Source organism: Bacteroides reticulotermitis JCM 10512 (genome assembly GCF_000517545.1).
Lineage (GTDB): Bacteria > Bacteroidota > Bacteroidia > Bacteroidales > Bacteroidaceae > Bacteroides > Bacteroides reticulotermitis.
In genome coordinates, this window is record NZ_BAIV01000008.1 from 57,672 (window position 1) to 112,166 (window position 54,495).

75 protein-coding genes and 2 pseudogenes (2 of these 77 running past the window's edge) are annotated in these 54,495 nt (G+C 40.1%); 32 read left to right on the forward strand and 45 right to left on the reverse strand.

Translation table 11 applies throughout. The features are described from left to right. The 11 genes from JCM10512_RS06325 to JCM10512_RS06375 all read left to right on the forward strand — a co-directional run. On the forward strand, positions 1–117 hold the final stretch of the coding sequence (locus JCM10512_RS06325) for a hypothetical protein (RefSeq protein WP_044161489.1). The gene continues 540 nt to the left of window position 1, outside the view; the window shows 117 of its 657 coding nt (coding positions 541–657); the start codon falls outside the window, past its left edge; its stop codon occupies positions 115–117. 20 nt (positions 118–137) lie between these two features. After that, a complete protein-coding gene (locus tag JCM10512_RS06330; protein WP_044161491.1) occupies positions 138–845 on the forward strand; it encodes a hypothetical protein in 708 nt (235 codons plus the stop codon). A gap of 44 nt (positions 846–889) precedes the next feature. Beyond that, positions 890–2,062 carry a major capsid protein gene (locus tag JCM10512_RS06335; protein WP_158332186.1) on the forward strand — a complete coding sequence of 391 codons (1,173 nt, stop codon included), beginning with the start codon at positions 890–892 and terminating at the stop codon, positions 2,060–2,062. Between the two features lie 390 nt (positions 2,063–2,452). Continuing rightward, a complete protein-coding gene (locus tag JCM10512_RS06340) occupies positions 2,453–2,776 on the forward strand; it encodes a hypothetical protein (protein ID WP_044161495.1) in 324 nt (107 codons plus the stop codon). Position 2,777: 1 nt separating this feature from the next. After that, positions 2,778–3,305 (forward strand): hypothetical protein, encoded by a 528-nt coding sequence (locus tag JCM10512_RS06345; RefSeq protein WP_044161496.1) that lies wholly within the window; start codon positions 2,778–2,780, stop codon positions 3,303–3,305. A gap of 140 nt (positions 3,306–3,445) precedes the next feature. Continuing rightward, entirely contained in the window at positions 3,446–3,688 is a 243-nt protein-coding gene (locus tag JCM10512_RS22405) for a hypothetical protein (protein WP_148298291.1), read from the forward strand. 34 nt (positions 3,689–3,722) lie between these two features. Next, complete coding sequence (locus tag JCM10512_RS06355) at positions 3,723–4,295, forward strand: hypothetical protein (protein ID WP_044161501.1); 573 nt, start codon at positions 3,723–3,725, stop codon at positions 4,293–4,295. Between the two features lie 94 nt (positions 4,296–4,389). Then, positions 4,390–4,863: a hypothetical protein gene (locus JCM10512_RS06360; protein WP_044161504.1), complete on the forward strand. Its 474-nt coding sequence runs from the start codon at positions 4,390–4,392 to the stop codon at positions 4,861–4,863. Further along, positions 4,860–5,087, forward strand: a complete 228-nt coding sequence (locus JCM10512_RS06365) for a hypothetical protein (protein WP_044161507.1) — start codon at positions 4,860–4,862, stop codon at positions 5,085–5,087. Before JCM10512_RS06360 ends, JCM10512_RS06365 begins: the two co-directional genes overlap by 4 nt. Before the next feature lie 12 nt (positions 5,088–5,099). Beyond that, positions 5,100–9,974, forward strand: a complete 4,875-nt coding sequence (locus JCM10512_RS06370) for a tape measure protein (protein ID WP_044161509.1) — start codon at positions 5,100–5,102, stop codon at positions 9,972–9,974. 1 nt (position 9,975) lies between these two features. Continuing rightward, positions 9,976–10,482, forward strand: a complete 507-nt coding sequence (locus tag JCM10512_RS06375) for a hypothetical protein (RefSeq protein ID WP_044161511.1) — start codon at positions 9,976–9,978, stop codon at positions 10,480–10,482. Positions 10,483–10,504: 22 nt separating this feature from the next. Here the strand turns inward: JCM10512_RS06375 and JCM10512_RS21260 are convergent, their stop codons facing one another. Beyond that, positions 10,505–10,954, reverse strand: coding sequence for a hypothetical protein (locus JCM10512_RS21260; protein WP_052517123.1), 450 nt, complete (start codon positions 10,952–10,954; stop codon positions 10,505–10,507). A 306-nt stretch (positions 10,955–11,260) separates the two neighbouring features. On the opposite strand from JCM10512_RS21260, the gene JCM10512_RS06385 reads away from it, so the two are divergent. The 12 genes from JCM10512_RS06385 (at position 11,261) to JCM10512_RS06435 (ending at position 22,311) form a co-directional block, all read left to right on the forward strand. Further along, positions 11,261–11,761, forward strand: coding sequence for a hypothetical protein (locus tag JCM10512_RS06385; protein ID WP_044161512.1), 501 nt, complete (start codon positions 11,261–11,263; stop codon positions 11,759–11,761). 94 nt (positions 11,762–11,855) lie between these two features. Continuing rightward, complete coding sequence (locus tag JCM10512_RS21265; protein ID WP_158332187.1) at positions 11,856–15,005, forward strand: hypothetical protein; 3,150 nt, start codon at positions 11,856–11,858, stop codon at positions 15,003–15,005. Further along, the gene (locus tag JCM10512_RS06395) at positions 15,002–15,217 is read left to right on the forward strand and encodes a hypothetical protein (protein WP_044161515.1); all 216 of its coding nucleotides are present in this window, start codon (positions 15,002–15,004) and stop codon (positions 15,215–15,217) included. The genes JCM10512_RS21265 and JCM10512_RS06395 overlap by 4 nt, the downstream gene beginning before the upstream one ends. Then, the gene (locus tag JCM10512_RS23055; RefSeq protein WP_200869092.1) at positions 15,178–17,853 is read left to right on the forward strand and encodes a hypothetical protein; all 2,676 of its coding nucleotides are present in this window, start codon (positions 15,178–15,180) and stop codon (positions 17,851–17,853) included. Before JCM10512_RS06395 ends, JCM10512_RS23055 begins: the two co-directional genes overlap by 40 nt. Before the next feature lie 14 nt (positions 17,854–17,867). Next, positions 17,868–18,251, forward strand: a complete 384-nt coding sequence (locus JCM10512_RS06405) for a hypothetical protein (protein WP_148298292.1) — start codon at positions 17,868–17,870, stop codon at positions 18,249–18,251. Positions 18,252–18,256: 5 nt separating this feature from the next. Next, positions 18,257–18,985 (forward strand): hypothetical protein, encoded by a 729-nt coding sequence (locus JCM10512_RS21270; RefSeq protein WP_052517125.1) that lies wholly within the window; start codon positions 18,257–18,259, stop codon positions 18,983–18,985. A 12-nt stretch (positions 18,986–18,997) separates the two neighbouring features. Beyond that, positions 18,998–19,666, forward strand: coding sequence for a hypothetical protein (locus JCM10512_RS23560; RefSeq protein ID WP_244436989.1), 669 nt, complete (start codon positions 18,998–19,000; stop codon positions 19,664–19,666). After that, positions 19,612–20,445: a hypothetical protein gene (locus JCM10512_RS06415; protein ID WP_244436992.1), complete on the forward strand. Its 834-nt coding sequence runs from the start codon at positions 19,612–19,614 to the stop codon at positions 20,443–20,445. Before JCM10512_RS23560 ends, JCM10512_RS06415 begins: the two co-directional genes overlap by 55 nt. 13 nt (positions 20,446–20,458) lie before the next feature. Then, positions 20,459–20,776 (forward strand): hypothetical protein, encoded by a 318-nt coding sequence (locus JCM10512_RS06420; RefSeq protein ID WP_148298293.1) that lies wholly within the window; start codon positions 20,459–20,461, stop codon positions 20,774–20,776. 12 nt (positions 20,777–20,788) lie between these two features. Beyond that, positions 20,789–21,256, forward strand: a complete 468-nt coding sequence (locus JCM10512_RS06425; protein WP_044161523.1) for a phage holin family protein — start codon at positions 20,789–20,791, stop codon at positions 21,254–21,256. Between the two features lie 3 nt (positions 21,257–21,259). Further along, positions 21,260–21,778 carry a glycoside hydrolase family 108 protein gene (locus JCM10512_RS06430; RefSeq protein ID WP_044161526.1) on the forward strand — a complete coding sequence of 173 codons (519 nt, stop codon included), beginning with the start codon at positions 21,260–21,262 and terminating at the stop codon, positions 21,776–21,778. Further along, positions 21,775–22,311 carry a hypothetical protein gene (locus JCM10512_RS06435; RefSeq protein ID WP_148298294.1) on the forward strand — a complete coding sequence of 179 codons (537 nt, stop codon included), beginning with the start codon at positions 21,775–21,777 and terminating at the stop codon, positions 22,309–22,311. The genes JCM10512_RS06430 and JCM10512_RS06435 overlap by 4 nt, the downstream gene beginning before the upstream one ends. Before the next feature lie 88 nt (positions 22,312–22,399). Here JCM10512_RS06435 and JCM10512_RS06440 read toward each other — a convergent pair whose 3' ends face one another. From JCM10512_RS06440 to JCM10512_RS06485, 10 genes are all read right to left on the reverse strand, one after another. Next, positions 22,400–22,777 (reverse strand): DUF3127 domain-containing protein, encoded by a 378-nt coding sequence (locus JCM10512_RS06440; RefSeq protein ID WP_044161529.1) that lies wholly within the window; start codon positions 22,775–22,777, stop codon positions 22,400–22,402. 89 nt (positions 22,778–22,866) lie between these two features. Continuing rightward, positions 22,867–22,998 (reverse strand): hypothetical protein, encoded by a 132-nt coding sequence (locus JCM10512_RS24555; RefSeq protein ID WP_262482589.1) that lies wholly within the window; start codon positions 22,996–22,998, stop codon positions 22,867–22,869. A gap of 24 nt (positions 22,999–23,022) precedes the next feature. Further along, the gene (locus tag JCM10512_RS06445; RefSeq protein WP_044161532.1) at positions 23,023–23,232 is read right to left on the reverse strand and encodes a hypothetical protein; all 210 of its coding nucleotides are present in this window, start codon (positions 23,230–23,232) and stop codon (positions 23,023–23,025) included. Beyond that, positions 23,222–23,479: a hypothetical protein gene (locus tag JCM10512_RS06450; RefSeq protein WP_044161534.1), complete on the reverse strand. Its 258-nt coding sequence runs from the start codon at positions 23,477–23,479 to the stop codon at positions 23,222–23,224. Before JCM10512_RS06450 ends, JCM10512_RS06445 begins: the two co-directional genes overlap by 11 nt. After that, positions 23,469–23,852: a hypothetical protein gene (locus JCM10512_RS06455; protein ID WP_044161536.1), complete on the reverse strand. Its 384-nt coding sequence runs from the start codon at positions 23,850–23,852 to the stop codon at positions 23,469–23,471. Before JCM10512_RS06455 ends, JCM10512_RS06450 begins: the two co-directional genes overlap by 11 nt. A gap of 272 nt (positions 23,853–24,124) precedes the next feature. Next, entirely contained in the window at positions 24,125–24,598 is a 474-nt protein-coding gene (locus JCM10512_RS21275; protein WP_148298295.1) for an HAD domain-containing protein, read from the reverse strand. Beyond that, positions 24,573–24,878, reverse strand: a complete 306-nt coding sequence (locus tag JCM10512_RS06470) for a DUF4406 domain-containing protein (protein WP_052517127.1) — start codon at positions 24,876–24,878, stop codon at positions 24,573–24,575. The genes JCM10512_RS21275 and JCM10512_RS06470 overlap by 26 nt, the downstream gene beginning before the upstream one ends. A gap of 187 nt (positions 24,879–25,065) precedes the next feature. Beyond that, positions 25,066–25,302, reverse strand: a complete 237-nt coding sequence (locus JCM10512_RS06475; RefSeq protein WP_044161541.1) for a hypothetical protein — start codon at positions 25,300–25,302, stop codon at positions 25,066–25,068. A 6-nt stretch (positions 25,303–25,308) separates the two neighbouring features. Then, the gene (locus tag JCM10512_RS06480) at positions 25,309–25,491 is read right to left on the reverse strand and encodes a hypothetical protein (protein WP_044161543.1); all 183 of its coding nucleotides are present in this window, start codon (positions 25,489–25,491) and stop codon (positions 25,309–25,311) included. After that, on the reverse strand, positions 25,472–25,813 hold the full coding sequence (locus tag JCM10512_RS06485) for a hypothetical protein (protein ID WP_044161544.1): 342 nt from the start codon (positions 25,811–25,813) through the stop codon (positions 25,472–25,474). Before JCM10512_RS06485 ends, JCM10512_RS06480 begins: the two co-directional genes overlap by 20 nt. Positions 25,814–26,170: 357 nt before the next feature. Between JCM10512_RS06485 and JCM10512_RS06490 the strand changes: the two genes are divergently transcribed. Further along, on the forward strand, positions 26,171–26,443 hold the full coding sequence (locus JCM10512_RS06490; RefSeq protein ID WP_044161547.1) for a hypothetical protein: 273 nt from the start codon (positions 26,171–26,173) through the stop codon (positions 26,441–26,443). A gap of 30 nt (positions 26,444–26,473) precedes the next feature. Here the strand turns inward: JCM10512_RS06490 and JCM10512_RS06495 are convergent, their stop codons facing one another. The 27 genes and pseudogenes from JCM10512_RS06495 to JCM10512_RS06620 all read right to left on the reverse strand — a co-directional run bounded on the left by JCM10512_RS06495 (position 26,474) and on the right by JCM10512_RS06620 (position 43,215). Continuing rightward, the gene (locus tag JCM10512_RS06495; RefSeq protein ID WP_044161549.1) at positions 26,474–28,675 is read right to left on the reverse strand and encodes a DNA methyltransferase; all 2,202 of its coding nucleotides are present in this window, start codon (positions 28,673–28,675) and stop codon (positions 26,474–26,476) included. Positions 28,676–28,964: 289 nt separating this feature from the next. Then, a complete protein-coding gene (locus tag JCM10512_RS06505; RefSeq protein WP_162832126.1) occupies positions 28,965–30,485 on the reverse strand; it encodes a DNA cytosine methyltransferase in 1,521 nt (506 codons plus the stop codon). Further along, positions 30,371–30,943, reverse strand: a complete 573-nt coding sequence (locus tag JCM10512_RS25030) for a DNA cytosine methyltransferase (RefSeq protein ID WP_162832127.1) — start codon at positions 30,941–30,943, stop codon at positions 30,371–30,373. Before JCM10512_RS25030 ends, JCM10512_RS06505 begins: the two co-directional genes overlap by 115 nt. A 224-nt stretch (positions 30,944–31,167) precedes the next feature. Further along, complete coding sequence (locus JCM10512_RS22725) at positions 31,168–31,332, reverse strand: hypothetical protein (RefSeq protein ID WP_158332188.1); 165 nt, start codon at positions 31,330–31,332, stop codon at positions 31,168–31,170. Between the two features lie 8 nt (positions 31,333–31,340). Further along, a complete protein-coding gene (locus JCM10512_RS06515; protein WP_044161552.1) occupies positions 31,341–31,748 on the reverse strand; it encodes a hypothetical protein in 408 nt (135 codons plus the stop codon). 7 nt (positions 31,749–31,755) lie between these two features. Continuing rightward, positions 31,756–32,178 (reverse strand): phage replication initiator YdaU family protein, encoded by a 423-nt coding sequence (locus JCM10512_RS06520; protein WP_044161553.1) that lies wholly within the window; start codon positions 32,176–32,178, stop codon positions 31,756–31,758. 3 nt (positions 32,179–32,181) lie between these two features. Beyond that, complete coding sequence (locus tag JCM10512_RS06525; protein WP_044161554.1) at positions 32,182–32,454, reverse strand: hypothetical protein; 273 nt, start codon at positions 32,452–32,454, stop codon at positions 32,182–32,184. 4 nt (positions 32,455–32,458) lie between these two features. Continuing rightward, entirely contained in the window at positions 32,459–32,647 is a 189-nt protein-coding gene (locus tag JCM10512_RS06530) for a hypothetical protein (RefSeq protein WP_148298296.1), read from the reverse strand. A 168-nt stretch (positions 32,648–32,815) separates the two neighbouring features. After that, positions 32,816–33,106 (reverse strand): hypothetical protein, encoded by a 291-nt coding sequence (locus tag JCM10512_RS06535; protein WP_044161556.1) that lies wholly within the window; start codon positions 33,104–33,106, stop codon positions 32,816–32,818. Positions 33,107–33,127: 21 nt separating this feature from the next. Beyond that, complete coding sequence (locus JCM10512_RS06540; RefSeq protein ID WP_044161557.1) at positions 33,128–33,493, reverse strand: hypothetical protein; 366 nt, start codon at positions 33,491–33,493, stop codon at positions 33,128–33,130. Between the two features lie 10 nt (positions 33,494–33,503). Further along, positions 33,504–33,674, reverse strand: a complete 171-nt coding sequence (locus tag JCM10512_RS22730) for a hypothetical protein (RefSeq protein WP_158332189.1) — start codon at positions 33,672–33,674, stop codon at positions 33,504–33,506. 114 nt (positions 33,675–33,788) lie between these two features. Then, a complete protein-coding gene (locus JCM10512_RS22735; RefSeq protein ID WP_158332190.1) occupies positions 33,789–33,956 on the reverse strand; it encodes a hypothetical protein in 168 nt (55 codons plus the stop codon). Between the two features lie 159 nt (positions 33,957–34,115). Next, complete coding sequence (locus JCM10512_RS22740) at positions 34,116–34,415, reverse strand: hypothetical protein (RefSeq protein ID WP_044161558.1); 300 nt, start codon at positions 34,413–34,415, stop codon at positions 34,116–34,118. 5 nt (positions 34,416–34,420) lie between these two features. Beyond that, positions 34,421–34,804 (reverse strand): hypothetical protein, encoded by a 384-nt coding sequence (locus JCM10512_RS06550; protein ID WP_044161559.1) that lies wholly within the window; start codon positions 34,802–34,804, stop codon positions 34,421–34,423. Next, positions 34,788–35,114 (reverse strand): RusA family crossover junction endodeoxyribonuclease, encoded by a 327-nt coding sequence (locus JCM10512_RS06555; protein ID WP_244436994.1) that lies wholly within the window; start codon positions 35,112–35,114, stop codon positions 34,788–34,790. The genes JCM10512_RS06550 and JCM10512_RS06555 overlap by 17 nt, the downstream gene beginning before the upstream one ends. A 27-nt stretch (positions 35,115–35,141) precedes the next feature. Next, positions 35,142–35,705, reverse strand: a complete 564-nt coding sequence (locus tag JCM10512_RS06560) for a hypothetical protein (RefSeq protein ID WP_044161561.1) — start codon at positions 35,703–35,705, stop codon at positions 35,142–35,144. A 206-nt stretch (positions 35,706–35,911) separates the two neighbouring features. Then, a complete protein-coding gene (locus JCM10512_RS06565) occupies positions 35,912–36,370 on the reverse strand; it encodes a DUF4494 domain-containing protein (protein WP_044161562.1) in 459 nt (152 codons plus the stop codon). 433 nt (positions 36,371–36,803) lie between these two features. Continuing rightward, a pseudogene (locus JCM10512_RS24800) lies at positions 36,804–36,935 on the reverse strand (NUMOD4 domain-containing protein); the annotation flags it as partial. A 414-nt stretch (positions 36,936–37,349) separates the two neighbouring features. Then, positions 37,350–38,249 (reverse strand): reverse transcriptase family protein, encoded by a 900-nt coding sequence (locus JCM10512_RS21290; protein ID WP_052517131.1) that lies wholly within the window; start codon positions 38,247–38,249, stop codon positions 37,350–37,352. Positions 38,250–38,348: 99 nt separating this feature from the next. Then, the gene (locus JCM10512_RS06580) at positions 38,349–38,693 is read right to left on the reverse strand and encodes a four helix bundle protein (RefSeq protein WP_044161563.1); all 345 of its coding nucleotides are present in this window, start codon (positions 38,691–38,693) and stop codon (positions 38,349–38,351) included. Positions 38,694–38,722: 29 nt separating this feature from the next. Next, positions 38,723–39,319 carry an Lcl C-terminal domain-containing protein gene (locus JCM10512_RS06585; protein WP_044161564.1) on the reverse strand — a complete coding sequence of 199 codons (597 nt, stop codon included), beginning with the start codon at positions 39,317–39,319 and terminating at the stop codon, positions 38,723–38,725. Between the two features lie 36 nt (positions 39,320–39,355). Beyond that, positions 39,356–40,033 (reverse strand): hypothetical protein, encoded by a 678-nt coding sequence (locus JCM10512_RS06590; RefSeq protein ID WP_044161565.1) that lies wholly within the window; start codon positions 40,031–40,033, stop codon positions 39,356–39,358. Between the two features lie 138 nt (positions 40,034–40,171). Beyond that, positions 40,172–40,837, reverse strand: coding sequence for a lambda exonuclease family protein (locus JCM10512_RS06595; protein WP_044161566.1), 666 nt, complete (start codon positions 40,835–40,837; stop codon positions 40,172–40,174). After that, on the reverse strand, positions 40,834–41,664 hold the full coding sequence (locus tag JCM10512_RS06600; RefSeq protein ID WP_052517132.1) for a hypothetical protein: 831 nt from the start codon (positions 41,662–41,664) through the stop codon (positions 40,834–40,836). Before JCM10512_RS06600 ends, JCM10512_RS06595 begins: the two co-directional genes overlap by 4 nt. Before the next feature lie 20 nt (positions 41,665–41,684). Next, entirely contained in the window at positions 41,685–41,921 is a 237-nt protein-coding gene (locus JCM10512_RS06605; protein ID WP_044161568.1) for a hypothetical protein, read from the reverse strand. 206 nt (positions 41,922–42,127) lie between these two features. Next, positions 42,128–42,382: a hypothetical protein gene (locus JCM10512_RS06615; RefSeq protein ID WP_044161572.1), complete on the reverse strand. Its 255-nt coding sequence runs from the start codon at positions 42,380–42,382 to the stop codon at positions 42,128–42,130. Between the two features lie 170 nt (positions 42,383–42,552). Continuing rightward, positions 42,553–43,215, reverse strand: a complete 663-nt coding sequence (locus JCM10512_RS06620; RefSeq protein WP_044161574.1) for a hypothetical protein — start codon at positions 43,213–43,215, stop codon at positions 42,553–42,555. Between the two features lie 169 nt (positions 43,216–43,384). Here JCM10512_RS06620 and JCM10512_RS23120 point away from each other — a divergent pair, with 169 nt between their 5' ends. Further along, complete coding sequence (locus JCM10512_RS23120; RefSeq protein WP_044161576.1) at positions 43,385–44,134, forward strand: hypothetical protein; 750 nt, start codon at positions 43,385–43,387, stop codon at positions 44,132–44,134. A gap of 18 nt (positions 44,135–44,152) precedes the next feature. After that, on the forward strand, positions 44,153–44,476 hold the full coding sequence (locus JCM10512_RS06630; RefSeq protein WP_044161578.1) for a hypothetical protein: 324 nt from the start codon (positions 44,153–44,155) through the stop codon (positions 44,474–44,476). Here JCM10512_RS06630 and JCM10512_RS06635 read toward each other — a convergent pair. The 4 genes from JCM10512_RS06635 to JCM10512_RS06655 all read right to left on the reverse strand — a co-directional run bounded on the left by JCM10512_RS06635 (position 44,457) and on the right by JCM10512_RS06655 (position 46,546). Beyond that, positions 44,457–44,681: a hypothetical protein gene (locus tag JCM10512_RS06635; protein ID WP_148298298.1), complete on the reverse strand. Its 225-nt coding sequence runs from the start codon at positions 44,679–44,681 to the stop codon at positions 44,457–44,459. The two genes, JCM10512_RS06630 and JCM10512_RS06635, sit on opposite strands and share 20 nt — an antisense overlap. 301 nt (positions 44,682–44,982) lie before the next feature. Beyond that, positions 44,983–45,231 carry a hypothetical protein gene (locus JCM10512_RS06640; protein WP_044161582.1) on the reverse strand — a complete coding sequence of 83 codons (249 nt, stop codon included), beginning with the start codon at positions 45,229–45,231 and terminating at the stop codon, positions 44,983–44,985. Between the two features lie 2 nt (positions 45,232–45,233). Then, positions 45,234–45,446 carry a hypothetical protein gene (locus JCM10512_RS06645; RefSeq protein WP_044161584.1) on the reverse strand — a complete coding sequence of 71 codons (213 nt, stop codon included), beginning with the start codon at positions 45,444–45,446 and terminating at the stop codon, positions 45,234–45,236. A 299-nt stretch (positions 45,447–45,745) separates the two neighbouring features. After that, positions 45,746–46,546 carry a phage antirepressor gene (locus tag JCM10512_RS06655; protein ID WP_044161588.1) on the reverse strand — a complete coding sequence of 267 codons (801 nt, stop codon included), beginning with the start codon at positions 46,544–46,546 and terminating at the stop codon, positions 45,746–45,748. A 461-nt stretch (positions 46,547–47,007) separates the two neighbouring features. On the opposite strand from JCM10512_RS06655, the gene JCM10512_RS06665 reads away from it, so the two are divergent. Then, complete coding sequence (locus JCM10512_RS06665) at positions 47,008–47,325, forward strand: hypothetical protein (protein WP_044161593.1); 318 nt, start codon at positions 47,008–47,010, stop codon at positions 47,323–47,325. Here JCM10512_RS06665 and JCM10512_RS06670 read toward each other — a convergent pair. Further along, entirely contained in the window at positions 47,312–47,530 is a 219-nt protein-coding gene (locus JCM10512_RS06670) for a hypothetical protein (protein WP_044161594.1), read from the reverse strand. The genes JCM10512_RS06665 and JCM10512_RS06670 overlap by 14 nt on opposite strands. 526 nt (positions 47,531–48,056) lie before the next feature. Between JCM10512_RS06670 and JCM10512_RS06680 the strand changes: the two genes are divergently transcribed. From JCM10512_RS06680 to JCM10512_RS06700, 5 genes are all read left to right on the forward strand, one after another. Then, positions 48,057–48,704 (forward strand): S24 family peptidase, encoded by a 648-nt coding sequence (locus tag JCM10512_RS06680; protein WP_044161598.1) that lies wholly within the window; start codon positions 48,057–48,059, stop codon positions 48,702–48,704. Continuing rightward, the gene (locus JCM10512_RS22415) at positions 48,704–49,306 is read left to right on the forward strand and encodes a zinc ribbon domain-containing protein (protein WP_044161600.1); all 603 of its coding nucleotides are present in this window, start codon (positions 48,704–48,706) and stop codon (positions 49,304–49,306) included. Before JCM10512_RS06680 ends, JCM10512_RS22415 begins: the two co-directional genes overlap by 1 nt. A gap of 10 nt (positions 49,307–49,316) precedes the next feature. Beyond that, positions 49,317–50,105 (forward strand): hypothetical protein, encoded by a 789-nt coding sequence (locus JCM10512_RS06690; protein WP_044161602.1) that lies wholly within the window; start codon positions 49,317–49,319, stop codon positions 50,103–50,105. A gap of 74 nt (positions 50,106–50,179) precedes the next feature. Then, positions 50,180–50,725: a DUF6978 family protein gene (locus JCM10512_RS06695; protein ID WP_044161604.1), complete on the forward strand. Its 546-nt coding sequence runs from the start codon at positions 50,180–50,182 to the stop codon at positions 50,723–50,725. Continuing rightward, positions 50,712–51,497 carry a DUF1828 domain-containing protein gene (locus tag JCM10512_RS06700; protein ID WP_044161605.1) on the forward strand — a complete coding sequence of 262 codons (786 nt, stop codon included), beginning with the start codon at positions 50,712–50,714 and terminating at the stop codon, positions 51,495–51,497. The genes JCM10512_RS06695 and JCM10512_RS06700 overlap by 14 nt, the downstream gene beginning before the upstream one ends. A gap of 306 nt (positions 51,498–51,803) precedes the next feature. Here the strand turns inward: JCM10512_RS06700 and JCM10512_RS06705 are convergent. Together JCM10512_RS06705 and hcp are read right to left on the reverse strand one after the other, a co-directional pair. After that, positions 51,804–53,271 (reverse strand): annotated as a pseudogene (locus JCM10512_RS06705) (potassium/proton antiporter). A 212-nt stretch (positions 53,272–53,483) separates the two neighbouring features. Continuing rightward, a protein-coding gene (hcp, locus tag JCM10512_RS06710) for a hydroxylamine reductase (protein WP_044161607.1) crosses the window boundary here: on the reverse strand, positions 53,484–54,495 show its 3' portion. The gene runs 620 nt beyond the window's last position; 1,012 of the gene's 1,632 nt are visible here — the last part of the coding sequence; the start codon falls outside the window, past its right edge — the gene reads right to left on this strand; its stop codon occupies positions 53,484–53,486.

A 54,495-nucleotide genomic window follows, 5' to 3' on the forward strand; every position in this document is an offset into this window, starting at 1 on the left:
GGAGGCGGACAAAACCAGCGCCAGATACAAGTAAGTTCAGAAGAGGCAAATGCCAGGCGTGAAGCTTTCAGAAAGAAGATGCAGGCGCAGGGGAGATTGCCGCAAGACAAAGATTAACACATTAACACAAGTAAAAAATGGCTTTTCAAAGAGGAACATTTAACACAATTGCTCAAACCGCTGCCCAATTTGGGGGTAGTTATGTGATTTGGGCGCGTGTCAGAGAGCTGTATCAGGGTGGAGGTCTTATTGATCACACTAAATATGCTCCGGGCACAGTGATTCCTGCCGGAACGATGGTAAAGTTCAACGGAGCCGGCAAGGAAGTTACGATCATTACAGCCGACAGCAATGTAGGAGTTGCAGAGGTTGACACTCTTACGGTGCTAAGCGGAGTAACTGCCGCAGGAAATATCTCTATCAAACTTAATGGAGGTACTGCAAAAACAGTTGCAGTTGCAGAAGGAGACACGCCTGAACAAGTAGCTACAAAAATTGCGGCAGAAACTTACACAGGCTGGGCTGCTGTTGCGAACGGTGCTGTGGTGACATTCACTAAGAACGCATCCGGTGCGGTTGCGGCTCCCGTATTTACCGATACTGGAACAACCGGAGTAACTGCCGATTTTGAAGTAACGGTTGCCGGCCAAGCGGCAGATGGGTCAAACTTGACCGATGTTAACGGATTGATTTTCGAGGATGTTTGCATCCCCGACGGTTGTATTCATGCTACTTGCGCAGTTGTGCGCGGTGGTAGAATCTATGCTGATCGAGTAGCAGGTGGAGGTTTACCGAAATCCATTGAAGCTCAATTACCAATGATTGAATTTGTACGTGAAGATTAAGGAAGGAGGATTTTATGTATCAAAGAGATAAACAGTTTTACGATTTGGTAGCAAAAGGACTCGCTTCTTTAGGCTACACTGGTAATGGCGCATTACAAGCATACATCCAAGATATGTTTGCCATCAAGTATAATGCGGAGGCCATATATTCTCAAATGGGATTTCCTATTAATCCTAACGTTCCCATCAATCCTACTTATGAGCAGATAGAGGGTGCATTGAGGGTTTACACTATGGCAACTTATGTGGATATTGATTCTGACGGGCCTACTAAGTCCACTGACGGGGTCACCTTAAAACAAGGAGGTTTACCTATATTCAAACATGAAGTTGTGCTTTCTCGTAAAACAATAAAGGAGAAGATGATGCTTGCCGATGCTATTGGAGGATCTACCTCTGACATTGAAAGCGTGATTATGGAGCTATTGTTCAGTGGACTTGATGACCTTTTGGGTGGTAACTATAATACGATGCGCTATCAACGCCACCAAATTGTATCTAATTTTGGGAAGTTGGATATTAATGCCAATAATAATCCATTGGGCACCCCAATGACTATTGATTTCTCTGTTCCGGCAAAGAACAAGAAAACATCCAAATGGTTCACGATTGATGCAAACGGTAATGTAACACAGGATGCTGATGTAGGTGTATCGGTAGACCCGATTAAGATCATGAAGGACACGAAGCGGAATGCAGAGGATAACGATTTTGCACCGCAGGGACACTGGGAGGTTAATAAGGCGACATTTGACGCTTTCATAGAGCTTCCTTACATACGTACTATGTATTCCGTCGCAGTTCGTCCGGATATTACTGATGCAGGGAATCAGTTGGCTTTTGCCAATATGCAGGCTGATAGCACCATTAAGTCGTGGATAGAAGCTCGTATCGGTGCTCGCATTGATGTTATAGACGCTATTTCCTCTATCGAGAAGTTCGATAAAGCGAACAAGATAAGCTATACTAACGTGCGTAGCTTCAATAACGGAGTATTCGTGTATGTACCTGATGGTGCCATTGGCGATGTTCAGTTTGGAAAACCTATCTATATGGAAACTCCGGGAGCGCGCGTCGCTTTATACGACGGTGGCAGAACTCTTATCCGTCAAGTCTTCAATGATGAAACCATGACACAGGTGGTTAAGTCTGAGGTTACCGGATTAGTAGTGCCTAACAAGACTCGATGGTTCTATTACTTAACGGTACAAGGATAGTAGTATGTCCGATAATGCTCAAAATACAAATACCATCACAACTCCCGTAGAAGATTTTCTGAGGGGTTGTGTTGGTTATGATGTGACTGATGAGGCCTTAAATACGATTTTAATTGGTAGGAGAATAAATGCAGGAACCCCTGTCTCAGAGCTTTCTAAGAGACAACTTGACTTATGCAGAGCTGATGCATATATGTGGTGCACTACTATTCCGAGTACTTCGGGGAGTGTGGAAGACGCAGATGCGGGATGGAAGCATAAAGAGGGAGGTTCTCAGAAATCATCTTCCGATAATAGCCGATTAATATCAATGGCTAATTCAATTTACAACATGTATGGAGAGTTAACGGTTGGGTCGTCTATCCGAATTTCATCTAGAGGAATGAGACTATGGCCAAGACGAAGGTAAATAATCCTCGATTCCCTCACACGTGTAAAATTTACCGAGAAGAGGGTGCAACAAACTGGGATGACGGACAACAAGTCGTTATTTACGAGGGAGAATGCCGGAAGTACAAAAATGCGGCATCTCGTTTTAATGAAGTTATTATTGCGGATTATGGACTGTCAATACCTGGCACTATAGAGGGGATTAAAATTGGAGATTCATTGGACGTGATAGATCCTTCGGGTTCTTTCACAAAATGCGAAATAAAGGTTTGTAATCCCGGTAATTTGGGAACAACGGTTTATTTTAATTATACACCAAACTAACATGGCAAATAATACGCAAGTACTAAATAGAGGGTTTAAGAAAGCTCAACAGATCGCAAATGATTATATAGCTAATCAGCTTATAAAAGTTTGCGAGATGCTTGTGGATGATGCTGTTAAGAGATACAAATCTCCCGTAGGACCATTCACGGGAAACACGATAACAGGCTATGCATGTGGAGTGTACCTTAATGGGACTCTATTTTATTATTACAAAAATGATGGGATAAAATCACCATTGAGGGGGAAACTGAAAAAGGGGGAATCTGTTAGTCTTGCGCCAGACTACGGCGGACGGACTAGGTCAATGACAGGTAGGATTAACACCGACGGGGAATATGGGCATGAGCACTCCTTCAAGTTCTTACGGGCGTATAACTCCAAGGTGAAGAGTGGTGTTGAAATAGTTATGTGTAGCGGAACGGAATACTCAACATACATCGAGACGGTACTTGATGGTAACGTCTTGACCGACACATTCCGAAATGCAAAACAAATATTGGCGAACAACATAAAACCAATGAACTAATGGCACAAGCGTTCCCAAGAAGTAAAGTCTTGCGATACCTAGATTCAAGATTATCTGGCATAAGTAAGGTGTACACGTCAAACAGGCCTACGGCTACTGAGCCAGCAGAAAACTTCATTGTGATTGATTTGCCTGGCACAATGCTTGATACTGGTGCCTACTTTGATTCAGCTTTGAGGATTGACCTTTTTCAGAAAGACAGACAAGGCGGGCTTGAGGCTACGGATAAACTGGAAACACTTATGCAGTCTGTCATGGGGCTATTCCCCATCGTAAATAAAGACTTGCGATTTAGGGCTATTTCCCCGAGATTGGTGGCAGGCGGAAGCGATGACAAGGGATTTCATTACCTGATGATATATGCGACGATAATTATTGATTAAACACAAAACATAAACTTTTTAAAAATAAAACATTATGGCAGCAATTAGTATTACAACACCTGTAGAAGACCTTAAAACCGTCTTCGACAACCCGAAGGAGGTTTATTTTAACCCCACAGCAACCGACGACATTGCAGCTCTATCTGCATTGGATAAAATGCTCCCTATTATTGAGAGCCAAGCGACTATTGATACCGGATCAGCTACCGTCAACCGTACGAAACTGATTGATGGGAGAACATGGGCATCTTTTGCCACATCTGGAGACCCAGATATTGCGCTTCAGGTAGCATCTATTGATGGAACTATCACGGATCTTTTTCTGAATAAAGCAGGTGCGGCAATCACAATGACCAATACGTTTAAAGGGAAAAATTTCGCTGGCCAGGGTTATAATCTCAGCGTGAAGAAAGTTACCGGGTCTTTGCTGTATGTCAGCCAGACTGGTTCGGAACTTATCTTAATGCCGAATGTGGAAATCTATGCATCTTTTAATGCTGGAGGGTCTGAGACCGCCGCTTATTTCAACCTACAGATTAACCCGATGGAAAACGAGAACGGAGTCGCTATTGCTTATCTAACGGAGACGGTCGCCCCTGGTGGATAAGATACTTTTTCGATAAATCAACAGATAAGAGGTGGTGAGCCAAAGTAGCCGCCGCCTCTTTCTTTTTAATACCTAACACAATACGCAAAATAGTATGGGAAAACAAATAACTCAGCCAGAATTGCAAGCAGAGAAAGAGCTAAGCTCTATTATAGAGAATGGTTCAGACCAAGTAAATATAGGAAAGGATTCTTATAAAGTCAAGTGGTTGCATCCGATCACAAACCGAAAGATATCCAGGCTGATGCTAAAAGAGGGAAATGACAGCACTATAAGCTATAAAGTAGCTGCGGCGATTGTAGTAAATAGCCTTTGGGGACTATGGCTTATATATCCTATCCTATGGCGGTGGTTTTTCTTTGTGAAAAGATACACGGAGGGTGACCTCTCAGATGTCATCGCAATGGGTAAAAAAAAAATTCAGCTTTCGGAGTATTATCTGAATATCATATTAATGACAGATATGAAGGATACGATAATGGGGATGACGAAGAAAGAAATGTTAGCTATCCGTCAAGAACAAATTACGGCGCAATCTGGGAATTCGCAAAAGAGTACGGATGGATGATGCAGCCTAAGACTTTCTTCTTTGGGCTAATCACTGTGCCGATGTATTATTTCAATTGCGTCATGACCAGTGCGCAGATTGATTTAATAGCATCCGATAAGCCGGTTAATTACATGAAGAAGGATAAAAAAGGCGAGAAAAAAGGTAAGACGAATCTCGGTAAACCGACTGATGAAAAAGTTCAAGCGGCTATTGAACGATACAAAGCACTACAACACAAATAATAGAATAAAGACATGGCAAAGCTCGGCGATTTGTATTTTGGCATACAGTATAAGAACGACCTCAATTCTATTGAAAGGGCTAAGAAGCAAGCACAGGAAAGGATTAAGGACCTTAATGTAAAATTTGGCATTAAGCCTACAATTACAAGAGCAGACTTGGCTCGCGAGATAAAAGACTCTCTTGCTGGCAAAAAGTTCAAGATTGATATTGTAGTAGACAAAATGAGCGCAACCAAGGCTGTTCAGGAGGCAATACGCACTGCCGGTGTGGGAAATGGAAAGTTTACAGCCGATGACGCCAGATTTGAAAGATCTAATGCCGCAAGAATTAAAGCCGAGGCCTATGCGTCCGCTCAAGCTGAATTAACACGTAAACGGGCGGCTGACGCAAGCAAGGCAGAATTGTATCTAGCATCCGCTAGAGAAAGGGCTGCCCGTGGAGCTAATTCCCATGCGGCTGCATCACTCAATCTTAATTCTGCGATGTCGGGGAATATCCGCATTGCGGGAGAGCTGAGAAATCAATTGATGGGGCTGTATTCTGTATATGCAGCAGAGAGGTTCCTAAGGAGTGTAATTGAAATTGGAGGTAAGTTCGAGCAACAGCGCATCGCTCTTGGTGCAATCATAGGGGATGGCACGAAAGCGGAGACAATTTTTCAAAGAATTAAAGATCTAGCCATTATTTCGCCTTTCAGTTTCATGGATCTGACAGGATATGCGAAGCAACTTACTGCATTTAATATCCCGTATAATGAATTATTTGATACCACAAAAAGGCTTGCTGATATTTCAGCCGGGCTTGGTGTGGATATGAATCGTATCATTCTGGCTTACGGTCAGGTTCGGAGTGCGGCATTCTTGCGTGGGCAGGAATTAAGGCAATTCACAGAAGCCGGCATTCCGATGGTTCAGGCATTGGCTGATAAGTTCGGGGCATTGGAAGGGCGAGTGATTAGCGCAGGTGAAGTCATGGACATGATTTCTAAAAAGAAAGTATCTTTCTCAGATGTTCAAGACATACTATGGGAAATGACAGATGATGGCGGACGTTTCTTTAACATGCAGGAAAAGTTGGCTGACAGCCTTTATGGGAAATGGATAAACCTCGAAGACCAATGGGATGTCATGTTATCCAGTATAGCTGAGGGGAACAACGGAGCTTTGCGAGGAATGCTTGATATAGCCGGCGAAGCGATGGAGCATTGGCAAGGGCTTATATCAGCTATAACCGGAATGGTTGCTGCTTATGGTGTTTATAAAACGGCAGTAATTGCTTCAAACAGCATTAGCAAAGCCAATATAGCCATCACTGCATTGCAATCGGCGCAACTGAAGAATTTAATAACTCTCACAAAATCACAGGCTGGAGCCCAATTACTTCTCAACAAAGCGATGTCAATCAACCCGTGGGTTTTGGCCGCTGTTGCTATAGGCGCGGTTGTGGCCGCCGTTGCATATGCTAAAAAAGGTATAGTAACGGCAGAGGAAGCCGTAAGAAGCCTCAATGTAGAGTTCGAAAAGTTCAACTCTAAGTTAGATGAATCTAAAGAAAAGAGTGAGAGGCATATTTCTGTAATGTTTGATGAGGGCAAGTCTATAATGGATAAGCGGAGGGCATATGAAAACTTGCAAAAAGTATACCCAGCTTTATTCAAGAACACGGAATACGAACAAGCGTTATTACGTGGAAAAGTCGAATTGTTAAATAGCGTGAATAGAGCTACTGCGACTTCATCTAGAGTGAATGCGCAGAGGGTTCTTGAAGAAGCCAGAGTAGATCTATTTAATGCGTATAAGGCGTATGAAGCAAATGGGGGCGATGGAAAAACAGGTGAGTCTAAAGTTTATAAAGATTTGTTGGATGCCGCAAAAGCGAGGGTTCAAGCAGCTAAAACCTTTTATGACGGTGCATTGGCTATAGACAAAGGAATCCAAGACAATATACAAGAGTCATGGTTTAAGACTGCATCTGGTATGTCCAAGGGATTCAAGGGGCTTAATCCAAAAGATGATGAGGGATTTGACGCTTACCTAGATCGACTTAAAGAGAGCATTGACGAGTTAGAGAAAAAACTTAAATTTAGGGACAAAAATAATCTTTTCACTGCAAAAGATTGGAAAGATACCAATGATGAACTTGAAAAAACACGAAAAATATACAAGGCGTTGGGAGGGGTGGAAAAAGAGAAAACCGAAAGCGCGAAAGACCCTGTGGCAGATAAATGGAAAGAGCGTATTGATCTAGTTAAACAATTTATATCGGAGTATGAGAAGTATTCTGAAACCATAGGGAAAGATGCTGCGTTGACTAAATTAAAATCCAGCCCCATATTTTCCCCATTGTTTGGCGATGGCTTTGACCCGAATAATCCGTCTGCATATCTTGATAAAATCATAGATAAACTAAATTCGGATAAGAAGAAACAGCGGTCTAGTATAAATCTTGCAGAAAATATAAAATTTGATATAAACCAAAAGAGTATACAAGATAACGCAAAAAGGGCACTTTCTGATATGCAAATGTACCTTTCTGAGACAACTCAAAAATGGGATTTGTATAAATCACTGTTTGATACAACGGGAAATAAGGCGTTTTCTGTCAAAGCCGCTTTTGGTGGAGATATCCAGTTTAGTTCCGTAATTGAACAGCTCCGTAATGATATAGAGAAAGAGATGTCAAAAAATAGTAGGGTAAATGTATCTTTCTCTACACTTATAGGGATGTCCCCTGAAAATATCAAAAAAGAATATGGAGAGATGCTTTCGGTAATGGTTAATGAATACCAAGATCAGAACCAAAAGATAAAAGCTGAAAGTCTAAAGAATGCGGCAGAACTTATCAAAACTTACAGAGATTATGAAGATAAGAGAGTCGAAATAATCAGAAAAGGTGAAAAGGCTATTTCCGATCTTATGGCTGCTCCCGGAGGTGTAAATCAGAATGTCATTAATCAAGTTAGAAAGAAAACGCAAGAAGAGATAGCGTCTTTGGAATTTGATCAGTTTAAGGATAGTGATTTGTGGGCAAAGACGTTTGAGGATTTAGATCGTCTATCGACTTCTACCATAAATTTAATACTAAAAAAGCTGGAAGAGTTTAAGAATACCGCAGGTAAGAATCTCCCAGTAGAGGATTTCAAATCTCTTATGTCTACTTTGAGAAAGATAAGAGAAGAAAATGAAAACAGGAATCCTTTTAAAGCTATAACCGATGGACTCAATCAATTAACGGAAGCTTATCGGAGTCACAAAATAGCTAAGGAAGAAGCGAATAGAGCTAAATCTCAATTAGATTTTATTCAGGCTGGTGGTAAGGTTTTGAGCGGAGCAAGCGGGCGGGAAACTCGACTAGAAACGACAGATCTCGGCAATGGTATAAGATATGAAAGTGAGGTAGTAGATAAGCTCGTACCCAAATATAAAACACTTAACGAGGCTAAGGATGAATCATCAAAAGCAGATGCAAAACTCGCATCTACTAAAGATCAAATAAAAGAGGCCTTTAAAACTACTGCTGGAGGTGCTGCATTTGTTGCTAAAGGATTTGACGCCGCTTCATCCGCTGCAGGGAGTCTATCTTCAATGTTCGATGCATTAGGGAATGAGGGGGCCGCGGATGCTCTCAACGAAATCGCGGGTATTGCTTCCGGTCTCGGTGGTGTTGCTTCAGGGTTTGCATCTTTTGCTAGTGGTGATATTTTGGGTGGAATTACATCCTCTATTTCTGGAATAACTGGTATTATAGGATCTATCGCTCAGGCTCACGATAAGAAATTGGATAGGGCTATTAAGCGGAGCCAGCAAGAAGCCCAGAAATTACAAAACATATACGAACAGATCGAAAAGTCATTAGATCGGTTCTTGGGTAGTGGAACTGACCTCAAATTGGTTGATGCGGAAAACGATGGAAAAAGGATTGAGCAATTGACCAATCAGATAAACTCCATCCGCAGTAAAGATAGGATAGGGCTCTTTGATGATATAAATTTGAGGAAATATTCTGCTGAAGTATCTAAATTAGAAAAGAGAATTAAGGCTTACCAAGAGGGTGGGGCTTATGGGTATCAGCAGCAATTACTAAAGGAGCAACTAGCGGAACTCGAGAAACAGAGGTCAGCCGAGAGTGATAAAAAGAAATCAGACCAAAGCAAGATATTAGACTATGAAAATCAAATATCTGAATTAAGGGAGCAAATTAGATATTTTTCAGAAGATCTAGCGAATACTTTATATGGTATTGATCTCAAAGATTGGGCATCTCAATTGGGAGACGCTCTATATGAAGCATGGCAAAAAGGAGAAGATGGGGCTACTGCATTTAAAAACAAAGTGGCGGATATCATGGGCAGCGTAATGAACGAGGTGCTTAAGGTTCAGATATTACAGCCGATGATGAACGACGTAAGAAAAGCATTGTTTGGAGAAGATGGAGAAAGCGGGTACTTTGGCAAAGATAAAAAGTTAGACTCAAGCGAAGTCGAAGGTATTGCAGGCATTATAATGAGTGGGATTAGTGCGGTTGATAAGTACAATGCTGCCCTTAATGACGTTGATAAGTACCTTAATAAACACGGAATCAGCTTGAAGGATTCAGGTTCTAGTTCTGGGCTATCCTCTAGTATATCATCTTCTATTACAGAGGATCAGTTTAATCTAGTATCTTCCTACGTGAATTCAATGAGGGCTGATTTAGCTAAACAACTAGAGCAAGTTCGTAAATATGTATCTGATGATTTCCCGAAGATCAGCGTTTTAGCTCAAGCCCAATTAAATGAGCTGCGTAGGATATCGACTAACACAGCAAGAAGCGCGGCATCGGCGGAAGAAATTATGGATTTACTCAATTCCGTGTCTAATGGTACCAGAACTTTTAAAATGACATAATATGGACATACTTAACAAGACGTTAAAAGAGAGGGCTATACTATTTGGGCTTTGCGAGCAATGGAAAGGCGAATGGACATCCGACATGGATAAGCAGGGGCTTATTGATATGTACAAACGTGGTATTGATTTCTGCTTTAGGAATCAATACCCCAGCAACGAATTTATCAAAGATAATTTTGATCGGCAATTATTGATTGAGAATGCGATGTTTATTGATGAGTCCATTGATGAGTTTAATTCTCCATCTCCTTGCATTTTACTAGGGAGTACTTCTGGTAAACTATCCTTTGATAAATTTTCCTCATGCGATATATATCTGCGTGACAATGTTGATATTGAAATATCAGCAAAAGACTTCTCGAGGGTTTTTATTAATGTATATGGAAGCGCAAAAGTTCGCGTGGTGCAGGATGGGGTGGCAAAGATTTATGTATATAAGCACGGAGATCATTGCAAAGTTAGCAACGAGGGTGATGTCTTAATTAGAATAGGCGAGGATTATTAACCTCGCTACTTGGAATGAGAAATCAAAACCAATATTTGCCAATGCTACATTCAAAGAACTTTTTGGCTTCTTCATAATTGGATAAAACACGTGTGTCTATAGACCTAATGGACTCATCGTAAATGTCTCCATATGTTTCCTTGTAGCATTTTAGCAAATAATTATATTTGATCTCGTAATCTTTTTCAGGGGATGTAGAGCTCATCGATTTGGCTGCTTTTTTTACATTGTTATATACATCATAAACATCTTCAATGAAATTCCTCTTTATTATGTCCATCGATGTATCTCTATTCCCTAAAATCAACTCCGCCTTTGCGCAATAATGCGGATCTGGGGCTATACGCGAAACTTTTTCCCCTATTCTCCTAATATTATTTGTCATTTCCCATAATTTAAAAAATAATATTATTTGGAGAATTCCAAACACGATAACGACGATCGCTGTAATACCAAAAAATGATGTTCCCATATTTATGTAAATTTAAAAATTATCACAAATGAATGGAATTAATTGCAAACGGTCAAACATTTTATCTATTTTATTTAATATCCACTCGAATTTTGGGCAATCTCCAATCACTTTTTAGGTGTTCAAAGGATGTCTAATATTCGCTCTATTAGCGTAAATATCAAATATGTTTCTATAAAGTTGTATATTTAGCGATTATTTTATTATATTTGCGATGAAGTATTCTTTCAATAGGTATTAGGGGTTTTAGGCTCGTTATTCGGTTATTTACCGGTAGCGAGCCTTTTTATTTAACACGACACGTACATGACAGTAAAGGCATATAGCATATTATTCCAAAAGGCAAAAGACGGATCACCCGTAAAAGACCTGCTTACTGACTTTTCGATGGGATGTGTTGCATTTCCATTTAAACTATCAGGGGATGTAAAGGAGCTGCCTATGGATGATTACCCTGACGAGGACGGAGAAGATGTGTTTATCCCTGAAATCTTGACTGTAAAAGCGTATGACTTGGATGTGGATTTCTCCTACAAAGGAGCGGATGCAGAAAATGGAGTGCGAGTTTTTATAGACTATCTCCTTGGACATGATGGTACTGGAGCTTCCTTGAAGGTTTATAATCCATATATAAAGATGGGGCGTAGTAAGATCTACATTACAGGGTTTAGCGAACCGGAATTCAATCGTGAAAATGACGAAGAAATCGCAAATTTTACTATTTCATTCAGAGTGACAGATCCCCGAACAAGAGTAGTTCCATCATATGATGGCAATAACAACATTATAGGACTCACAACGACATAACACAATGTGGATAGTTTTCGATAAATCTGGTTTAGTAGAGCGGTGTAAAATACGTAAGCTCGAATATAGTGGCAGTTGGATGGGTGAAAGATTCGTGTCTGCGACCATCAAATCACCCACCCCTGTCACTTTTGAGATAGGTGATCACTTCACTTATAGGAATGAGGTGTTTACATTAAATTACGATCCATCGGTAATAAAGAAGGCTACAGTCAACTCGGTTGGAGATTCATTTACATATGAAAGCGTGAAGTTTAATAGTTTCAGTGATGAATTAGCTAGATGCGAATTCCTTGACTATATTTTAAACGACAACGGGCTTCACTTTTCATCCCTCCCCACTTTCTCTTTTTATGCCGGTAACATACAGGATTTAGCCGACAGGATTCAAGCTAATTTGAATCGTATATACACGAGCGGCAAGGCATGGACTGTTATTGTCCATCCTGAGTATGTGAACATAAAGAACATCAATATATCTGTTAGTAAGATTACAGTGTGGGGTGCACTGGAGTTGGTAAAGTCTCAATTCAATGCAAATTTTACGATAAAAGGGAGAACTATCGTTATAGGCACCGCAGGGGCTGTTATTGATAATGTGTTTCAGTATGGGAAAGGGAATGGACTTGTTAAAATCCAACGGGTAACTCAATCTGATCAGCAGATTATCACCCGATTGAGGGTTTATGGTAGTCAAAGGAACTTGCCACCGCTTTATTACGCTACAATGGTCAATCCAATTATCAATGCGCCCGTTTTGAATGCGGAGTACGGATGGGATGGTACGGGCAATAGATATAGCGTGAACATTGCATTTGACTTTGTAATGAAGTTTAAGGGAACGACTGCTATTCCCGTTACCATCGGTGGAAAATCCTACTCAATGCTTCCTCATCCGAACTTTCAGGGCATTGGATTGATGTATTTTTCATCAAGTCAGGAAATGCGAGACGCTGTATATAACGGAGTGGTAATAGTAATCACATCAGGTATAGAGACTGATAACGTTCCCCTAAAGTATAAAACGCCATCTGGGTCTTTGGTCCCTAATAACATGGCTGTTCAGAATTTGATGCTTCCATCATTCCCTATTGACACGATAGACCCCTACTTGGATAGTGCTAATATTGGCGAGTTGGGGATAATGGAAGGAAGTATATTCTTTGATGGGAGCGATAGCGCAAAAGATGAAATATTCCCATCTATGGAGGGTATTACTGCCCAACAACTAATAGATGCGGGAATACCAGTATCAGTTGATCCTGGAGATAATGGCAATCTCGATGAAATTTCAGGAGGATCAACGAATATAGATGGCACTGCAATAACCGATAACGGTGTTTATCTCGACGGAGAAACTGTGCCTTCATTCAAGATTACGCTAAAAGATATCGGATTCAATCTATGGGATTATAGGACATCCGAAAGCCCAATGATCAGCATGAAAGATGGAATGTGTGGCGGACGAGAATTTGAAGTAAAATCTTGTGAGAAGTCTGGGAATAAGTACGTTTTGACATGCACTAGGATATATGACGATAGCACCATGCTATATTATCCATATTCGGATTTTAAAATACTGGCAGATGATAAATTCGTGCTCCTAAATATAAATATGCCCGACGTATATATAAAGGCCGCTTCTCAAAGGCTTCTTAAGGCAGGGCAGGACTATCTCAAATTAAACGACTATGTGAGATATACATATCAGATGAATATTTCTCAGGTGTATATGGCTCGCAGACCGGACTTATATGCGTCCTTGGTTGAAGGGGATTTAATGCTATTTACGGATAATGACTTGATGATTGATGGAAGTATAACCATTAATACTTTGCGAATAGTTGAAGGCGAAGACATTAAACCTTCATTCGAAGTTACCCTCACCGAAGATAAGCAGGTGGGTACTTTACAAAAAATACAAAATCAGATTGACTCAATAGCAAATGGGACACAGTCTGGTAGTGGCTATAATATGCAGCAAATATCTCAAATGATTAGGACTGTAGGATCTAGGATATTTCTTCGTAGGGATATTGAAGATTTTACTAACTACATATTAACCTTTTTCAAGGGGTTGAAAATCGGCAATTTCATGTCCGGGATGCTTGTCGGCAGAGGTGCTGCTATTACAATTGACTCCAATAATAAAACAGAGTTTGAAGTGGATCGGATAAAAGTCAGGGAAGAACTTATTGTTCCAAAGATCACATTTAACTGTATTGATACTGTCACGGGGGAATTCGCCGGAACATTTGCATTCGGTACAGTCAAAGCGGTGGACATCGTTAATAAGACCATCGAACTTGATTTATTGGACGGTCAAGCCGGAACATTAAAGGCAGGTGATATATGTCGTGGTATATTCCACTTCCTTGAAGGCGGAAACGTAGATTCAGATTCATACGATACCAACGGCTTCCTGAATTACTCAGGATTCGCTACATCATACTTTACACCGTCTGAAATACTAGTAAATCAACCCGGCGTAATGAAGTTCAGATATACACTCCAGTCCGGAACGACTGTTCACCCTACAAAGGGCATGAACTTTTACGCATATGGTAACTTTAATGATAAGAGCCGTCAATCATTGCTCTATATCAACAGAGAATATATCCGTTTTCTAAGCGGCGTTAATACGTGGGTTATCAATCCGGATAAGCATATACCAATGCAAATCGGAAACACCGAGGGTCTCAATATCGGAGGTGTTGACATGTCTGATTATAGCGGATTTATGCGGAATCTCTATATAATGGGTTCCATCATCCAATTTACCCCATCTCAAAAGGAAGAGTTGAAGGGACAGGACGCGTACAGCGTGATACTTTCCACATACGAGCAGGCCATAGTCGTTGATGATGATAACAACATCATTGGCGGCACCGTAGAAGAAGTCACCGTCATTTCAGGGGATAAAACAGTGGTAACCGGTGAGGCGACTGTTGTGACATCAATCAACAAGCTAACGAGTCGCATTCAAGCATTCAAAGGCAAGACCGAGCTGTTCTATTCCCCGACATATGAAGAGGGGGCCTACATGGTGACACTTAATCCAATCGGATGCGTTGCGGTGATCGAAAACGGTATCGTCAAGATCACTGAGATAATCGACGTAGATAACATCAGCGTAGGTATCACAGTCAACTGCGAAGGTAATGCAATCTTTGAGAAGGCCTTCAAGGTTACGGCTGTTAGAAACGGGCAATCTCCCATTGTTGTAGACTTCACCAATGGATGATAAATCTAGCCTGTGATGCTTCGGGAAACGTAGCGCATGGGCTTCCTGCGACGACCAACTTGATGATGTTCTACGGAACGGAGCAGTTGGCATTATCCGAGTTGACACTAGCACCTGTTACCGGAATAACAATGTCTGCTGATAAAACAACGGGCGTTATCACTATCAGTCTGTGGCTTCATCTGTACCTGATACAACAGAGATCAACGTAACAGCAACTGCCATACGCAAAGGCATAACGCACACCCGTACAATCGTGTTATCACTCAACAAGATAAAGCCAGGAGCAAATGGTGATAATGCAGTGATCTATGAGTTACAGCCGTCGTTGAGCGTAATCAAGAAAGATAAGGCAGGCAATCCCGCCGTAGCTACTATCTCATGTCGTTTGTTGAAATTCGATGGAACGGCATCAACGGTCACAAGCGTTCCCGAAGGATTTACATTGCAATATAGCACCGACGGGGGCACTTTCCAATACTATACGTTGGAGTCTCCGATAAATACATCCGGCATAGCTCAAAAAGTTGCTTTCAGGCTTTACGATGAGAGAGGCCAGTTCGTAGTTAAGGTTGATGAAGAAACAATATACGTCGTACAGGACGGATCCGATGGTCATGACGGGCAAGACGGGGCTGATGGTACATCCATCATTTGGAAAGGTGAATTCGCATCCCATCCTGCCAATCCGCAGAATGGTTGGGCATATAAAAATACCACCGACAAGAAGAGCTATGTGTATCAATCGGGGGCATGGTATCAAATGACAGTTGATGGGACTAACGGACAGAATGGTACTAACGGAATATCTATCGTTTGGAAAGGCGATTCTTCTACACCTCCGGCTAGCCCGCAGGTAAACTGGGTATATCGTGACACCGATAACGGAGGAGTGTATATCTATAACGGCACAGCTTGGGAATTAATGGTCGTGGATGGAAATGACGGGACTGATGGCGCAAAGGGTTCAGACGGTAATTCTGTATACATCACCTATCATGATAGCGAAACCGAACCAACTGCACCAACAGGGAATGGTACTACAGGTGGTTGGCACACGAACGCTACATCTAGTTCTAGGTGGATGTCTCAAAAGGTAGCTGCTAGTGCTTCATCTGGGGCATGGGGTAATCCGATTCAGATCGCCGGCAAGGATGGTATAAACGGGGCTGACGGCATTAACGGCAAAGATGCGAACATGCTTGTGTCATCCGTTTCTCAGATCGGGAAAAAGCTTAATGGGGTATATGAACCTGAAATATTCACTGTTTATCATAAATCGGCAAACGGTACATCCGTAAACGCGAATATCGTTTGTTGGGGTTCCGATGATGGAATTAATTATTCTGTCATAGACAACGCAGTCGATGCATCCTCAATATCAATAGACGTAGCAAGCGAGATGGCCAAGTACTACGTTATCCGCACTTATACCAAAAGAGCAGACCAAGTTTCTGACTTCTCAGAACCGTTCATACTTAGCACTTCGGTCAATGTCGTTTCTGATGGGGAAGCTGGTGTGGCAGGTAGTGCATACAGAAAATGGGATGGATTCGAAATCGGAAAGACTTACCGCAATGACGATGGGGTCGTTGACTTGTCTAAGTTAGAGCCTGAGAAAGTCAGGTACATAGATGTTATTTTGATAAAGAACTCAGCTTTGCAAGCAGGAGCAGATGTATATATTGCTAAGAAATTTGGCGGGAATAACTATTGGGTTGGTACTAACGAGAATGACCCACGCAATGAGGTGTTTGTCGGGAATGAGTCCCCCCACTGGATTAGGGCAAATAGTATGGCTCCTGTATTTACGAACTTGATTATAGCTAATGCAGCTCTTATTGACTTCGGCACAATTGGCGCATTCATATACCAAGGAGATTACATGTTCTCTCAGCACGGGGTTGATGGTGATGGAAAAGACAGTACCGATTATCAATACTTTAATAACACTACGTATCCATTCAAGTTCAACAACACGTCAGTTTGGTCTACCACACCTCCGTCATCCACAGTAATAAATGTTATGCCTATGGATTATAAGATATACATAACGGATATGCTTTCAATTGATGAAGCATGGGTGGCTTCTCCAGTTGGAACATTTACTCCATCTTTCAGAGTTAAGATATTAAATACTAACACTAATTTTACTATAGGTGATGATTATCAATTAATATATGTGTATTATGAAGAAGGGTCGGCATTGACTAAGACGATGGTGTTTACCAATACTGATGAAACTATTACACTTCCAGCTAACTATTCAAATGGTAGATCTTCTGGTTTCTTAATGCGGGCATTTAATACAGGCTCATTTGATGACATCTTAACCATTGAATTAGTCCCTAATACATTCACTCCCAACTTCTACATAAATGGAAAAACAGGCGATGTTTATGGAACTAGAGGGGTTTGGACGATGAGAACACCAGACGTTTTTAAAACGGTTGATATGACATCAACAACGGCTAGGATAGATCTGGACGTGGATATAAAAAAGAATATAAATTATAATATTCTGATTAGAAGTTCTACTACTGATCGTAGTTGTCGCCTTCCAAAGGCAACAAAAGATCTTGTAGGGATGAAGTTGATAATTAAGTTGTCTACTCCTGATGGCACAGGCGCACAGACTTTAGCTATCTACTGCAATGCGCCTCAATACATCCACTGGAGAAATCGAAAGAATGTTCTCTATGCTAGATTAACCCCAGATGCGTTCATCGAATTAGAATGCCTACCTATTCTGAGAGATACATACGCATGGTATATCAGAAATGCGGGAGAGTTTAAGACAGACTCGCCGACTAATCAAGAGGCAATCTTATACCCGGTTTGGATTTAATAAACAATAAATATATGGCAGAAACTATAGACATAAAAAACTTTCCGGCACTATCATCCGCAGATGATGGTTCATTCGTGCTGGTTGCACAAAGTGAGGGTGCACCCGGGAAAATCTCCGTAGCCTTACTAAAAGCGGTTATTGCGAGTAACATAACAACGTCCGTCACTCCCAAGATCGAGGATGGCGTTTGGTGGATTGGAGAAGTGAACACGGGTGTAGAAGCCGAAGGATTAACACCTACTTTCCGAAAAGGCGAAACTGGCATTGAGTGGAAGTACACTAATCAGCCGGATGAAGCGTATCAAACGCTCCTAACATACGCTGAGATTCAGCAATGGATTTTAGAGTATGACAAAGTGAGTGATACGGAATATAACGAAATATTCAACACTTAAAGATTATGAACGTAAATTATCAATCGGACTTCAAAATCATAGAAAGCACTACGGATGTAGACTTGACTACCCCGTTCATATTCACTTATATGACCGTGGGAAGTAATAAGTTTGTTGCAAGCTTTGACGGTGCAGTATATTCCAACTGTCGCAGGCTTGACAACGGGTATCTTATGGTAGCTTTGGATAATCCTAGATTCGCTCTTGGTCCACTAAGCGTAAAAAGAGAGTACTTTCTCACAGATTCCGATTTTAAAGATGGTATATGCAATTATGTTACGGTTCAAAAAACGGATATTAATATCGTCGTTGGTGAAACCGATGAATCAAGTCCGGATGTGAATGTCCCTCCATACTATCAGAAAGGAGACAAGGGAGATCCATTCACTTATGAAGATTTCACCTCTGAGCAAATAGATAATATTAAAAGACCGGCATTGGAAGCCGCCGAATTAGCGAACGAAGCTGTGGATAGTGCTTTAGTAGCTACAAATAACGCCATTACAGCCACTAATGAAGCAAATGAAGCTACTAACCTCGCAAATGACGCAAGAGATCAAGCATTAGAAGCTGCACAAGTAAGCCATAGCGCAGCACAGGAAGCAAATACTAATGCAGCATACGCCAAAGATCAGGGAGATTATGCTAAAGGTGAGGGTGATCGAATATCTGAGCTTATTATCATAACATCTGAAGAGGCATCTAATGTAGATTACGAAAATATAAACATTTAAAAATAAATTGTTATGGCAAAGATTCACAAAATAAAGAGCAACGGGAATACCATTTACCCAGCCACAATCCCGCAGGCTGTGGTTGACCCTGAGACGCAAGTCCCTCTAAATGTAACGCTAGATAGCGTGGATGGTAGGCTGTCGGATGCAGAAGAAACAATTTCGGCAATTGTGGGTACCGACTACCTGCACTATTCATACGGAATAGAAATAAACGATTCTATTGCTGATTCTGCAAAGACTAGGATCGGCAACCTATCGCTACATGCTCAGCTACCTATTCAATCAAGAATGCGCAAATGTCTGTTATTGGACAATGGAAAGGTAAACTATTACTTAAACGCCAACAATGGTAATTTGAAAGAGGACGGGACGGCTGCCAATTTAGACGGAACAGATGGTATGGTAATGGTAGAGGTACCAAAACATTATCGAAAGTTCGAAACAGAGGGTACACTCTTTCGAGTTTACATATCTGAAATGCCTATATCCGGATTCCATATTGTGCCTAAAATGTACATCTCAGCGTATGAAGCATCTATCGATAGAACTAACGCCTCTCTGCCTAAACTAGCATCCGTTGTTAATTCTTCGGCAGCATTTAGGGGCGGAAATAACACGGCGACATGGATGGTACATATAGGACATTACTCGGCAGACCGGGAACAAATACATCTCTGACAAACTTCCGTGCATACGCCCGTAGACGTGGTAACGCAGGCATGAATGGGGCTGGTTGGAACGCATATTTATACGAAGCCCATCAGGCATTGTATTGGCTGTATACGATTGAGTACGCTAATACCAATTGCCAATTGCCCTTTAATGCTACTCCAACCGCTAATGGATACAAGCAGGGAGGATTAGGGAATGGTGTGACTAATATGAGTGATTGGAATGGATTTAATGGTACGAATCCTTTCATCCCTTGCGGAACAACAAATTCATTGGGTAATAAAACGGGCGTGGTAAGCTATACTACTAAAAACGAAGATGGAACGACAAGGGATACTTTGTCCGTGCCGGCCTATAGAGGCATTGAAAATCCTTTTGGACATATATGGAAGTGGACAGATGGAGTTAAATGTCGCATTCAAAGTAGCGAGGCAGGCGGGTTAAGTGAAGTCTATACTTGCAATAATCCCGCAAACCTCCAAGATGTGAACTATGACAATTATGTGAAGATGGGGGATATTTCACGCACGGATGGGTATGTTAAGAAGATTATAGGTGGAGAACACGGAGTTATAATGCCTGTCGAGGTTGGCGGGTCATCAAACACATACTTCTGTGATTATTTCTATACCAATATCCCTGCCACCTCGGAAGCTCAAAGGGTTGTCCTGCTTGGCGGTTATGCGCATGCCGGTGCGCTTGCGGGTCTTTCGTGCGCGCATACGGGTTACGCGGCTTCGGCTGCGACTGCGAGTATCGGCTCCCGGCTTTGCTTTTTACCCTAAAATAAAGTTAACGATGAAAACAGAATCAAATATGAAGCCAATCCCTATATTAGATTTGGGTAACGGCAAGTATCACATTAATTACAATGTGGTAGAAGTAGAGAGAGAGGAAATCGGCGTAATTTTCGAATACAATACAGTATTAATCGAGGGTTTACCGACTTATGAAAGAGTTATCGAATCCCTAATTCGGGAGAGATATGGTATCTCTGATGAATTGGCAATACAACGTCAAAGAGATATAAAAACGGACGAATTCGCCGAGTATTGTGAGTATGCCGATAGCTGCAAGGAATTGGCGAGAGAGTGCATGGAAAGTTGGGAGAAGTAGAAAAATAACACGATGGAAGAAAAAGCAGTTCATCAGATATCGGCAGGGATATTTGCACCTATAGCAGGAAGTTTTGTGATTGACAGTTTGCAGATGATGATACCGTGGTTAATAGCCATGTTCTGTGTCATTCTATGCGATCTTATCACTGGAGTGAGAAAGAGTATACTAATGGGAGAGCACGTCAGATTCAGCCGTGCCTGGCGTGCCACTATGGGGAAGATGGTGACATACTTCTCATTTGTGGTCATGGTGGTGATGGTTCAGAAAGCATCGGGGATGTCGATACGAATTGATACCTATTCGTGCCTATTTGTATGCTTCATAGAGGGTAGTTCAATTATAAGCAATATCTTAAAGCCGAAAGGGTACAACTTTAATCTGGCTATTGCCATAGGTGTATTTGCAAAAAAGGTATTCAGCATAGACAAGGAAGATATAGACGGAGTAATAACTAAAGAAAAGAATAAAGAGGACTAAAGTATGGCAGACTACAGAAAACTAGTGCCGTTTATCCGGAAGTGGGAAGGCGGTTTTGTGAACGATCCCGATGATTTGGGAGGTGCAACTAATAAAGGTGTAACAATAGCTACCTATGAAGCCTATTGCCGAAAGAAAGGCTATCCCAAGCCGACAATTGAAAGGTTGAAGAACCTGAGCGATGCGGAATGGAACGAGATTTTCAAAACGCTGTATTGGGATCGATGGAAAGCTGATGAGATAAAGAGTCAATCAGTTGCTAACATTCTGGTCGACTGGGTATGGGCATCAGGTGTTCATGGTATCAAGATTCCGCAAGACTTAGTAGGTGTTGTTCCTGATGGTTTAGTAGGTCCTAAGACATTAGCAGCGGTCAACTCGAAGAATCCGGAGGAACTATTCAAAGCTATCAAACAGGCACGAATTGATTTCGTAGAGGAGATATGTCGTAAGCGGCCGGCAAACTTGAAATTTAGAAAAGGATGGCTTAACCGGATTAACGATATAAAGTTCGAGAGATGAAAAAGCTACTATACATCTTAATTCTTGCTTCGGCGTGCATGTCATGCCGGAGCTCTCAGCCATCCACCAAGACGAATACAGAGGTAAAAGGTATAGAGCAAAAGGATGAGTTTAAAAAATCTAATGATAGCCTGTTACTCATAATGCAGCAGGATATAAAAAGAGTCTACGAAAGGGTCAACAACTTCACCTATGGCTTTACTCAGTTTAAGACAGAATACTCAGCACCCGACTCGACGGGTAAGCAGCATCCTACATCTACGACCGAGACGAAAGGCAAAGTGAATAGTAATACCACTGAGAAGTCGGTGACAGACGAAAAGGTCTTGTTGCAATTCGAGCAGGTTAAATCCTCACTCGATTCGCTTAAATCCACCGTTGAATATTTCGTTAAGCAGAATACCCAGACAACGCCACCTCTTACTCGGTGGCAGAAGTTAAAACAAGACTTTGGCATGTTTGCGCTAGGTGTGTCAGTTGCACTGGTATTATTAATCATCGGTTGGCTTGTATACAGGATAAGGAAAAAATAGTATATTTATAGCGGAAAGTTTTACTTTTCATTTTTAATAAGATTTGGAGCCCCGAAGTTCGTGATGAATAGCGGGGCTTTTCTTATCCTCAAAATGGCAAATCATCTCTGTCATTATTCTGACTTACGGCGGGCTGTTTTGGCGGTTCTGATGCGTATTGCGGTGGTGACGTCGTAGGAGCCTGCGATACACCGGTAATTGTTGCTTTCCAGCACGTAATGGAATTAAACCATTTCCCATTCCATTCTCGTGCGTCAACATCACATTGAATCTCAACTTCTTGCCCTACGGCGAGTCCCAAAGCATCTATTTTGTCATTCATAACTTGGACGCATACCCGCTTAGAGTATTCACCATGCTCAACGACTACATACTCTTTGCTTCTCCACTCTTTCCCGTTCTTGCTGGTTCCGCCTTTTTCAGGAAGTTCAGCTATTATTTTACCTTTTATTGTTAATTGTGCCATTGTTTGTTTTCAATTTAATTGTGAACGCTTGTATCTTATTTCCTCTAGGAAGCTATCAGAAACGCCGATATCCTCAATGAGGATGCCCTCTATCGAACAAGTCGAATCATAGCGTCCTGCTGTAACGCCAATAGTGAGTTTACTTTCCGCTTCATCCAACTGCTGGCAATCATACGGTCCTCATCTCTGAGATAAGGTTTGCCGTTTATTATTCTTTTCACTGAGAATATCATATACGTTCTTATTTAAGTGACACTTAACAAGGCGGAAATCCGATCTCGTTTGATTTTCTTTGCACGCTCTCTATCTATTTTACGCCCCCACAAGGTTGCTTCGTAGAGGGCTTTTGCATACAAAAAGAGCTCCTCGCTATTTGCAAGGAACTCTACTTTTGAAGCTGCGACCATAGATTTGGATAACAGTTCATTGTCTTCGAATAATTCGCTATTTGCCATTATTAATATAGTTGTAAGTTGCACCTGTTTGACTTTCCTGCATACGATTACGGTACTCGTCTGCGTATGCTTTATTGCACTTGGACTTCGGAACGAGAATGACAGTCCTGCTGTCAATACGAAGCGAAACCCTGCTCTTTTCTTTTTTCTTCTGTGCGGAAATGGCTGCCTGAATCTTATCAGGGCTTGCGTTTATATCCGTATCAACTTTGCGCTCCTTTGCCGGAGCTTTTCTCTCATGTCTCATCGCTTTGCTCTTTTACTGATTCAAAATCTTTCTTACTAATCTCTACCACACTAAATATAGTTATGTCCATTATGCTAACTCCTAGATGGTCACAAATGAATTTGATGGGGACTATCTTGGATTTAGATCGGTATGTGCCGCTTATTAGGCGATCTTTGTATCTACACGAATAGTGATAGTATTTCCATTTCGGGGTACATTGGTACACCACAATCACAAACAATAATCCATATACGACAATATGGAAGAACCACCTAGGCGCAATTGAATACAAGACTGCCGCCAATGCAAAAGTCCCAATTATCACAAGCATGGTTATTACGAACTCAGACATAAACTGATTGAGCCCGACCGGTAATTTAATCTTCTTCATTTTCCCCATGATATATATCAGATAAGTTGTATTTATTATGAACGAGGCGCATTCTCTCTATACTATCTTTCAGCTCTACGTCACTTTTACAAATTGCGACTTTTCTATATATGAAAAGAGTCTTTCGAACGTATACGTGGTATTCCAGGTGATAGTTCCATTTCGGAGAAACCTTGATTTGAATATCTTGGCGAAACCACGGTTTTTGTATATAATAAGAGGTCGATATGATGATTATCAGACCTATAATAAATCCTATAAATAGTCCCATATTACTTTTTGTTTAATATTTCAATCGCTTTCCCTTTATCGCTCTCATTTATTCCCGCACAAGCATCCGTCTGAATGAAGTTCTCCTTCTGACAAAGAAGCATGTCGGACTTATCGTTTAGGATAACATAATGAGTCACGTCACTGTGTTCAGATAGCCACCTCTCAATTTCATTACCTCTTTGTAATCTGCAATGCTTCTCTTTTTCCCCGTGCTTAAACCCATACATCCGGCTAGTAACATCAATGACATACTCAGGTATAGGGAACGGTGGATTGGAAAATGCGCGTTCTTCATCAGTTATCGCCTTTATTGTCTGCTCCAAAGAGTATCTACGCCAAGAGGAAGATATGACTATCTTTGCCCCCGTAGCATCACATATATCTTTTACAATGGCGCATTTCTCTAAATCAATATGCCATTTGCTTTTTAGGGTAGTTATTACCCCGTCAAAATCCAAGAATATTACTTTCATTTTCAAATAGTATTTTAAGTCCGTAAATATCGGCTGCGCACTTTTCCAAACTACAGCCTTTTGATTTTTCCCATCCATCGCACATGAAAATCGTATCACAGTTATCCAATAGGTATTCTATGTCTTTCCCCATGTAGTATCCATACGACTCATCTGTACCGTCTACGATGTCAAAAGGCGAAATGGAGTTAGGTATTTGTTCCTTAATCCGTTCCGCCTTTCGCCTCTGAGTGTCTATGTTGTGACCGGTGATTGGTATACTGATATATGTCTGTTTCATGACTTATTCCTTTTTATTTAGTTATTGCCTGATGGTATCATGACCTCTTTTCTTTTTTGGTTTATTTGGTTTGGTAAAAACTACCACGTGAATCGGTATAATACCCTCACTTGCCCTTATTTTACCTTTTTTAAAACTCATAATTTACTCCTCCATTTCATTTTTTACGTCACATATTATTAGTCTTCTATATCCATTTCGATTTTAAAACACTCGATGCAATGCTTGGCATCATCGGATATAACCGTTTCGTCTGATTCATGGTCGTAGGATGATACAAATTTAGTAAATGCCTTACAGCCTCTTCTTTCACATTACGGCGTTCCATATCTATAGCTTCCCACGCTTTCTCTACCGAGATTACAGGATAATCAGGGTTGACTACGACAAAGCTTTCTTGCTCAATAAATTCTTCAACTTTCATAATCGTTTATTTTATTCCATTAATTAACTTCTGATATTCATCTTTAGAGAGTACCTGTTCCGCTTTATCCAAGCAGTGGTTCCAACCATTATTGAAAGATAGCCGAGATACTTCTTCAAGCAATTTTTCTATCTTCTCGCCACTGTTCAAGTAGTCCAATATGTATTCTTTATTTTTCTCTACGTCCATTTCTCCGTTTATTTAAATTATTTCTATATTTCCTCACCCTCTTAACAAGGATATATCTTCCAAGCCACGATAGCCTGCGCCTGCCCCTTATTCTTCGATATCCCTTGCGTGAGAACTTTTCCCACATTTCATTTAGTTCTTCGATTGGCATTTTGAACCATAAATAAGCCACAATTAAATTACGTGAGGGAATGAGTATACAAGGGAATACATATACTTTAGCGAGGCTATACATCATTAGTATGGGCCATAGCAGGATAACCAACCAAGTTATTGCCCCCGTTATAACTAGGATTGTTATTAGCGTTTTCATTATCTCCATTACTTATTTGTTTTATTGATTTTGGTATAAAATTCAGTCCGTGAGTGCTACTAGATAGATCATCTTCGCACAACTCATACCCAAGTTTTTGCATTATATTCACGGATTTTGGTTCAACCCCGATATAGGTTCTAATTGATTATGCCCACAACAACACCCAGTCGTCCGAACGCCACAAAGCCATAGATATCTAATTTCAGGGGATAGGCAACTATCAACTGATATGCGATTTTTCTGTGACCATATAGGAGCTTGCAGGGCTACCTGGTTATCATATGAACCAATCGGAATATTTTCACAATTGCATTTGTACTTTTTCATTCTGTTTATTATATTTGCTATCTAAATTTTATAATTATGAGATATCATGATGTTAACTACGATAAGTTGGAGCCATATGGAATGATTCTAGGTATGGGAGATCGCAAGGATACTGATGAAAGAAATGCCATCAAAGTAATGCATGCGCAATTTGACCTCATCCAAAAACAAAAGCAAGAAATTATCGAAGAACGCAGATACAGAGAAGAAATGAGAAAGTCAGCGGATCGATCTTTCAGATATACCATTATAGCAATCGTGATCGCTTCACTGACTCTCTTAGCGACAATTATTACGTGGTTCATCTAGGTCCTCATTAATATATTGCACTCTATCGAATTAGACGGCGAATAATGTTTTCTGTCCTTTCTCCATTTCAGCCACCTTGCAATTCTTGACAGCTTCATTGAAGTAGCTATCCTTGAGTTCAAATCCGATTCCATTTCTACCCAAAAGTATAGATTGGTAAACTTCGGAGCCAATTCCAAGAAACGGAGTTAACACGGTGTCTCCTTTGTTACTCCAAAGAGTTACAGCCCTGTTGATTGTATCAAGCTGAAGAGGACATATGTGTTTTTCATCGTTTTCTCCCCGGGCCTTGACTCCATTTAGCGTATTGGAATAGTCAATATCCATCCATACGGGACTTGCGTACTTTTGCCATGTATCAACGGATATATCGCAACGCACCGGATGATCGTGATCACCGTCTTTGCGAAACACCATTAAGTAGTCAGGTATTCCGACCCGAGACATAGCAGCGTCCTTTTTTACTTGCTTATGAAGCAACCCCAGAGCTTTCGTACGTTGCATCTCTGTTACAGGGTTTTTCCAAATTGTTACACGTGAATGGTATATAAAACCCGCTTCTGCAAAGGCCTCCAGAATCATACCTGAAAAATCTCGTAGTCCGATGAACCCCTCTTTCCCTTTTTGGATAGGCAAATCCATGCAATGGACGGCAACATTTCTGCCGCTCCACATTACTCGATACAACTCTTTCACGAGAAATTTAAAAGCAAAGAAAAACTCTTTGTAATCCTTAGAATTGCCCATGTCTTCCAGCTTATCAGAATAAGTATATAATTCCGCAAACGGTGGAGAGAATATAGAGAATCCGACGCTGTCATCCGGAACATTGGAAATTAACTGCACGCAGTCGCCTAAATAGATCTCACAATTATCTGACTTATAACTTTTCACTACATCCATCTTTTGAAGTTTTATTTGATTCTTTATATTTCGATTAGTCGCATTACTCATAGCGCGCTGCATGTCGTTGAATTGCTTTTGCTTTTCATCAATTGTCTTTTTGACGTTCTGCATTGTATCAGTGACTATTAGGTAGATATTTACATCGTGTTCCTGTCCAAAACGGTATGATCGTCTAATTCCTTGATAAGTGGATTCAAATGAAAAATCAAGTGAAGCAAATATTTGGTTATGACATTGCTGATAATTTAAACCGAACTGAGCTATTTTAAGCTTGGTAATCAACACTCGGAACTCACCCTTTCCAAACCCTAATAGCTTATCTTTCTTGTATCCCTTATTATCGCTACCTTTCACCTCGATAGCTTCTGGTATTAAGTCACGGAGCACTTTTCCCTCTTCATCATGTCCTATCCATATAATAAATGACTCATCAGACTCATTCACAATTTCAGCGACACGCAATAACCTTTCCTGTATTGTGTCTCTTAGTTCTGCATGATAGGTAGTTGCGGAAACTGCTGTATCATTGAATAACATACCGTTATCCCTCTTTTCTGTTTCTACAACTTCTTCAATGATATTTAACTCAGGAAGAATGTAGCCGGATCCATCAAATCCGATATCATCCGGTTTACATAACATCACTGCCCACGTAGATACAAAATCCCAAAACGCCTGAGTCGCATGCCCTTTTAATCGCCATGAGGATGTGCTACCGCCATCATGCACAAAATACATAGCAAGCATTTCATTGCGATTCATTACGTTTAAAAATTCGGCATGATTGCATAACTCCATTGTGTCATTGGGGCTGGGAGTAGCCGTACAAGCTAGTTTATAGGGGGTATCTTTAAATTCATCAACTAGTTTCTGCTTTGTTTTACCATCGAAGTTTTTCAATATAGAACTCTCATCCAGAACAACTCCTCCAAAAAGATAGGCATCTATATTATCCAAATTATCGTAGTTAGTTATATAGATGCCAGGATTTAGGTCTTGATCGAAAACGGTTAATCCCAACTCTTGTACTACATATCCGAACTTTGCGCCCTCTTGTATAGTTTGGGGAACTACTCCAAGTGGTGCAAGTATAATAACTGGCATATTGATGTGATTAACTACTTGGTTGGCCCATTCCAATTGCTGAATAGTTTTACCCAGTCCGCAATCTTCGAACATCGCAAACCTTCCAACTTTTAGTGCACGCTTTACACAATACTTTTGAAAATCAAAGAGTTTATTATTCATCTGGTTCTCGTTAATTTCAAATCCACTCTCTATGCGATTTTGCTTTTTAGTTTCTAAAAACTGTGTGTATTCTTTCATTTCTATTTAGTTTTGATTATACTATTCAAATAACCCATTCATACTACCTATCTTTCTAAATCTCCAAGTATGCCTACATTGAAGGCATTCACCTTCTACGTAAAGCACATTTCCGTATTCATTATTATAAGTATTTTTGGATAGAACCCCATTTATTACTTGAACCGAAGTTGTTGCGGTTATGGTCTCCATGATAAGTAAACTATTGCCTCCGCATTTAGGACATTTAGCCCGACTTTTCTGCGGGTGTTTATGAATTATGCTCATTTCTTTATTGTTTTGAATTAATCTACGCTGCAATTTTTCTTAGTAACCGTAGCTTCCTACAAAGAGCTTCCGTATTTTTTTGGGCTTGTGTAACCTCAATGGCATTGCCTATAAACTTCTTTTGTTCTGCCTGAGTGCCGATTAAAACATAGTCTTCGGGAAATCCCATGATGCGCTTTAGCTCTGGGATTTTCAGCATACGCATTTTGATATCAAGAATACCATAAAGAGCCATAAACTCCTTTATCTTCACAGTCATGGGTGAATCAGTATCATATATTTCATAGATTACTACGTTTCCATCTATGCGAATGAATGAAGGAATATCTGCTGGGTCTGTTGTACATTCTGCGAGATATGGCGGCATCTTATCCATCCGGGCTATCAGAGTAAAGCATGGTGCGTTTACATCACCTCCTGCACTACTGTATTGAGGATTCACTAAATAGTGCCACTTGCGGTTAGCTGTGATTACTTGGGATGGGTCTTCGATCGAACTTCCTATGTTCCCGAAGCTGGTGTTCATTACCCATGGCGTTACTAGCGAGTATTTAGGGTTGGCAGTTACACATCCTAATGGTTTGTTGGTAGATGCAGCCTTGCTTTGCCCGAACTGCTGGCCGATAAACGAAGGAGAAACCAGTGAAAGCCGATCCTTGGTCAAAATTGTTGGTGATGGAGCATTCACATCCTTGCCATCATCCTTGAAATTGTAAGAACATAAAAAACGAGAATCAACCAATAAGCAACAGTCTTTTGTTCTGATCGTTGGTGCGGGTTTATCAATGGAACCAGCGTGGTTATCGCCACCGTAGTACATCGAAAGGAACTTAGGCTGTACATAGTTGAACCGGTCTTTTGTTGGTACGGTAGGACATGGACTATCTACTTTGCTTACATTGTCTCCATTCCCGTAATATGCAGCAAGGAAATCGGCATTTACTATCGCATGATGATCGATGCAAGTTATTGCTCCTGAAGGATGTTCTATACTAACGTTCTTACTCGATGGGTGTCCACTGAACTGCTTTGACATAAAACTAACTTTAGCAACACCCAATCGGTTTTGGCAACTTACAGTTGGGCTTGGTGCTTCCATATCCGGAGCATGGTACTTACCAGATTGGCTCATAGAATTCCATTTAACCATGAAAGCTTCTTTTCCACCTGCTACGAACCTAACGAGTCCACTGTGTAAGCGGGCCTTCGTTGCTTCTACAAGTTCCTTTTTCCGCCCAAAGATACTAGTGCCTTCATCCTCAAAGTCCAGGACATCTTTAACCGCCTTCCACTTGGCCAGCTTAGTGAACATATCCTTTCTTCCCTCTTTGCAGTGTGTGGGTTCTGGAAATATGATAGGAAGATCTTTCTTTGCGAATATACCGAAGAACCGTTTACGGCTGGTATATGCTCCATAATCGGCAGAATTCATGATGCGGTATTCAAAGTCATAACCGTACTTCTTGACATTGTTAACCCATCTTTGATATAAGCGTCCTTTATCTCTTGATATCGGCTTGCCGTTATCATCATATCGCCCCATGACATAAACTCTTCTACATTCTCAATTTGTATGTAATCAGGATCTACCACATCTATGTAGCGGAACAAATGTTCTGCTAAAGTACGACTATCCGGATCACGAGGTAGACCGCCCTTTGCTTTTGAGAAATTAGTGCATTCTAATGATGCGTGAAGCATAATCTTTGCATTCGGGTAAAGTGTACGAATGCGATTAACGATTGAAATAACCGGTGATAATTCGATTGTTCTAATATCTTCGATGAAGTGAAGCGCATCGGGCATATTGGCGTTATGCGAAAGGATCGCATTTCTATCATGGTTTATACAAACAACTACCTTAGCGCATTTCTCCCCGTTAACGGAAGCCTGTTCTACGCCTTCCGATAGTCCGCCTGCACCACAAAATAGATCTATTACAAATAAATCAATGCCTGATAGACGCTCAAGGTCCTTAAGCACCTGTTCTAATGTTTTCATAATGATATAATTAAAAAGCCACATCAAAGATGCAGCTCACTTGTTTCTTAATTCGATAAATCCTTTCTTTTCAACCTGCCGGAGAAGTTCTAAATCTTCGTCTCTGATTTCGCAGGGTGTTTCACCGTTGATCGTTGTGTATCGAGGAATACCGAACCTATTGCATATTCTCTCTTTTATTTCGGGCGTACATGTTTTTGCCCAATGGATGGTGACGCGCTTATTCATTGGTTATAACCATACTTTCTTTTCTTGTACTTTTCGTCAAATTTATGAGCACGATTATATTTGTAATTGCCTACATCAATACGCATTCCATCAAATCGCTTTCTTGTTTCTATGATATTGGCATATGCATTAGCCCCTCTTGCATCTCCACCTGCAGCCATCGCTAAAGCTATCTCTTCGTAATCTTCCCTTGTAACTGAGTTAGTGTAATCTGTAGGTGGTGAGTCGGCTGATGCGCCGCTATGTGCTCGTCTCTCTGTTTGTCATAGGCTGCAAACCATCCCATAATAGTACCACCGTCAATGACACCGTAGAACTTCCCGTAGGTTTTAATGTTCGTACGAGCCATCTTGAAACAAAGACACACATCCTCGATTCTAAAGTAGTAGTATTTAGATATGATGTCGTCCACGATCTTTTTTACTTGGAAGGAGTTCATATCCTCCTCTTTTCTACCAAAGTACTGCAACATCGCACTGATGAATGAAACGATCATTGATTGCGTGACTTCGTTATCTATCCTCATCCATTCAGACAATTGGATAGCGGGCGCATCTATCGCTTCTTTTATTGACATGATGTTGTCACTGATTCTTTTGCAGTATTTTGTTGGCGACGTCAAAAATGTTTGGATGATTTCCTGCGTCCCTTGATTGCTTATTACTAAATCCATACCCGTTTTTTAATTCAAATAAACCCGCCCAATTGTTGGCCATTGACTGCCCGACGATTTGGGCGGCCAATTGCGGATCTCCGTTAGACATTTCATATAGTTTGTGGAAGCACACTTCTATTCCTCGTTGGGTATAGGCTTGCTTCCTCTCTTTCTTGTAGTTGATCCAAGCATCCATGACATCCATATAATCCTCTTGAACGAAAGAGAGGTCAAGCTCTTTTTTGCCCGACCTCTTCTTCATTCCTGCATTATATCCGTCTATCCATGCTTGCCTGGTGTCCGATGCATTATGCTTTGCGTAATCGTCGGCTTGGGCGATGATGGTGCTCATAATTTATTCTCCTACCAACAGTTCACCCTCATCATTATAATCGTCATTCTCAAATGTTATAGCAACCCAAGATGCAGATTCAACTCCATATACCTCTTTAATAAACTCGGAATCCTCATGATCAAGTTCTATTCTTTCTATTGATATATCTTCATATATCGCATCAGAGTGGGGCTCATCATTGCCATAGTGAGCACTCTTTCTCCAATCAAATACGCAAACATCCTCATCTTGGGGATATTTTTTCAATTCTTTAATCAAATCTTTTACTTTCATGTATCTATTTCTTTAATTTAAGTATCGAATTAGTATCAACGATCTGTCCACCGCACTCTTCACATAGGCTCATATTATGAGCATCCATTGTATCTACTTCTCTTGCCGCATCTTCAATTGCTTGACTTAAGATATCATCTAAGCATTCTACAAAAACAGATTCTTTATCTCTGAAATATAATTTTTCATTCATGATGTAAATAATATAGTTAGTAATCCCAAGAACACGCACAGCATCAGAAAGCAAAGAACAGCCTGAACGGCTTCACTCTTTACTTTCATGCCGACAAAGCATATTGCCAGACCAAATAGGAGAAGCAATATTACAGGGAGTTCGGATTTGCTCATTCCTATTTAGTTATTAGTTAATTCCTAATGCTTGTTTAATACTTTGCTGCACTGTGGTTCTACCTCTCCATTCGCCACGCTCTTCGTCTATCTGTTCCTTTAGAAAAAGGATGCCGGAAAGCGTGTTTAGTGCTTTCATTCCTATATGCTTTCTGAAATCACATAGATCACCTTCCTCATCATATACATCGAATCTTTCACTTGAATCGGCTGGAACATTACAACCGTAATTCATTAACTCACCCAATATTTCATTCATTTCTTCAAATGAGAGCTCTTTGTTTAGTAATTCTTTTATGTTCATACTTTTATTCCTTTCTTTTTGTTATTGAGTTAATCTTATCTTTGATAAATCAAACGTATATGACCATTTACAACCGTCGTGCCCTGGACGATTGGTCTCAGCAATAGGTAAATTGCTGTTTCGATGAAATCCATGTATCGTTGCATAGTCACGCTGCCATTCATTGCCTATAAGGTAGTCGATATGATCGCCTATCTTAAATTGGTGTTCAGTTAGTTTTTCGGATATATGTACAGGATACCAAACTTTCGCTTTAGTATCTGTATCAATACCATGGAACCATACTTTCCCATTGCCTACAGTTTCAAAGGAAGTGATTTCAGCCTTCTTTATGCTTCCTCTCGTATTACGATAGGAAACTATATCTCCAACCTTAAATTTGTTCATATCTACTTAGTTATGAATTATACTTTTTAACGATGGAATCTAAAGCCGATTCCATTTTCATGAAAATTTTCTCTTTTTCAGAATTTTCTTCGACTTCTGCATTAATGATTTCGTTCGATATATATATCTTCATGCTTTCTAATGCAGATATTTCATCTGATGATATCGTTATTTCTTTCATCTCTTATTCTTTAAATTAAACTGCGTAAATAGTAATCGGCTATCCAGTAGCCTGCAAAACAAAAAGCCGCCATGAGGATTATCAAGGCGGCTAGGGTTATGATCTCTTTGTATCTCACTGAAGTAAGTTGTATAAGTCTAAGGCTCGTTGGTAAGTATCGAACCCTTTTACATTAACCCATTTATCACTAAAGAAGCCATCTTTGCGAACTTGCACCCACCACACTGTTATAGGGAAACATCCGTTATATGCGCTTCCTTGGACTATTCTATATCGTTTCATTGAGTAATTCCGTTTTTTTTCTAACATACTCTCTCATTATTAAAAAAGCATGATCTTCATTGTACGAGGATCCTACAGTAGTCCAGTACCCATTTACATACGCCTGAACCAAGTATACAACATGCACTCTTCTACCTAGGCGCATTTTCACTTCTCCCTTCACTCGCTTCTTCCTAATCCTTGTTTCCATGATTCTCCTCTCATACCCTTTAGCCTCTGAATTTCTTTTTGTTGTATCCGATAGATATCAAGCATGGCTTGATGAGCTTCCTCTATGGTGTCATAATCATGATTCCTTCTTCCTGTATTCACGCGAAACATTGTTACTGGCTCCTGTTTAAAGTCAGATTCACAATTACAATCCCCGCAACATTGACAGCCTCGACGTTGGGTTAGAAACTGCACCTTGTACAGCTTGCATCGCCCAAGCTCTGCGATTAATTCTCTTCCCGTCTCCATGATTTCTATTTATTAAATAAATGCCCAAATGCGCTATCCAAATCTAACCTTAGGTTAAGCCTGGACGGAAACGCCTTGATGTAATTGTATAGCTTGAACGTGAATTCATCATCATCCCCACATCGGTCAATCATGGTAAGAAGCAGAGCATTTATCATGTCCGCATCATTACCGAAGTTCTCTTGCGTGTCGTTTGAGCAATGGTTCACGTCCTTTTTTAGTTTGTTTATTGCTGATATTGCCGTGTTGAAATTTCGTTTTGCGTCGTGACGCAGTGCGTACCCTTGCTTTTTGTATTCAGCCTCCATATCTAAGAGGTTTGTTTCTAGCATATCGACCATTATATACACGATATTGGTCATTGTGTTTAGTTTATTGGTCCCTTTCATCTTGTTTGTTTTCTAACGTTTTAAACTCGAATTCTATATACTCCTTGCCCTTTGGGACTATTTCAGTTTCAACAACCGCCCGACGAATGAGCTTATCATTAAAGCCATACTTATTGCTTAGGATATCTTGCGTTGGCTTTATTGGATTATCCCAGTCGGATAGCTTGCTACTAAAGCCGAACTTGAAATATAGTTCGTAGGGCGGGGGAGGAAGTTTTATCTTTGGAAGTAACCAAAGCAAATTGTTCTGGTACCGCTTATATTCATCCGTACGGAACCTCCGACCTTTCCATGCGTCATTTACGGACATTGGCTTTATGTTTATTCGTACCATGATTTAATCCCCCGGATCTAAAAGCGGCATCAAAAGCCCGATTGATTTCATATATCCACCTGACTCTTGGTTGACGAATCTCACAAGTACTGCCAAATAATCTTGGTCAAATTCTAGTATAACGGTACTCGAATTTACTGCCTTTTGCAACAAGTAAAGCAATAATGGATTGACGCAAATTTTATTAAGCGCATTATTCTTATGATCTGCAAATATCTTATCGGCATTCGGATACTTCTCGTGCATAACAAACTTGTAAAGGGTTTCAGAATGACTATTTGAACAGATAAATCCATCATCGGAGATTTTCGCAACATCGCATTTTACAATTTCCTTGAAAGAGTCTCCGTGCAGGAATTTTCCATCAAGATTTGATATCTCTGCATCGCTGAATGACGAAATCTCAGACATATTTGCTTTTATCAACACATGTCCGTTGCTTGCATAAGCGTATCCGTCTTTGAAGTAAATACACTGCATCACAACACGTAATTGATCCGTAGAACACACTAAGTGCAAGGCTATCCCTTTGTTAAAGTTATGCCTTTCTACTTTTTTCTTCTTCATATATTTAGTTTTTAATTAGTTACAAATAAAAAAACGTCCTATCTTCACAGACCGGACGCTTAGCGTTATATTAACATTAAAGTAGTGGGCAGTGGGTGAATCGAACACCCCTTTCCAAAGTGCTATGGCGTTCTTCCATATGAACTAACTACCCTGAATCCCTCGGTAAGTAAACTTCTACAAAAACCTTATAGGGATGCGCTATTTTACAATTTCGACTGATCTTCTGCCTTTGCTTCATACGGGAATACATCCATAATAGGCGTTTCGGCTACAGAACCAATCTGATAGTCGGCCATTGTTCCTTTCATCCCTTCATCAAGCTTTTTCACGGCATCACGCAATTCGGCGGCCTGAACAAGTATGTACGTTGAAGTCTTCTTCTCCGCACCGCTCTTTTCATCAAGAGTGATGTAGATCAGCTTGCATTTAAACCAACGATCGGCAGATTCCTCTTCGCTTGTGAATAGTTCGCTATACTTCGCTGTCTTGACAGCCTTTACTGTAAACTCACCGGAAATGAACGGTGTCATTTCTTGAATAATACGGGCTTCAGCTTCAGTAAAGGAAAGTCCATCGACTAAATACTTCTCGCTGACTTTTTTAGATAATCCATTCTCCATTATCTTTTCGCATCTAATGGTACATTCAAAAAACGTGTTCATAATTTGTAAGTTTTAATTTTGTTACTCTCGTTATATGTCTCTCCGCTGTAAATTCTATTGATGCAAGACCTATGTACACCTAATAAAACGGTTAAATCCTTAGTAGATATTCCCTTGTTTTTAATATGTCTAATTATTTCGACCTGTTCATTTGTGAATTTAGACAAATGACTGTCTTCTCCATATATATTACTAAGCCCATTCACAATTGCATGTCTCACGTTTTCAACACATGAAATCCATTCGAGATTATCGCATCTATTATCCAAATAATCACCATTGATATGATTAACATAATTCTTCCTAATGGACGGGGACAAAATGCTTCTGCAACCAACCTATGCACCATGAACCTCTTCCTGCTGTTGTTTATCGACAAGGAAACCTGATAATACCCAACAGAATTCAAGCATTGCTTCAACTCGACTGATGGGTAAGAGTGCACTCCGCTTCCTTTGCCTCTGCCATTATATTTTATTTTTCTTTGGATGGAGTGTACTTTTCCCAAGCTACTCACTTGGTACACCCCTTCATACCCGATTATATCTTTCCAAATCTCATCCATATTCGCCTCCTTTGCATTCAAACCAATTTCTCATTGTTCTTTAATTTAAATTTATTTTTTATTGATATCTTTCTAAAATGCTCATTGAAATACATGACGTTCCACCATTTGTCGCTTATAATGCTTGCGCATTTACGACGAATGCCGTATGAAGCATATTGCTTTAGGAACCCCAAGTACGAGTTTATGCAGCTAGCGAAGAGTTCAGCATGTCTTTCAGCGTATCCTTCTTGCTCAGCTAACTTATTAAACCGGTGTATCGCTGATCGGAAGTTGCCCACCGTTCTATTTGATACGTATTTCCTATCCTTTTTTACGACCGCCCCGATATACTTAACTCCTTTCGTGTAGTGTTGAAGGTATATCTTATCCGGATGCAGCGTTAATCCCAAAGTACTTAAGTATTCCTTTATCTCAGGAATGAATGCGATCAGGCGTTCTTATCAGGCTAATGATATAGAAATCATCTACATACCTGCCGTATTCAGAGAATCTTTCTTTCACCCAATGATCGAATGGATTCAAATAGAAGTTTGCCCATATCTGAGAAGGGAGATTACCAGGCGCAAGTCCAAGTCCTTTCTTTACAGTGAACAGACTTTTATGCTTTGGTATATCATCCCATTTACTTTTTGGCGATCGGAGTTTGCATCCAATGGACGGATCATTTTTAAGTGTGACTTCTGTTAGGTATAGCAGGGTTTCAATATCATCACTTGTGTACCTGTCTTTTATAAACAAGCTCAAGCGATCCCATAGCAGCCCCTTGTCTATGCACATAAAGAAACTCTTTAGGTCGAGTTTCAGCACCCAGCAGTCAGAGGTATATGCTTTAGATACTTTCTGAATACTATTGTATAGCAAGTTGATACCGCATGATGTGCCTTTTCCTTTTCTACAGTTAGTCGTTTCATCAATAAACTCACCCTCGAATAAAGGTATGAGCCGCAAACCTATCAGGTGATGAACTATCCTATCTCGAAAGCAAGCAGCGAATATTTCTCGCTTAACCGGCTTATTGACCACAAATGCTATGCTTGGACTAGGGAAGTAGCGTCTTTCTACTATTTCTCTCCAAAGGTCTAAACAATTTGCTTCATAATTAATTTCAAAAGCAATTGCAGCACTTGTACTTCTCTTGTTCTTTCGGCAATGAAAATAAGCTTCAAGAACATCTGAAAGCTGTATACTAGAATCTTTATCCATCTTGTATTTTTGAGTAAAGCGGAAACTGGACGGACCCGATTGTTGTTGTTCTGATTGTTGTTGTTCCTGTATCCATTGTTCCAGTTGAATGCGAATTATTGCTATCACTAACTTGTCCTTAACTTCCTGTAAGAAGTGGATAGCCCTTTTCTCATAAAATATTGCTCTCTTCTTAACACCGTAATGTTATGAATTCCGGCTTTCAGACTATTGTCTGTTTTTCCAAGCGGATATCTGTTTGCCGATCCCTACAACAATCGTTGTAATTGATGCTGTTTGCTTGAGTGTGATAACTTTCTTCTCAGTACTCAACCTAAGCAAGACTTTCAGTAATTCAAACTTTACCTGAAAGCCTTGCAGATACCTCTTTCTATTATTCACATCCGTTGTCATATTGGCTAACTGAATATACTCAAAAAGCTCAAGTGACACATTGGTGATCTTTTGACCAATGGTGAACTTGTATGCTTTTGGAAACAACATAGTTATATCTATGAGATAGCTTACTAGTCTTTCAGTATCTCGCCATACCTGAGTTTCGGATGCAATCATATTTATTAAAGAGTTAAATTGATGAATAGTTAAATTGTCAGAGAAAGAGCGGAAACTGGACGGACCCGATAGTTGCAGTACTGATTGCTGCTGCCCCAGAATCCATTGCCCCAGTAGAATGCGAAATTACTTTTTTCGCTTCTGCGGGTGGACGTCCAGTACCAATAGTCTTTAAGCGGTGCTTGCCCTGCTATAAGTAATGCTGCTCCTAGCATGACTTTATTGTCATACATTAATTGAAGCTCCCCAAGCGTCGGAATGTGCCAAGGTTTACCTAGTAAGGGTAAATCCAATACCTGTTTTGCTACTTCACTGCCAGCTTCGGCAAGAGATTTTGTATTACCTGCACCATTGAAATCAGTTAAACCATCTTTGACGCTTTCATGCATCTTTCCTGATTGACTTTTTTCCCAATCAAGAAGCTGCACATCGCCTTCTTCGATATCTTGTGGGTGGATAAGCAGGATAGTCCCGTTGTTGACGATGGCAGCGCATGTTGCTTTCTCATGATCTTCGTGAATTCCCCAAAATTTAGGAGATATGAAGTTTCCATTTTCAGTGTAGATGAATACACCTTCCAGCACATCTACTACGGTGTCCTTTGTAAAAAGCCCTTTTGTTTCCATATGAATTATTTATTAAAGAGTTAAATTGATGAATAGTTAAATTGTCAGAGAAAGAGCGGAAACCGGACGGACCCGATCGCCGCCGCTCTGATCGCCGCTGCACCTGCATCCATTGCTCCAGTCGAATGCGAAATGGCTAGTATCTCCATAACGGGTAGAAGTCCAATGCCATCCATCATAAAGAGAGTTGCCAACTAATAACAGGCACTCGTCCAATTCTTTCTTGTATTCGTGAATTAGACACATTTCAGCAAAGGTTGGCAAATACCATTCTTCACCCAACTCTTTGCAATACTTAGCTGCAGGGCTTCCCAAATCCAATAATTTTTCAGTATTGCTTAACCCGTCGTTATCTTTCAATCCTTGAGTGTAATCACTATATCTATCTCCTGGAAGAGTCTTGTTGCTATCTAGTAATACGATGCCTTTTTCAGAACCGTTTGGCGCAACTACAATTCTGTGTCCTTTTCCGATGACGGCTACCCCTCTAAGAGTTTCACCACTGTCTTTAAAGTGGGAAGGTAGCCAACAATTACCTTCTTTTGTAGCAATGTATACGCCATCCGGAGCATATGCATTTGGATAGGACTTTGCATCCTTGCTCATTGTTGATGTTGTCGCTGATGCTTTAGCGTTTAGCAATTCGCTTACTTTATCCCCTGTAGGATAATTCAAGTAAACATTCAAATTCTTAATGTTAATGATTGGTCTCATTTATTTTCTTTTTAAGTTTCTTTACTAATTGTTTATTCTGCCTTGCAGTATCCGTTTCGGAGTACTTGCAATTCTTTTCGATAAGTTCCGCACTCCGCTCTAACAGGCGGATAGCAGTTTTGATGTCGGTAAGGCATATCATTTTAGGATTTCTTTTATAAGATCATTAGCCAATTTTATCCGGCGTTCTATTTCCGTAAAGCATGATTGATCTGGTGTTATCCTAACAACGTGAATCCATTCTATCAGGAATGGATTAAAGACTACGAAATCACAAAAGGAAGCCTTTGTGACCATCATCTCCGCTTGTGTTTGAAAGAAATAATCGGGATTGATCAAGAGTAACGATGCGTTATCTTTAATCTCACTCCTGTATTTCATAAATACAGCAGGAGATGGGCATTTAATTTCCAACACTCCCACATTTCCCGATTCGTATATTATCCCATCAGGGGATGCGGAAAAGAAAGGTATCGTTTCATGAGAAATACTTTCAGCATCTTCCACTTGGTTACCTGTATGCTTTATATATTCACTCTTTGCATCTGGCTCCCAATCTATACCGAATTGCATTGCCCTGCTCCATGCAGATGTTTGCTCTTCATAAGATTGCCAAACATCATCATTTTCAACCACAATGTCTTTCAAATTTCTTTCAGAGGCAATCTGATAGATATAAGAAAGAGCGGTATCTCCGAAAGTTTCATCTTTCTTTCTACCACTCTTCATTAGCTTGCCGATTGCGCTGCCTGTAAAATTTCCAAGACGTTGTATTTTCCAATCCTTGGTTCTCTGCTCAATCATTTGTCATCCGTTTTATCATTGTCAAGCAACGCAGACTTAACATTCTCATGTCTGGCTTCTTTCGTCCCACGTATAGGCTTCATAAGCTCGTCTACGGTGGTGTCCCCGTCTTTTAGAGATTGGATAATCCCAATTAATAGGGAAAGCTCGTTTGCGTTAATCTGGTTAGATGTCTGTTTCCCACACAGTTTTATCACTTCCTCTTCCAGTACTCCATAATCATTTTTGAAGGCGTTAATCACAGACGCTCTTTTCTTTAGAAGCTTGTCTGCATCCGACAAATCTCCGGTGATAAACTTTTGTGCGGCGTGATATACTCTATCCGTTATAGCCTTTGGAATCACGGCAAATACAGCATTACGATATGCGATTGAGTTAGCTGCATTTCCTGTGACAGTAATCATATCATCGCTATATCTTTTCCCATACTTGTCTATAATACTTCTTCTGACCTCGAATGCTGACGCTACATTTGTTTCCAAATCCCACGCCGTGCCACGGCTTATCACTTGCTTTTCGGTAATCTGTACAACCTTAGCTTCCGTTCTCATGTTCCCCCAATTGGAAACTATGATTTTTGCCAAATGGACGGACGGCCCAGTAATAGGCTTTCCTCCACGTGGAAGGGCATACCCGCAACTTTGTGCCGTTTCCCCGTTCATGGTGGCCATGACCACTGAATTATCAATGCTTCTTCTTATATCTCTCGGATATTGTTTTGCTGTTGCTACCTGCGAATCTACATTCGCTCTTTCTACGGCGTCTAATTGCACAATTTGAGATTCTTGTGCATTTACTTCCAATACTTCATAATTTTCTAATCCCATAATTCAATATATTTTAAAAGTTAATTCTCGTTTTCTTGTAGCTTTATGAATTCATAAAGCTCTTTTATCAACCTCTTTGACTTATTGTCTAATTTATCTGCAATGTAAGCTAATTGAGTATGGAAGTTTTGTTCATCCATAGAATTGCATAAGCCTCTTGCCAGTCCGTTCAGCAAGTTGGATTGAGCAATATCGTCAGAGTTACCAATGTCGTACCCAATCTCACTCGCTAATTTTTCAATACTTGTCTTTATCATATCTATAATTGTTTATATTTAGAGTCAATCATCTATTAAGGGAGAAAACGCTCTTTTAATTCGTTTAAAGAACCATGCGCAGTAACCAATCCCCAAAACGTTCACCCACCAATTGAATTCCTGAGTGATGGGGTTCGGCTCATTGAGAACTAGAAAACACGGCAAGGAGAGTAATCCAAGCAGTGCGACGTTTTTTATTACCTTTTTCATTTTGAGTCCTCCATGTATTTATATACTTCATTTAGTTTCTCAGGATTACTAGCTAGTGCACCATCGTAGTAGAATGTAAAATCTAAATCCGGACTATCATTTTTATAATTCCATCCTCCCGCAAATCCTCTAAACCACACCGCCCTTATGTGAGGACAATATCCAAAGAATAGATCCGTTGCATGAGTTGCGTTAAACTCAATGATGTCTTCAAAGAGTTTGGTGATCAATTTCATCTTGCTTTTATCCATGACTATATTTGTTTATTGTTGGCAAAATAAAACCGCCCCTAATTTCACAATCAAGAGCGGCGAAGTTGCTAATTAACGCCCGTTAGGTCGATGGCACATCCATTGCTCCCCGCCAACATTTTACAGTTGTACCAGTAATCGAGAACTGACGGGGTTGAAGAGTTAAAAAGTTAAAGTGACGGAGAAAGAGCGGAAACTGGACGGACCCGAAAGATGCTGCTCTGAACGCTGCAGTCCCTGTAACCATCGACCCAGTAGAATGCGAAATGACATCTTTCAGAAATCCTCGTCGAGGTCCAATGCCACTCATCAGGCATCTTTTCGCCAATCTTGGATAAACATTCATCCAAATCCGCTTTATGCTCACACATGAGCTGCATTTCACTCATCGTAGGCAAATACCATTCTTCGCCAAGGCTTTTACAGAACTCGGCGGCAGGGCTTCCTAGTTCAAGGAGCTTTCGGGTATTGGCATATCCTTCATTGTCTTTCAGAGCTTGTTGGTAGTCCTCGTAAATAGCCCCGGGCAATGTCTTGTCTCCATCCAACAGTATCATGTTTTTTGAACCTTTCGGGGAAACAATAAAGCGGTGCTCACCTTTGACAATTGCAACACCTTTGATAGTTTCCGCTTTCTTGCATTCTTCAAAGCGGCTTGCATCCCATAAGTGCCCGTTGGTTGTACAGAAGTATACACCATCTGTAGCGGACTTATCTGTGTAATACTCTCCTTTGCTCTGTTCTGTGGCAGAGTACTCATTTACTGCGTTAGCACTTGGAATAGGCCCATAAAAATGTAGATGGACATTCAAATTTGTAATTCTTAAATTCATAAGTTATTTGTTTTTAAGTTATAAATATCGCTTAGTCCCCGGATAAGCGGTCAAGCTACACCGGGATGATGTGCATTAGGAATAAATCTGTCAAATTTTAAATCAAATATGCACACCGTGTTGAGAAATAAATTATATTTGCTGAGTCAAATTTTAAATCATTATTATTATGGGAAGCGACCAAATATCTACAAACATTTATGTTGGGAAAGATCCGAGATTTGGAGAATATGATAAGGAAATAGTGCATCGTCTGCTCCAGCAAGTTCAAATCGACTTTTCTTGTTGGACTGGAGATGATGTATTCCAAACGTGCAATTGTACCTTGTTATATAAAGGTGAGTGCCCAACAATATATAAGGTAGGAGATAAAGACCATCTCATAATGCTACATGTCACAGGAGATGAATGGTGGCGCTGGATTTACCAATTCGCTCATGAGTATTGTCACCATTTAGTTAATGGACCAATGACCAGTGAAATGATAGGATTACAATGGTTTGAAGAGGCCATATGCGACCTTTCATCTATCTGCCATTTAGATAGGCTAATTGCTCTTTGCGATGTTCTTCGGATAAGTAGTGCTTTGGACAATCACAATCGCATCTCATACAAGGTTCATGTAATAGCGTGTCGCAATGCAAATTTTGGAACTGCTCAAGAGACCTGTTCGGAATATCTGAAATCTGTTGCGGATAAACTTGCTGAGCCCGTGTACCATCGGGATATTTACTCAAATTTGTCTGCGACAATTCTACCTCTTTTTCAGGAGAACCCTCGCCTTTGGAAGATAATCCTTCACTTTGGGGACATGCGCCGTTGGAGCTCTTTAGAAGATCTGTTTGATCATCTCGAGACGACTGCGACGGTTGATTACGCTGCATCATTGACGAAGTTGCGATCGTTACTTTTTTCATAACTTATAATTAATAGAAATATGAAAACAAAAGAATTCTATATCCAAGAAGCGGAGTTGCTCAAGATCAGGGTGAATGACATCCGCAATAAAGGTCCACAAATGAGAGTAAAAAAGGATCTACTCGGGGATGACTATCCGGGTATAAGCAAAGCTGTAATGGATTTTAAACACTTAGTGCATGCTTTTGATGGAAATTTGCCTCTGGCCAAGTATCTCACAATGCTTGATAGTAATAAGCCTATGGATTTACCATTTTCTTCGGAAGATGATGATTCATATTTCGAAAGGTTCATATACCTCATTGATTACTTTATTGAATACATCAAGAAGTACGCTGATTAAACATCTCATTTAAATATTCCCTAATTGCATCCTTCTTAGTCGGATGACATATCATCAATATTTTCTCAGTGAAGTCCTTTTTGATGGTTTCAGGGATGTCTTTTAAGTAGTCTAATTCAACGACGGGAAGACCTTCTATTGTAATATTCACGGTAGATTCTTTTGGTCGTGCCCTGTTGATGTCAAATTCTGTTTTGATTTTCATAATTTCAAGTTTTAAATGATTGATAATTTTTGTCCTCTGCATTTTCCGGCTTGGAACGGTCTGCGGCTGCATTACAATAATAAAGGTGTATGTGTGCCGGCAATGGGATAATTCTTTCGTTGTACATTATTGTACCGCCAAGACACGACCGACACACCTGCCTTTGCTCGGCTCGACCAGTCTATTTATATCCCGCTATCCTGATTGTGCGGCTGTTTTTGTATGTCTTTGCGAATTTCTTCGCCTTGTTCCTATATAGAATATTCTCTACGCCTATATAGGATGCGTGGTTGTGTTTTAATTACCAGTGAGTAACGGGGAGTCCTTGAGAGATTTGTAAGTTTATGTAGTCCATGCCATCGTCTTCGCACTCATCATACCCATGTAATTTTTCTTCCAAATCCTCAATCTCAGCTTGAAGACCTGCCACGATCTCACCCTTGTCATCAGCGTTATATCTTCGGCATACTTCTTCGCCCGACATTGACACCACATCTTCAAGCTCTTTATAAAGATCGTTTAGCTGATTTTCAATTTTCTTTGTGTTCATTACTATATCCTCGCCTTCTTTATCATCTCGTCGATGTTCTGCTTGTTGTACAGATAGATGCGTTCGCTTATCCTGTATACCTCTATCTTGGGGTTGATATTAATTGTGGCTTCAATATACCTGTCACTGACTCCAAGGTAGGCGCATAGCTCTTTCTTACTCAGCCAGACTTTATCAATAGGCTTAACCTCGCCGAGAACTCTTTTCTTTCCCATGATTAAACTTCCTTTCTGGTATGATTATTCCTCCGATTTTCTTTTCCATAAAGGGCATCCTCTTTTATATTCCGGAAAGAAATTTTGTAGGCCTGGCCACATGCGTCTGTTATTTCCTATATGTATCCCATTCTTACATCTGACAATCCCGTTTTCAGAGCCTATTGTTCCGTAGCAATCGCAGGTACAGCAACCTTTCGCCTTTGGATTCATGAAGCATTCTTCCTCGTGGGATAAACCCAATAATAGGTCGTTAAACGTTTTTCCGCAGAATCCGCATTGATACATTGTTACTTCTTTCATGCTATCGCTCCTTTCTTTATATTTTGTAATTGCTGATACCTTGCATAGCAATCCAATATGAACTTTTTGCCCTTTTCGGTCCAATACATGTGTTGACGGGTTTTTATGTTGCCGTTTGAATCCGTGTAGGGGTATGGTTTGGTCTCGGTGTATCCGTAGTTTTTGTATTTTGTGTACAAATGATAAGTCCCACTTTCTTTGTACTGCACATTCCATTCTCTCAACAACTTGTTTAGCTTTATTTCGGATATCCCGAGGCAGTCAGCAATCATAGTGACGGTAAGGAGTCCACTGCTTGATAGAACCTTATCGCAGTATTCCACTTTTGGAGCTTGCAGTTTAAGTTGATTGCTTTGCTCGTTTGCGATGAGTGACAGTCGTTGCTTTTCTGCACGTTCCTCTTTTAGCTGCGTGGCCAGCTTGATAATGGTATCGGGATTGGTGAGCACTTCCTCTATTTTGGAGTCAGTGAGGTATGCGCCGTTTTTGCGGATGGAAGGGAGAACCTCGCTTGTTACCCACTTGCGTATTTTTCTCGCTTCTGGCTTGCGGCTTTCGAGAATTGCGTCATATAACCCATCTTCATTTACGAAGTTGGCTTGTTGTTCTCTACCTAAGCTATCAATTATGGGTTGGGTTGAAACCACCCCATCGCTAAGTCGTTGTCTCACATCTCCTTGTCTTAAAGCTAACATTTGACATAGATCAGCCAGGCAAAAAAGCGGTTCGCTGCTTTCGCTCATTGCGACTCGAATTTCTCCGAACTCCGGATTGTTGAATAATTGAATTTCGTTCATGGTTACACATTTTTAGATTCAGCGTACACTTGGAAAACTTGGTTATCCACCAATGTCTTTACCCTCACCTTGTAAAGATGCTCCATATTCGTTTTATTAAAGTACGAGCATAAGGATACAACTCGGTGTTTTTGTCTGTTATCTCCTTGTACTATCTTTGGCTTACTTGGAGTGACAACTCGTAAAGTTTCAATTTTGACTTCTTCTCTCATACTTGTTTGATTTTATCCGTTTTTATTTGGATACATGAATGACTATCACTACCTTTACCACCGTACTGAATGGATGTAGTCACGGTTTTGTCGTGACAGCCATTTTTGTATCCGTTTGTTTGATTATTGATTTGATTACAATGCAAACATAGTATATATTTTATATGCCACAAAACTATCGGCATATAAAATATATACCGATAACATTATTTAACTATTGCCGATGATTATACCTTATTATAAAAGAGGATGAAAGATATAGAAGGATTTAAAGACTACATTTTGAAGCTCGCAGAAGAGAAAGAGAGTGTCTATCTTCATCATTTTACAGATGAAGAGGGGATGCTATGGAAATACCTATTTGATGAAGTAAAGAATGATGGATATGTAGAAGAAGGATGGGGGATATATGGGGCTATAACTCCAAAGTTTACGCCCAAAGGGTTCGCGTTTTGGATTAGTGGAGGATATACAGGAGGAATGGTCAAAAAGCAGAAAGAAAAGGCTACGCAATTAATAAAATCCGTAGCCGTAGAGGTTCTGAAGGAAACTCTTAGAAATCTTTGAAGAATGCGGTCTCTTTGTGAGCTTTAGCGAGATAATCAAAGGCGCATGCTTTTTGGAAATCGGTTAGCCCAAACTTTTCATCGAGTTCTTCTTGCCTCTTGTTCCCGTATTCTATGGTATCCTTTCTAAGTTGATGCCACTCTTTCTCATATTGGAGAAACTCTTCATCTAATACAGGTTTGTTGTTTGAATCGAATTTAATCATATTATAAATATTTTAAAATGGAACATACGGATTATTTTATTGAAGTAAAGAAAGAGACAATTAATGATGTCTTTTTCATTGATTTACGGGAAATATCTCACATATCCTACAATCGACATGTTACCATCTATTTCAAAAATGGGATGAAAGACGATTTCAAAAATATCAATTATGAGGATATAAAAAAGGCATTAATAGCGTTATCTCTCAAGTGATTGAACTATGTGATATATATTACTCCTCTTGTTTAGGTCATTTGAGTCAGACATTTTATCTAATTCCAATTTACCGTTCAAAAGTGAGAGAAAGTATTCTATCTCTTCTTTACGGTAGTATAGATAAAGTTGAGATGCAAGGCTTGAAGCCAATAGATCAAGATTCATTCTAGTAAGAGTATCGACATTATTCATAACTACAAAATTATCATCCAAACCGTAACTTTGGAGAGTTTAACAATAACAGAAATCATGTTGCGGATGATTCGATTACAAATATAGCATATATTTTATACACCCAAAAAGAAATCATGAATAGAAATGTTATATCTAAAAGGTTTATGGACGTTGTGCAAGAGCTAAATATTAGCAATGAAGACATCAAGTCCCAATTAAAAATAGACAAAAATCTTAAATCCCACATCAAGACGGGAAAGCAAAATGTGTCCCTGGATAAAATATATGCCTTGTGCGAAGCATACGAGGAAGTCAATGTTGACTATATTATCACTGGAAAAGGCAAAATGCTGAAAGAAGACAGCACAAAAGATGAAATCAGTCAAACTCCGACAAAAGGATCAATTCCTTATTTTGAAAATCTACCTGTAAGTGCCGGTAGGTCAGAGATGATTGAAACCAAGGAAAGCCCAACGGGATGGATAGACCTGCCAGGCATTTACGCTAAATGGCTTTTCCCAGTGGTTGGATTCAGTATGCAGCCCGAAATAAATTCCGGAGACACAGTAGGCGTCGTACCTGTAGACAAATGGGACATGGTCGATCCCGACAAAACCTATCTAATAGTCACCAATGATGATAGAATGATAAAACATTTGGCGATAGACGAGAAGGATGATGAAATTCTTTGGTGCATATCCCCCAATTACCCGAAATTCCCTATTCGGAAAGAGGATATAAAGGCGGTATATAGAGTAACGTTTCACGGGAGGATACTGTAATGCTAATAAATTGTCCCGAATGTGGAAAACAGGTAAGTGATAAGGCTGACAGTTGCCCTAATTGTGGAATGCCAATAAAGACTAAGCTAGACGTGTATTTGGGATGTCCGAGTTGCGGATCAAAAGATATACATGCTGAGCAAAAGGGGTTCAGTGGGGGAAAGGCTCTGGTTGGATCGTTAGCTGTAGGCGGTATTGGTATTTTAGCAGGAACGATAGGAAGTAGGGATGTGAATATAACATGTCTTAAATGCGGGAAGAAGTTCAAGGCGGGAGAGGCGAAGACCATAACGGTTGAAATTCAGGAAAATAGCGAAATAGACAATCTTATTTTGAAAACGTTTATCAATGCTAAGGGTCAAGATGCTCTAGACGAAATTAAACGGTTGTATTCAAGTCATATAAACAGCGATTTTAACACTTTCAAGGACTACATAGATAGGGTAGCAATGAACGATAAAACCATATTAACGGATCAGCAGAAAGAAATGATGTTTAAGGCTTCCAATATGGATATCAAAAATATCGGGTGTATGTCCGCTATCCTCATATTCCTATCGTCATCATGCCTCATATATACGATAATACATTTTATAAATTAAACATACAACAATGAACAAGAATCTGCTAATACTAATGGTAATTTCTTTATTCTCGTGTTCGAATGGAGAAGAGCCGGACTATATGCCATCTTTGGTAACAATAAAATCAAGTGATGAAGTAATAGGAAAGAACCAGAGAATATTATTAACGGCCGTATATGAATCTGACAATCCTAACCTTTTATTGACATGGTATGACAATGATGAAAAGATAAACACGATACCCCAATCGGACAATACATACACATGGTATGCTAATTCTTTGGGTGAGCACACTATTAAGGTTGCGATTACAGATAGGGAAAAGATAGTAACCGGGTTAATAAAATTAAATGTAGTCCAAACGGAACTTGCGACTGCATTAATTGGAGATAGCAAAGATAAAGTATTAAGAACAAAAGGAACTCCATACAATTCATCGCCCGATGTATTATCATATAAGGAATCAGGCGTAATTTCTACTTACTATATTAAGGACAATAAAGTTCGGAAGATAACCTATGAGAAAAATATTAATAAGGTGTTCTCTACAAAAGTTGACTACACATATCCTATTACGATGTTTAAGTCCGCATATGATAATTACAAAAGCATATATGGCAACCCCGTAATAGATAGCTACGCTGATCTAGGAACATCCGAAAGTGATATAATAAAATATGGAGGATATATATATAGCGGAACAATGCAGGTTAGCGCCATCTTTCAACTAAATAAAAGACGTGCCGAAATATACGTTGGGCCAACCCGAATGTATTCAAATGGATTTATGATATCAGAGCAAATTGAGGCTCAATAATGTCTACCAACTAAGGAATACCTATTTAAATATACACTTAGGTCCAATATAAAGTAGCAAATACGTAAAGTACCATGGGAAAGGTTATACAAAAGAGCGAAATAGACAAATGGCTCAATCTTGAAAAGCATATATCAGGTAAGAAACTCATAAATGGGAAGAAACTTATTTTTAATTTCAGCAAAGAAAATGCGTTGCAATTGAAGTTATCTAGTAATGAAGTGGATTTTACTTTTGAGTATAAAATAACGCTTAATACGCTTGCAGGTTGTAAGATATCTATGCACCATCAAGAAAATAAGCATTATACGCCAATAGTTAGAATCGATTATAATGGAAGACATAGAAACCCTCCATATAAAGATAATGTCCCAATGTACTTTAAAGAGTTTTCAGATATGTGGATAAATGAAAGCCATATTCATATATATGTTGAAGGACACGGATCAAATTGGGCAATTCCGCTAAGTAAAAGCGATTTCCTCATCAAATCAATAGACAATACCAATATTAATTCTAACTTTGCATCTGCTGTACAAGCTTTTAACGAGTATATTAACTTGAAAAACGAAATTGAATTAATTAGAGACCCAACAGTTTATTTCGATGAATTGGATTGATGACAAAATATCGGATTACTACAAATGGCTTAAAGATAATACATTTGTAACAGAGAACCGTGAAACGGGATGGTCCATGGTTTCAACTCCCTATGCGGGCTTATTTAATGATAGCATTGATCTTTACGTTAAGAAGTCACGGGATGTGGTAGTTTTAACCGATAATGGAGAAACTATCGACAACCTATCTTTAATGGGAGTCGACTTATCCAAGGGAAAAAGAAGAGAATTGGCAAACTCAATTTCGAATTTAAATGGAGTCGTAATTAAAAATGGTGAGATAAGGGTAGAATGTGATATGAGCGACTTCTACAAGGCTAAGCATAACATATTGATGGCTATATTGGACATTTCCAATATGCAATACCTTTCAAAGCCTAATATTAAATCTATTTTCAGAGAAGATGTTGAACGCTTTTTCAACAAAAAAGAAATGATATATACTCCAAATTTTATTGTAAAGGGCAAATCTGGGCTTGAGTATAAATTTGAATTCCAGATTGCAGGAAGAGCGGATGAGATGCTTATAAAAACGTTTGATGAGATAAGGCAAGATGGATTAGAAAGATTCTTGTTTAGTTGGGGAGACGTAAAGGAGTCAAGAGAGAAAGACACTAACGGGAAGAATGTTAGAGGTCTAGCCATAATAAATGACACAATATCTGAGCCTAACCCAGTCTTTTTAGATGCCATGAAATCTAAAGGGACGGAAATTCAGTATTGGAGCAAGCGTCAATCTTCAGATTTTAAAAATGCGTTCAACGTGGCCTAATTAATCGTATCACAAATTACGCAAATTCAAAAATATTATTAATCGGGTCAATTACAGGGTCAAATAGAATCTTATCCCTTTATAATAGGCTTATAAATAGAAATATACACCAGTTATTATCAAGTTTCCCAAGCTGGGGGTCGCGAGTTCGAGTCTCGTTTACCGCTCCCCTGATAATTAAGCACTTACATAGCCTGTAGGTGCTTTTTCTATGTCATTTATTCATGTTTATTTCCGCTTTATTTGCAATATATTGCAAAAAGGCTGGTGTTTTAGTGCACATAATTATAGATCGTCCGTGCGGATTTAGTCGGGTATTTTTGCCTTCTCCTGATCTTTCTCAGAGATAAGCAGAAGTTGGTCGCCCGCATGCAGCAATAACGTTCCATTCGGGATGAGAAACTCATTACCCCGTTTTACAATCATGACCAATGTGCCTTGAGGTAGCTCCATATCTTTCAGGGTATCTGCTTGCTCTAGCATGGCTTCTGTGACTGTCATATCCAAAAGCTCTTTTGTATCTATTTCTTCCGGCAGTTCTACACCGAATTCATTACCGGTCTTTACCAAAGGCGTGGAGAGACGAAGAAGCCGGGCGGCGGTGGAAACAGTGGTGCCCTGTATGATCAGCGAGAGTATCGTAATAAAGAATACAATGTTGAAGATAACATTGGATCCCTCCACCTCGGCCACTACCGGATAGGTAGCAAATATAATCGGTACAGCACCTCGTAAACCAATCCAGGAGATAAATACACGCGATTTCATATTTATCTTTTTAAAAGGAAGCAGACAGAGAAATACGCTCAACGGGCGGCCAATGAGAATCATGAATATGCCAATTAACAAAGCGACGGCTGCTACTTCAAGCATCTCGTGCGGATTGACGAGCAATCCCAAGCAGAGGAACATGACGATCTGGCACAACCAAGCCAGTCCATCCATGACCGTGTATATGTTTTTGCGATGCGTTATCTTACTGTTTCCGACCAATATACCGGCAATGTAGACGGCTAGGTAGCCGTTGCCTTTCAGTATATCGGTAATGGAGAAGGTAAAGAATATGAAAGATAATAGCAGAATCGGGTAGAGAGCCGGATTATTGATATTGATCTTATTAAGCATGAGGATGGCTAGTTTGCCAAGCAAATATCCGGCTAAGGCTCCGACAATAAACTGTATGATGAAGGACGTGCAGATTGAGCTATCCCCATATCGGCGGTTTGAATGAACTGTATGAGGACAATGGTAAGCATATACGCCATCGGATCATTACTTCCACTTTCCAGTTCAAGCATCGGACGCAGATTATGCTTTAGACTCATCTTCTGCGAGCGTAGTATGGCAAATACGGAGGCTGAGTCGGTAGACGACATAGTAGAGGCTAACAGCAGGGAGGTAGTGATGGGCAGGTGAATGTTGGTCCAGCTTTGCCCGGAAACCCACCAGATAAATAGACCGGTGAATAAGGCGGTAAGTAGTACGCCGAAAGTAGAGAGTACAAGTCCCGGGACAATAATGGGCTTAATCTCTTTGTATTGAGTGTCCATGCCACCGGAAAACAAAATGATGCTTAAGCTATCATGCCAATGAATTGGGCTTCTTTGGCATTGCTGAATTGCAACCCCAATCCATCACTACCAAAAAACATCCCTACCAGGAGGAATAGTAATAAAGCGGGCACACCGAAACGATAACCGGTTTTACCTGCCAGGATGCTTACAAAGAGTAGAATGGAACCAATAAGTAAGATGTTTTCTGATGTAAATATCATATATATATGTTTTTCAGTTTAATGATTAATCACCGAGGGTCGTTGCGAAGATATACAATTCTGACAAGAAACTGAATAACTTTTTAGCTGTATTTTAAAAAAAGAGTAGTTAATTGGTTTCGGGCACTCTATTGCTTTGTGATTTTCAGGTTAATAAAAAAGGAGCCATTCGCATTTCTGCCAATGACTCCTTCCGGAAAACAAGTATGCGATTATGACAAGAAACGCATGATATCTTCATCAGCTGTGCTGATAGTTCCGATGCCGAAGTTTTCGACCAATACTTTAGCTACATTGGGTGACAGGAATCCCGGAAGAGTTGGGCCTAAATGGATATTCTTCACTCCGAGATACAACAGTGCCAAGAGCACGATTACTGCTTTTTGTTCGTACCAAGCGATGTTGTAAACGATTGGCAACTGGTTGATATCATCCAAACCAAAGACTTCCTTCAGTTTTAGGGCGATGACAGCCAAAGAGTAGCTATCGTTACATTGTCCGGCATCCAACACGCGTGGGATACCATTGATATCACCGAGTTGCAATTTGTTGTACCGGTATTTGGCACATCCTGCAGTCAGGATAACTGTGTCATTGGGCAATTTTTCAGCAAACTCTGTGTAGTAATCGCGGCTCTTCATACGACCGTCGCAGCCTGCCATTACAAAGAACTTGCGGATTGCTCCGGTTTTTACAGCTTCGACAACCTTGTCAGCTAAAGCGATTACCTGAGCGTGAGCGAAACCTCCGACCAACGTTCCTGTTTCGATCGATACAGGTGGTTGGCATTGTTTAGCATGAGCAATCAGAGCGGAGAAATCTTTGGGCTTGCCGTCTTTGCGTTCGGGAATATAGATAGCACCTTCCAAACCACATGCTCCGGTAATATAAATACGATCTTTGTAGGTAGCATTCGAACGTGGAGGAACGATACAGTTGCTGGTAAACAGGATCGGACCATTGAAGCTTTCAAACTCTTCTTTTTGCTTCCACCATGCGTTACCATAGTTACCGACCAAGTGTTTGTACTTCTTCAATTGCGGGTAGTAATGGGCAGGAAGCATCTCGCTATGAGTATATACATCTACACCAGTACCTTCGGTCTGTTGCAACAGTTCCTCGATATCTTTCAAGTCGTGTCCGCTGATCAGGATACCCGGATTGGTACCTACACCGATGTTTACTTCAGATATTTCAGGATTACCATAGCTAGTAGTATTGGCT

What these genes read in the sequence shown, in the direction of transcription:
- JCM10512_RS06330 (WP_044161491.1), top strand. Translation starts at nt 138, where the DNA reads ATGGCTTTTCAAAGAGGAACATTTAACACAATTGCTCAAACCGCTGCC.
- JCM10512_RS06340 (WP_044161495.1), top strand. Translation starts at nt 2,453, where the DNA reads ATGGCCAAGACGAAGGTAAATAATCCTCGATTCCCTCACACGTGTAAA.
- JCM10512_RS06345 (WP_044161496.1), top strand. Translation starts at nt 2,778, where the DNA reads ATGGCAAATAATACGCAAGTACTAAATAGAGGGTTTAAGAAAGCTCAA.
- JCM10512_RS22405 (WP_148298291.1), top strand. Translation starts at nt 3,446, where the DNA reads ATGCTTGATACTGGTGCCTACTTTGATTCAGCTTTGAGGATTGACCTT.
- JCM10512_RS06355 (WP_044161501.1), top strand. Translation starts at nt 3,723, where the DNA reads ATGGCAGCAATTAGTATTACAACACCTGTAGAAGACCTTAAAACCGTC.
- JCM10512_RS06360 (WP_044161504.1), top strand. Translation starts at nt 4,390, where the DNA reads ATGGGAAAACAAATAACTCAGCCAGAATTGCAAGCAGAGAAAGAGCTA.
- JCM10512_RS06365 (WP_044161507.1), top strand. Translation starts at nt 4,860, where the DNA reads ATGATGCAGCCTAAGACTTTCTTCTTTGGGCTAATCACTGTGCCGATG.
- JCM10512_RS06370 (WP_044161509.1), top strand. Translation starts at nt 5,100, where the DNA reads ATGGCAAAGCTCGGCGATTTGTATTTTGGCATACAGTATAAGAACGAC.
- JCM10512_RS06375 (WP_044161511.1), top strand. Translation starts at nt 9,976, where the DNA reads ATGGACATACTTAACAAGACGTTAAAAGAGAGGGCTATACTATTTGGG.
- JCM10512_RS21260 (WP_052517123.1), bottom strand. Translation starts at nt 10,954, where the DNA reads ATGGGAACATCATTTTTTGGTATTACAGCGATCGTCGTTATCGTGTTT.
- JCM10512_RS06385 (WP_044161512.1), top strand. Translation starts at nt 11,261, where the DNA reads ATGACAGTAAAGGCATATAGCATATTATTCCAAAAGGCAAAAGACGGA.
- JCM10512_RS06395 (WP_044161515.1), top strand. Translation starts at nt 15,002, where the DNA reads ATGATAAATCTAGCCTGTGATGCTTCGGGAAACGTAGCGCATGGGCTT.
- JCM10512_RS06405 (WP_148298292.1), top strand. Translation starts at nt 17,868, where the DNA reads ATGGCAGAAACTATAGACATAAAAAACTTTCCGGCACTATCATCCGCA.
- JCM10512_RS21270 (WP_052517125.1), top strand. Translation starts at nt 18,257, where the DNA reads ATGAACGTAAATTATCAATCGGACTTCAAAATCATAGAAAGCACTACG.
- JCM10512_RS23560 (WP_244436989.1), top strand. Translation starts at nt 18,998, where the DNA reads ATGGCAAAGATTCACAAAATAAAGAGCAACGGGAATACCATTTACCCA.
- JCM10512_RS06415 (WP_244436992.1), top strand. Translation starts at nt 19,612, where the DNA reads ATGGATGGTACATATAGGACATTACTCGGCAGACCGGGAACAAATACA.
- JCM10512_RS06420 (WP_148298293.1), top strand. Translation starts at nt 20,459, where the DNA reads ATGAAAACAGAATCAAATATGAAGCCAATCCCTATATTAGATTTGGGT.
- JCM10512_RS06425 (WP_044161523.1), top strand. Translation starts at nt 20,789, where the DNA reads ATGGAAGAAAAAGCAGTTCATCAGATATCGGCAGGGATATTTGCACCT.
- JCM10512_RS06430 (WP_044161526.1), top strand. Translation starts at nt 21,260, where the DNA reads ATGGCAGACTACAGAAAACTAGTGCCGTTTATCCGGAAGTGGGAAGGC.
- JCM10512_RS06435 (WP_148298294.1), top strand. Translation starts at nt 21,775, where the DNA reads ATGAAAAAGCTACTATACATCTTAATTCTTGCTTCGGCGTGCATGTCA.
- JCM10512_RS06440 (WP_044161529.1), bottom strand. Translation starts at nt 22,777, where the DNA reads ATGGCACAATTAACAATAAAAGGTAAAATAATAGCTGAACTTCCTGAA.
- JCM10512_RS06445 (WP_044161532.1), bottom strand. Translation starts at nt 23,232, where the DNA reads ATGGCAAATAGCGAATTATTCGAAGACAATGAACTGTTATCCAAATCT.
- JCM10512_RS06450 (WP_044161534.1), bottom strand. Translation starts at nt 23,479, where the DNA reads ATGAGACATGAGAGAAAAGCTCCGGCAAAGGAGCGCAAAGTTGATACG.
- JCM10512_RS06455 (WP_044161536.1), bottom strand. Translation starts at nt 23,852, where the DNA reads ATGAAGAAGATTAAATTACCGGTCGGGCTCAATCAGTTTATGTCTGAG.
- JCM10512_RS21275 (WP_148298295.1), bottom strand. Translation starts at nt 24,598, where the DNA reads ATGAAAGTAATATTCTTGGATTTTGACGGGGTAATAACTACCCTAAAA.
- JCM10512_RS06470 (WP_052517127.1), bottom strand. Translation starts at nt 24,878, where the DNA reads ATGAAACAGACATATATCAGTATACCAATCACCGGTCACAACATAGAC.
- JCM10512_RS06475 (WP_044161541.1), bottom strand. Translation starts at nt 25,302, where the DNA reads ATGAAAGTTGAAGAATTTATTGAGCAAGAAAGCTTTGTCGTAGTCAAC.
- JCM10512_RS06480 (WP_044161543.1), bottom strand. Translation starts at nt 25,491, where the DNA reads ATGGACGTAGAGAAAAATAAAGAATACATATTGGACTACTTGAACAGT.
- JCM10512_RS06485 (WP_044161544.1), bottom strand. Translation starts at nt 25,813, where the DNA reads ATGGAGATAATGAAAACGCTAATAACAATCCTAGTTATAACGGGGGCA.
- JCM10512_RS06490 (WP_044161547.1), top strand. Translation starts at nt 26,171, where the DNA reads ATGAGATATCATGATGTTAACTACGATAAGTTGGAGCCATATGGAATG.
- JCM10512_RS06495 (WP_044161549.1), bottom strand. Translation starts at nt 28,675, where the DNA reads ATGAAAGAATACACACAGTTTTTAGAAACTAAAAAGCAAAATCGCATA.
- JCM10512_RS06505 (WP_162832126.1), bottom strand. Translation starts at nt 30,485, where the DNA reads ATGGGGCGATATGATGATAACGGCAAGCCGATATCAAGAGATAAAGGA.
- JCM10512_RS25030 (WP_162832127.1), bottom strand. Translation starts at nt 30,943, where the DNA reads ATGAAAACATTAGAACAGGTGCTTAAGGACCTTGAGCGTCTATCAGGC.
- JCM10512_RS22725 (WP_158332188.1), bottom strand. Translation starts at nt 31,332, where the DNA reads ATGGCTGCAGGTGGAGATGCAAGAGGGGCTAATGCATATGCCAATATC.
- JCM10512_RS06515 (WP_044161552.1), bottom strand. Translation starts at nt 31,748, where the DNA reads ATGTCAATAAAAGAAGCGATAGATGCGCCCGCTATCCAATTGTCTGAA.
- JCM10512_RS06520 (WP_044161553.1), bottom strand. Translation starts at nt 32,178, where the DNA reads ATGAGCACCATCATCGCCCAAGCCGACGATTACGCAAAGCATAATGCA.
- JCM10512_RS06525 (WP_044161554.1), bottom strand. Translation starts at nt 32,454, where the DNA reads ATGAAAGTAAAAGATTTGATTAAAGAATTGAAAAAATATCCCCAAGAT.
- JCM10512_RS06530 (WP_148298296.1), bottom strand. Translation starts at nt 32,647, where the DNA reads ATGAATGAAAAATTATATTTCAGAGATAAAGAATCTGTTTTTGTAGAA.
- JCM10512_RS06535 (WP_044161556.1), bottom strand. Translation starts at nt 33,106, where the DNA reads ATGAACATAAAAGAATTACTAAACAAAGAGCTCTCATTTGAAGAAATG.
- JCM10512_RS06540 (WP_044161557.1), bottom strand. Translation starts at nt 33,493, where the DNA reads ATGAACAAATTTAAGGTTGGAGATATAGTTTCCTATCGTAATACGAGA.
- JCM10512_RS22730 (WP_158332189.1), bottom strand. Translation starts at nt 33,674, where the DNA reads ATGAAAGAAATAACGATATCATCAGATGAAATATCTGCATTAGAAAGC.
- JCM10512_RS22735 (WP_158332190.1), bottom strand. Translation starts at nt 33,956, where the DNA reads ATGAAACGATATAGAATAGTCCAAGGAAGCGCATATAACGGATGTTTC.
- JCM10512_RS22740 (WP_044161558.1), bottom strand. Translation starts at nt 34,415, where the DNA reads ATGGAGACGGGAAGAGAATTAATCGCAGAGCTTGGGCGATGCAAGCTG.
- JCM10512_RS06550 (WP_044161559.1), bottom strand. Translation starts at nt 34,804, where the DNA reads ATGAAAGGGACCAATAAACTAAACACAATGACCAATATCGTGTATATA.
- JCM10512_RS06555 (WP_244436994.1), bottom strand. Translation starts at nt 35,114, where the DNA reads ATGTCCGTAAATGACGCATGGAAAGGTCGGAGGTTCCGTACGGATGAA.
- JCM10512_RS06560 (WP_044161561.1), bottom strand. Translation starts at nt 35,705, where the DNA reads ATGAAGAAGAAAAAAGTAGAAAGGCATAACTTTAACAAAGGGATAGCC.
- JCM10512_RS06565 (WP_044161562.1), bottom strand. Translation starts at nt 36,370, where the DNA reads ATGAACACGTTTTTTGAATGTACCATTAGATGCGAAAAGATAATGGAG.
- JCM10512_RS06580 (WP_044161563.1), bottom strand. Translation starts at nt 38,693, where the DNA reads ATGATTGCATCCGAAACTCAGGTATGGCGAGATACTGAAAGACTAGTA.
- JCM10512_RS06585 (WP_044161564.1), bottom strand. Translation starts at nt 39,319, where the DNA reads ATGGAAACAAAAGGGCTTTTTACAAAGGACACCGTAGTAGATGTGCTG.
- JCM10512_RS06590 (WP_044161565.1), bottom strand. Translation starts at nt 40,033, where the DNA reads ATGAGACCAATCATTAACATTAAGAATTTGAATGTTTACTTGAATTAT.
- JCM10512_RS06595 (WP_044161566.1), bottom strand. Translation starts at nt 40,837, where the DNA reads ATGATTGAGCAGAGAACCAAGGATTGGAAAATACAACGTCTTGGAAAT.
- JCM10512_RS06600 (WP_052517132.1), bottom strand. Translation starts at nt 41,664, where the DNA reads ATGGGATTAGAAAATTATGAAGTATTGGAAGTAAATGCACAAGAATCT.
- JCM10512_RS06605 (WP_044161568.1), bottom strand. Translation starts at nt 41,921, where the DNA reads ATGATAAAGACAAGTATTGAAAAATTAGCGAGTGAGATTGGGTACGAC.
- JCM10512_RS06615 (WP_044161572.1), bottom strand. Translation starts at nt 42,382, where the DNA reads ATGGATAAAAGCAAGATGAAATTGATCACCAAACTCTTTGAAGACATC.
- JCM10512_RS06620 (WP_044161574.1), bottom strand. Translation starts at nt 43,215, where the DNA reads ATGAATTTAAGAATTACAAATTTGAATGTCCATCTACATTTTTATGGG.
- JCM10512_RS23120 (WP_044161576.1), top strand. Translation starts at nt 43,385, where the DNA reads ATGGGAAGCGACCAAATATCTACAAACATTTATGTTGGGAAAGATCCG.
- JCM10512_RS06630 (WP_044161578.1), top strand. Translation starts at nt 44,153, where the DNA reads ATGAAAACAAAAGAATTCTATATCCAAGAAGCGGAGTTGCTCAAGATC.
- JCM10512_RS06635 (WP_148298298.1), bottom strand. Translation starts at nt 44,681, where the DNA reads ATGAAAATCAAAACAGAATTTGACATCAACAGGGCACGACCAAAAGAA.
- JCM10512_RS06640 (WP_044161582.1), bottom strand. Translation starts at nt 45,231, where the DNA reads ATGAACACAAAGAAAATTGAAAATCAGCTAAACGATCTTTATAAAGAG.
- JCM10512_RS06645 (WP_044161584.1), bottom strand. Translation starts at nt 45,446, where the DNA reads ATGGGAAAGAAAAGAGTTCTCGGCGAGGTTAAGCCTATTGATAAAGTC.
- JCM10512_RS06655 (WP_044161588.1), bottom strand. Translation starts at nt 46,546, where the DNA reads ATGAACGAAATTCAATTATTCAACAATCCGGAGTTCGGAGAAATTCGA.
- JCM10512_RS06665 (WP_044161593.1), top strand. Translation starts at nt 47,008, where the DNA reads ATGAAAGATATAGAAGGATTTAAAGACTACATTTTGAAGCTCGCAGAA.
- JCM10512_RS06670 (WP_044161594.1), bottom strand. Translation starts at nt 47,530, where the DNA reads ATGATTAAATTCGATTCAAACAACAAACCTGTATTAGATGAAGAGTTT.
- JCM10512_RS06680 (WP_044161598.1), top strand. Translation starts at nt 48,057, where the DNA reads ATGAATAGAAATGTTATATCTAAAAGGTTTATGGACGTTGTGCAAGAG.
- JCM10512_RS22415 (WP_044161600.1), top strand. Translation starts at nt 48,704, where the DNA reads ATGCTAATAAATTGTCCCGAATGTGGAAAACAGGTAAGTGATAAGGCT.
- JCM10512_RS06690 (WP_044161602.1), top strand. Translation starts at nt 49,317, where the DNA reads ATGAACAAGAATCTGCTAATACTAATGGTAATTTCTTTATTCTCGTGT.
- JCM10512_RS06695 (WP_044161604.1), top strand. Translation starts at nt 50,180, where the DNA reads ATGGGAAAGGTTATACAAAAGAGCGAAATAGACAAATGGCTCAATCTT.
- JCM10512_RS06700 (WP_044161605.1), top strand. Translation starts at nt 50,712, where the DNA reads ATGAATTGGATTGATGACAAAATATCGGATTACTACAAATGGCTTAAA.